This window comes from Roseibium sp. MMSF_3412 (genome assembly GCF_030733265.1).
Lineage (GTDB): Bacteria > Pseudomonadota > Alphaproteobacteria > Rhizobiales > Stappiaceae > Roseibium.
The window spans coordinates 1-55,239 of record NZ_JASHJI010000017.1; the positions used below are offsets into that span (position 1 = coordinate 1).

At 58.3% G+C, this 55,239-nt stretch carries 56 protein-coding genes and 1 riboswitch (1 of these 57 only partly in view); of the genes, 26 read left to right on the forward strand and 30 right to left on the reverse strand.

Annotated features, from left to right (window positions below; all coding sequences use genetic code 11):
* Nucleotides 1–275: 275 nt before the first annotated feature.
* A complete protein-coding gene (locus RBB49_RS22885) occupies nt 276–1,661 on the forward strand; it encodes a homospermidine synthase (RefSeq protein ID WP_306145353.1) in 1,386 nt (461 codons plus the stop codon).
* An 818-nt stretch (nt 1,662–2,479) separates the two neighbouring features.
* The gene (locus tag RBB49_RS22890; protein WP_306145224.1) at nt 2,480–2,785 is read left to right on the forward strand and encodes a hypothetical protein; all 306 of its coding nucleotides are present in this window, start codon (nt 2,480–2,482) and stop codon (nt 2,783–2,785) included.
* Between the two features lie 152 nt (nt 2,786–2,937).
* Here RBB49_RS22890 and RBB49_RS22895 read toward each other — a convergent pair whose 3' ends face one another.
* Nucleotides 2,938–3,330, reverse strand: a complete 393-nt coding sequence (locus tag RBB49_RS22895; protein WP_306145225.1) for a DM13 domain-containing protein — start codon at nt 3,328–3,330, stop codon at nt 2,938–2,940.
* A gap of 390 nt (nt 3,331–3,720) precedes the next feature.
* On the opposite strand from RBB49_RS22895, the gene RBB49_RS22900 reads away from it, so the two are divergent.
* Together RBB49_RS22900 and RBB49_RS22905 are read left to right on the forward strand one after the other, a co-directional pair.
* Entirely contained in the window at nt 3,721–4,062 is a 342-nt protein-coding gene (locus RBB49_RS22900; RefSeq protein ID WP_306145226.1) for a hypothetical protein, read from the forward strand.
* A 109-nt stretch (nt 4,063–4,171) separates the two neighbouring features.
* Nucleotides 4,172–4,435 carry a phosphopantetheine-binding protein gene (locus RBB49_RS22905; protein WP_306145227.1) on the forward strand — a complete coding sequence of 88 codons (264 nt, stop codon included), beginning with the start codon at nt 4,172–4,174 and terminating at the stop codon, nt 4,433–4,435.
* A gap of 41 nt (nt 4,436–4,476) precedes the next feature.
* On the opposite strand, the gene RBB49_RS28420 is transcribed toward RBB49_RS22905, so the two are convergent.
* The gene (locus RBB49_RS28420) at nt 4,477–5,487 is read right to left on the reverse strand and encodes an adenylate/guanylate cyclase domain-containing protein (protein WP_369293658.1); all 1,011 of its coding nucleotides are present in this window, start codon (nt 5,485–5,487) and stop codon (nt 4,477–4,479) included.
* Here RBB49_RS28420 and RBB49_RS28425 point away from each other — a divergent pair.
* Nucleotides 5,383–5,685: a hypothetical protein gene (locus tag RBB49_RS28425; RefSeq protein ID WP_369293659.1), complete on the forward strand. Its 303-nt coding sequence runs from the start codon at nt 5,383–5,385 to the stop codon at nt 5,683–5,685. The two genes, RBB49_RS28420 and RBB49_RS28425, sit on opposite strands and share 105 nt — an antisense overlap.
* A gap of 780 nt (nt 5,686–6,465) precedes the next feature.
* Here RBB49_RS28425 and RBB49_RS22915 read toward each other — a convergent pair.
* Complete coding sequence (locus RBB49_RS22915) at nt 6,466–8,049, reverse strand: SulP family inorganic anion transporter (RefSeq protein ID WP_306145229.1); 1,584 nt, start codon at nt 8,047–8,049, stop codon at nt 6,466–6,468.
* Nucleotides 8,050–8,318: 269 nt separating this feature from the next.
* Here RBB49_RS22915 and RBB49_RS22920 point away from each other — a divergent pair, with 269 nt between their 5' ends.
* Nucleotides 8,319–9,497 carry an aminotransferase gene (locus tag RBB49_RS22920; protein WP_306145230.1) on the forward strand — a complete coding sequence of 393 codons (1,179 nt, stop codon included), beginning with the start codon at nt 8,319–8,321 and terminating at the stop codon, nt 9,495–9,497.
* A 35-nt stretch (nt 9,498–9,532) separates the two neighbouring features.
* Entirely contained in the window at nt 9,533–10,561 is a 1,029-nt protein-coding gene (locus RBB49_RS22925; protein WP_306145231.1) for an asparaginase, read from the forward strand.
* 18 nt (nt 10,562–10,579) lie between these two features.
* Here RBB49_RS22925 and RBB49_RS22930 read toward each other — a convergent pair whose 3' ends face one another.
* The gene (locus tag RBB49_RS22930; RefSeq protein WP_306145232.1) at nt 10,580–11,023 is read right to left on the reverse strand and encodes a GNAT family N-acetyltransferase; all 444 of its coding nucleotides are present in this window, start codon (nt 11,021–11,023) and stop codon (nt 10,580–10,582) included.
* Between the two features lie 19 nt (nt 11,024–11,042).
* Here RBB49_RS22930 and RBB49_RS22935 point away from each other — a divergent pair, with 19 nt between their 5' ends.
* A complete protein-coding gene (locus tag RBB49_RS22935; RefSeq protein ID WP_306145233.1) occupies nt 11,043–11,849 on the forward strand; it encodes a dimethylarginine dimethylaminohydrolase family protein in 807 nt (268 codons plus the stop codon).
* 3 nt (nt 11,850–11,852) lie between these two features.
* On the opposite strand, the gene RBB49_RS22940 is transcribed toward RBB49_RS22935, so the two are convergent.
* Both RBB49_RS22940 and RBB49_RS22945 read right to left on the reverse strand, forming a co-directional pair.
* Nucleotides 11,853–13,223 carry a TIGR03808 family TAT-translocated repetitive protein gene (locus RBB49_RS22940; protein ID WP_306145234.1) on the reverse strand — a complete coding sequence of 457 codons (1,371 nt, stop codon included), beginning with the start codon at nt 13,221–13,223 and terminating at the stop codon, nt 11,853–11,855.
* A 197-nt stretch (nt 13,224–13,420) separates the two neighbouring features.
* Nucleotides 13,421–13,894: a YHS domain-containing (seleno)protein gene (locus RBB49_RS22945; RefSeq protein WP_306145235.1), complete on the reverse strand. Its 474-nt coding sequence runs from the start codon at nt 13,892–13,894 to the stop codon at nt 13,421–13,423.
* Between the two features lie 221 nt (nt 13,895–14,115).
* Between RBB49_RS22945 and RBB49_RS22950 the strand changes: the two genes are divergently transcribed.
* Nucleotides 14,116–14,718, forward strand: coding sequence for a TetR/AcrR family transcriptional regulator (locus RBB49_RS22950; protein WP_306145236.1), 603 nt, complete (start codon nt 14,116–14,118; stop codon nt 14,716–14,718).
* Nucleotides 14,719–15,038: 320 nt separating this feature from the next.
* On the opposite strand, the gene RBB49_RS22955 is transcribed toward RBB49_RS22950, so the two are convergent.
* The 8 genes from RBB49_RS22955 to RBB49_RS22990 form a co-directional block, all read right to left on the reverse strand.
* Nucleotides 15,039–15,647 carry a peptidase C15 gene (locus tag RBB49_RS22955; RefSeq protein WP_306145237.1) on the reverse strand — a complete coding sequence of 203 codons (609 nt, stop codon included), beginning with the start codon at nt 15,645–15,647 and terminating at the stop codon, nt 15,039–15,041.
* Nucleotides 15,644–16,642, reverse strand: coding sequence for a methylmalonyl Co-A mutase-associated GTPase MeaB (gene meaB, locus RBB49_RS22960; protein WP_306145238.1), 999 nt, complete (start codon nt 16,640–16,642; stop codon nt 15,644–15,646). Before meaB ends, RBB49_RS22955 begins: the two co-directional genes overlap by 4 nt.
* A 343-nt stretch (nt 16,643–16,985) precedes the next feature.
* Nucleotides 16,986–17,756: a DUF4886 domain-containing protein gene (locus tag RBB49_RS22965; protein ID WP_306145239.1), complete on the reverse strand. Its 771-nt coding sequence runs from the start codon at nt 17,754–17,756 to the stop codon at nt 16,986–16,988.
* 165 nt (nt 17,757–17,921) lie between these two features.
* Nucleotides 17,922–18,515 (reverse strand): DUF1131 family protein, encoded by a 594-nt coding sequence (locus RBB49_RS22970; RefSeq protein ID WP_306145240.1) that lies wholly within the window; start codon nt 18,513–18,515, stop codon nt 17,922–17,924.
* A gap of 141 nt (nt 18,516–18,656) precedes the next feature.
* On the reverse strand, nt 18,657–19,238 hold the full coding sequence (locus RBB49_RS22975) for a TIGR00730 family Rossman fold protein (protein WP_306145241.1): 582 nt from the start codon (nt 19,236–19,238) through the stop codon (nt 18,657–18,659).
* 55 nt (nt 19,239–19,293) lie between these two features.
* Nucleotides 19,294–20,682 carry a dipeptidase gene (locus tag RBB49_RS22980; protein WP_306145242.1) on the reverse strand — a complete coding sequence of 463 codons (1,389 nt, stop codon included), beginning with the start codon at nt 20,680–20,682 and terminating at the stop codon, nt 19,294–19,296.
* Between the two features lie 98 nt (nt 20,683–20,780).
* Nucleotides 20,781–21,734, reverse strand: coding sequence for a cation transporter (locus RBB49_RS22985; protein ID WP_306145243.1), 954 nt, complete (start codon nt 21,732–21,734; stop codon nt 20,781–20,783).
* 6 nt (nt 21,735–21,740) lie between these two features.
* Nucleotides 21,741–23,300, reverse strand: a complete 1,560-nt coding sequence (locus tag RBB49_RS22990) for a helicase HerA-like domain-containing protein (protein ID WP_306145244.1) — start codon at nt 23,298–23,300, stop codon at nt 21,741–21,743.
* Between the two features lie 171 nt (nt 23,301–23,471).
* Here RBB49_RS22990 and RBB49_RS22995 point away from each other — a divergent pair, with 171 nt between their 5' ends.
* The gene (locus tag RBB49_RS22995; RefSeq protein ID WP_306145245.1) at nt 23,472–23,864 is read left to right on the forward strand and encodes a DUF2780 domain-containing protein; all 393 of its coding nucleotides are present in this window, start codon (nt 23,472–23,474) and stop codon (nt 23,862–23,864) included.
* 44 nt (nt 23,865–23,908) lie between these two features.
* The gene (locus RBB49_RS23000; RefSeq protein WP_306145246.1) at nt 23,909–24,316 is read left to right on the forward strand and encodes a DUF4332 domain-containing protein; all 408 of its coding nucleotides are present in this window, start codon (nt 23,909–23,911) and stop codon (nt 24,314–24,316) included.
* Nucleotides 24,317–24,429: 113 nt separating this feature from the next.
* Here the strand turns inward: RBB49_RS23000 and RBB49_RS23005 are convergent, their stop codons facing one another.
* Entirely contained in the window at nt 24,430–25,131 is a 702-nt protein-coding gene (locus tag RBB49_RS23005) for a helix-turn-helix transcriptional regulator (RefSeq protein ID WP_306145247.1), read from the reverse strand.
* Nucleotides 25,132–25,626: 495 nt separating this feature from the next.
* On the opposite strand from RBB49_RS23005, the gene RBB49_RS23010 reads away from it, so the two are divergent.
* The gene (locus RBB49_RS23010; protein WP_306145248.1) at nt 25,627–27,636 is read left to right on the forward strand and encodes a methylmalonyl-CoA mutase family protein; all 2,010 of its coding nucleotides are present in this window, start codon (nt 25,627–25,629) and stop codon (nt 27,634–27,636) included.
* Nucleotides 27,633–29,798, forward strand: coding sequence for a methylmalonyl-CoA mutase (gene scpA / locus RBB49_RS23015; protein ID WP_306145249.1), 2,166 nt, complete (start codon nt 27,633–27,635; stop codon nt 29,796–29,798). The genes RBB49_RS23010 and scpA overlap by 4 nt, the downstream gene beginning before the upstream one ends.
* 54 nt (nt 29,799–29,852) lie before the next feature.
* Here scpA and RBB49_RS23020 read toward each other — a convergent pair whose 3' ends face one another.
* Both RBB49_RS23020 and RBB49_RS23025 read right to left on the reverse strand, forming a co-directional pair.
* The gene (locus RBB49_RS23020) at nt 29,853–30,065 is read right to left on the reverse strand and encodes a helix-turn-helix transcriptional regulator (protein ID WP_306145250.1); all 213 of its coding nucleotides are present in this window, start codon (nt 30,063–30,065) and stop codon (nt 29,853–29,855) included.
* Nucleotides 30,066–30,097: 32 nt separating this feature from the next.
* Nucleotides 30,098–30,676: a DUF2975 domain-containing protein gene (locus tag RBB49_RS23025; RefSeq protein ID WP_306145251.1), complete on the reverse strand. Its 579-nt coding sequence runs from the start codon at nt 30,674–30,676 to the stop codon at nt 30,098–30,100.
* A gap of 299 nt (nt 30,677–30,975) precedes the next feature.
* Between RBB49_RS23025 and RBB49_RS23030 the strand changes: the two genes are divergently transcribed.
* Entirely contained in the window at nt 30,976–31,614 is a 639-nt protein-coding gene (locus tag RBB49_RS23030; protein ID WP_306145252.1) for an outer membrane protein, read from the forward strand.
* 13 nt (nt 31,615–31,627) lie between these two features.
* On the opposite strand, the gene RBB49_RS23035 is transcribed toward RBB49_RS23030, so the two are convergent.
* Together RBB49_RS23035 and RBB49_RS23040 are read right to left on the reverse strand one after the other, a co-directional pair.
* Nucleotides 31,628–32,290 carry a haloacid dehalogenase type II gene (locus tag RBB49_RS23035; protein ID WP_306145253.1) on the reverse strand — a complete coding sequence of 221 codons (663 nt, stop codon included), beginning with the start codon at nt 32,288–32,290 and terminating at the stop codon, nt 31,628–31,630.
* 102 nt (nt 32,291–32,392) lie between these two features.
* Nucleotides 32,393–32,827, reverse strand: coding sequence for a VOC family protein (locus RBB49_RS23040; protein WP_306145254.1), 435 nt, complete (start codon nt 32,825–32,827; stop codon nt 32,393–32,395).
* Between the two features lie 320 nt (nt 32,828–33,147).
* Between RBB49_RS23040 and RBB49_RS23045 the strand changes: the two genes are divergently transcribed.
* Complete coding sequence (locus tag RBB49_RS23045) at nt 33,148–34,005, forward strand: branched-chain amino acid aminotransferase (protein WP_306145255.1); 858 nt, start codon at nt 33,148–33,150, stop codon at nt 34,003–34,005.
* Between the two features lie 259 nt (nt 34,006–34,264).
* Here RBB49_RS23045 and RBB49_RS23050 read toward each other — a convergent pair whose 3' ends face one another.
* A complete protein-coding gene (locus RBB49_RS23050; protein WP_306145256.1) occupies nt 34,265–35,461 on the reverse strand; it encodes a YbfB/YjiJ family MFS transporter in 1,197 nt (398 codons plus the stop codon).
* Between the two features lie 345 nt (nt 35,462–35,806).
* On the opposite strand from RBB49_RS23050, the gene RBB49_RS23055 reads away from it, so the two are divergent.
* The 4 genes from RBB49_RS23055 to RBB49_RS23070 all read left to right on the forward strand — a co-directional run bounded on the left by RBB49_RS23055 (nt 35,807) and on the right by RBB49_RS23070 (nt 38,552).
* On the forward strand, nt 35,807–36,406 hold the full coding sequence (locus RBB49_RS23055; RefSeq protein WP_306145257.1) for a superoxide dismutase: 600 nt from the start codon (nt 35,807–35,809) through the stop codon (nt 36,404–36,406).
* A gap of 191 nt (nt 36,407–36,597) precedes the next feature.
* On the forward strand, nt 36,598–37,056 hold the full coding sequence (locus RBB49_RS23060) for a cytochrome c (RefSeq protein ID WP_306145258.1): 459 nt from the start codon (nt 36,598–36,600) through the stop codon (nt 37,054–37,056).
* A gap of 46 nt (nt 37,057–37,102) precedes the next feature.
* Entirely contained in the window at nt 37,103–38,035 is a 933-nt protein-coding gene (locus RBB49_RS23065) for a cytochrome c (protein ID WP_306145259.1), read from the forward strand.
* 31 nt (nt 38,036–38,066) lie between these two features.
* Nucleotides 38,067–38,552 carry a GNAT family N-acetyltransferase gene (locus RBB49_RS23070; RefSeq protein WP_306145260.1) on the forward strand — a complete coding sequence of 162 codons (486 nt, stop codon included), beginning with the start codon at nt 38,067–38,069 and terminating at the stop codon, nt 38,550–38,552.
* A gap of 64 nt (nt 38,553–38,616) precedes the next feature.
* Here RBB49_RS23070 and RBB49_RS23075 read toward each other — a convergent pair whose 3' ends face one another.
* The 3 genes from RBB49_RS23075 to RBB49_RS23085 are packed head-to-tail and all read right to left on the reverse strand — an operon-like array spanning nt 38,617 to nt 39,544.
* Nucleotides 38,617–38,991 carry a RidA family protein gene (locus RBB49_RS23075; RefSeq protein WP_306145261.1) on the reverse strand — a complete coding sequence of 125 codons (375 nt, stop codon included), beginning with the start codon at nt 38,989–38,991 and terminating at the stop codon, nt 38,617–38,619.
* 15 nt (nt 38,992–39,006) lie between these two features.
* Complete coding sequence (locus tag RBB49_RS23080) at nt 39,007–39,225, reverse strand: DUF2798 domain-containing protein (RefSeq protein ID WP_306145262.1); 219 nt, start codon at nt 39,223–39,225, stop codon at nt 39,007–39,009.
* Between the two features lie 7 nt (nt 39,226–39,232).
* Complete coding sequence (locus tag RBB49_RS23085; RefSeq protein ID WP_306145263.1) at nt 39,233–39,544, reverse strand: putative quinol monooxygenase; 312 nt, start codon at nt 39,542–39,544, stop codon at nt 39,233–39,235.
* A gap of 98 nt (nt 39,545–39,642) precedes the next feature.
* On the opposite strand from RBB49_RS23085, the gene RBB49_RS23090 reads away from it, so the two are divergent.
* On the forward strand, nt 39,643–40,548 hold the full coding sequence (locus tag RBB49_RS23090; protein ID WP_306145264.1) for a LysR family transcriptional regulator: 906 nt from the start codon (nt 39,643–39,645) through the stop codon (nt 40,546–40,548).
* A gap of 7 nt (nt 40,549–40,555) precedes the next feature.
* Here the strand turns inward: RBB49_RS23090 and RBB49_RS23095 are convergent, their stop codons facing one another.
* From RBB49_RS23095 to RBB49_RS23120, 6 genes are all read right to left on the reverse strand, one after another.
* Entirely contained in the window at nt 40,556–40,945 is a 390-nt protein-coding gene (locus tag RBB49_RS23095) for a hypothetical protein (RefSeq protein WP_306145265.1), read from the reverse strand.
* A gap of 192 nt (nt 40,946–41,137) precedes the next feature.
* A complete protein-coding gene (locus tag RBB49_RS23100; protein WP_306145266.1) occupies nt 41,138–42,190 on the reverse strand; it encodes a hypothetical protein in 1,053 nt (350 codons plus the stop codon).
* A 446-nt stretch (nt 42,191–42,636) separates the two neighbouring features.
* Nucleotides 42,637–43,989, reverse strand: coding sequence for a pentapeptide repeat-containing protein (locus tag RBB49_RS23105; protein ID WP_306145267.1), 1,353 nt, complete (start codon nt 43,987–43,989; stop codon nt 42,637–42,639).
* The gene (locus tag RBB49_RS23110) at nt 43,986–44,666 is read right to left on the reverse strand and encodes a hypothetical protein (RefSeq protein ID WP_306145268.1); all 681 of its coding nucleotides are present in this window, start codon (nt 44,664–44,666) and stop codon (nt 43,986–43,988) included. Before RBB49_RS23110 ends, RBB49_RS23105 begins: the two co-directional genes overlap by 4 nt.
* A gap of 360 nt (nt 44,667–45,026) precedes the next feature.
* Nucleotides 45,027–46,619 carry an ABC transporter substrate-binding protein gene (locus RBB49_RS23115; RefSeq protein ID WP_306145269.1) on the reverse strand — a complete coding sequence of 531 codons (1,593 nt, stop codon included), beginning with the start codon at nt 46,617–46,619 and terminating at the stop codon, nt 45,027–45,029.
* 129 nt (nt 46,620–46,748) lie between these two features.
* Nucleotides 46,749–48,833 (reverse strand): S9 family peptidase, encoded by a 2,085-nt coding sequence (locus RBB49_RS23120; protein WP_306145270.1) that lies wholly within the window; start codon nt 48,831–48,833, stop codon nt 46,749–46,751.
* 42 nt (nt 48,834–48,875) lie between these two features.
* Here RBB49_RS23120 and RBB49_RS23125 point away from each other — a divergent pair, with 42 nt between their 5' ends.
* The 3 genes from RBB49_RS23125 to RBB49_RS23135 all read left to right on the forward strand — a co-directional run bounded on the left by RBB49_RS23125 (nt 48,876) and on the right by RBB49_RS23135 (nt 51,388).
* Nucleotides 48,876–49,046: a hypothetical protein gene (locus tag RBB49_RS23125; RefSeq protein ID WP_306145271.1), complete on the forward strand. Its 171-nt coding sequence runs from the start codon at nt 48,876–48,878 to the stop codon at nt 49,044–49,046.
* Between the two features lie 345 nt (nt 49,047–49,391).
* The gene (locus RBB49_RS23130) at nt 49,392–49,727 is read left to right on the forward strand and encodes an STAS domain-containing protein (protein ID WP_306145272.1); all 336 of its coding nucleotides are present in this window, start codon (nt 49,392–49,394) and stop codon (nt 49,725–49,727) included.
* Nucleotides 49,728–49,756: 29 nt separating this feature from the next.
* Nucleotides 49,757–51,388 carry a Na/Pi cotransporter family protein gene (locus RBB49_RS23135; protein WP_306145273.1) on the forward strand — a complete coding sequence of 544 codons (1,632 nt, stop codon included), beginning with the start codon at nt 49,757–49,759 and terminating at the stop codon, nt 51,386–51,388.
* A 72-nt stretch (nt 51,389–51,460) separates the two neighbouring features.
* On the opposite strand, the gene RBB49_RS23140 is transcribed toward RBB49_RS23135, so the two are convergent.
* Complete coding sequence (locus RBB49_RS23140; protein ID WP_306145274.1) at nt 51,461–52,450, reverse strand: ABC transporter substrate binding protein; 990 nt, start codon at nt 52,448–52,450, stop codon at nt 51,461–51,463.
* 170 nt (nt 52,451–52,620) lie between these two features.
* Nucleotides 52,621–52,832, forward strand: a riboswitch (cobalamin riboswitch).
* 373 nt (nt 52,833–53,205) lie between these two features.
* On the opposite strand from RBB49_RS23140, the gene RBB49_RS23145 reads away from it, so the two are divergent.
* The 3 genes in view from RBB49_RS23145 to RBB49_RS23155 are tightly spaced (at most 15 nt apart) and all read left to right on the forward strand, a layout consistent with a single transcriptional unit that may run on beyond the window.
* Nucleotides 53,206–53,610, forward strand: coding sequence for a DUF1636 domain-containing protein (locus tag RBB49_RS23145; RefSeq protein ID WP_306145275.1), 405 nt, complete (start codon nt 53,206–53,208; stop codon nt 53,608–53,610).
* On the forward strand, nt 53,607–54,380 hold the full coding sequence (locus RBB49_RS23150) for an ABC transporter ATP-binding protein (RefSeq protein WP_306145276.1): 774 nt from the start codon (nt 53,607–53,609) through the stop codon (nt 54,378–54,380). Before RBB49_RS23145 ends, RBB49_RS23150 begins: the two co-directional genes overlap by 4 nt.
* 15 nt (nt 54,381–54,395) lie before the next feature.
* Nucleotides 54,396–55,239, forward strand: partial view of an ABC transporter substrate-binding protein gene (locus RBB49_RS23155; RefSeq protein ID WP_306145277.1) — the 5' portion only. The gene runs 92 nt beyond the window's last position; only the first 844 of its 936 coding nucleotides appear in the window; it begins with the start codon at nt 54,396–54,398; the stop codon falls past the right edge of the window.

Below are 55,239 nucleotides of genomic sequence, written 5' to 3' on the forward strand. Positions count from 1 at the left end.
CCAAGGCCGCGCCGAAGAGTGCAGCGGCGAAACCGACAGCTACCAAGGCCGCGCCGAAGAGTGCAGCGGCGAAACCGGCAGCGACCAAGGCCACGCCAAAAAGTGCTGCGGCGAAACCGGCTGCAGCCAAAGTTGCAGCCAAGAAGCCAGCACCAAAGACTGCAGCTTCAAAGCCCGCAGCGGTTCGCAAGGCGCCCGCGAAAAAGGCAGCGCCGAAAGCCTCAGCCGTTTCCAGTCCTTACCCGGTTCACGGCACCATTACCGGCCCGCTGGTGATGATCGGCCTCGGATCGATCGGCAAGGGGACATTGCCGCTGATCGAGCGCCATTTCAATTTCGACAAATCGCGTTTCACGGTGATCGATCCGGTTGATACCGATGCCGGGCTCGTGACCGGAAAGGGCTACAAGTTTCAGAAAGTGGCGCTTACACCGGACAACTACAAAGACATCCTGACGCCGCTTTTGACAGAGGGCGAGGGGCAGGGCTTTGTCGTCAATCTCTCCGTCGATACGTCCTCGCTCGACCTGATGAAGCTCTGCCGGAAGCTCGGCGTGCTTTACATCGATACCGTTGTTGAACCCTGGCTGGGCTTCTACTTCGATGAAAACGCACCGGCTGCCGATCGCACGAACTACGCGCTGCGGGAAACCGTGCGCAAGGAAAAGAAGAAGAAGCCCGGCGGTACAACGGCGGTTTCCTGCTGCGGCGCCAATCCCGGCATGGTGTCCTGGTTTGTGAAAAAGGCGCTCGTCGATGTTGCGACCGAGACCGGCGTAAAGTTCAAGGAGCCCAAGGATCGCAAGGGCTGGGCGAAGCTTATGAAGAAGGCCGGCGTCAAGGGTATTCACATTGCCGAACGGGACACCCAGCGCGCCAAGGAGGCAAAACCGCCGAACACGTTCTGGAACACCTGGTCCGTGGAAGGGTTTTTGTCCGAAGGCTTCCAGCCTTCGGAACTCGGCTGGGGAACGCATGAGAAATGGAAGCCCGCAAACGCCAAGAGCCACAAGAAAGGCTGCAACGCGGCGATCTATCTTGAACAGCCGGGCGCGAACACGCGGGTCCGGACCTGGTGTCCGACACCCGGTGCGCAATTCGGGTTCCTTGTGACCCATAACGAAGCCATCTCCATTGCCGACTATTTCACTTTGGAAGACGGCAAGAAGGTCAACTACCGTCCGACTTGCCACTATGCCTACCACCCGGCAAACGATGCCGTTCTGTCTCTTCATGAGTTGTTCGGGGCAGCCGGAAAGGTGCAGGACAAGCTGCATGTCCTGGAAGAAAACGAGATCCGCGACGGGATCGACGAACTCGGTGTTCTGCTCTACGGCCATAAGAAGAACGCCTACTGGTACGGGTCCCAGTTGTCGGTCGAAGAAACGCGCAAGCTGGCACCCTACCAGAATGCCACCGGCCTGCAGGTGACGTCGGCCGTTATTGCCGGAATGGTCTGGGCACTTGAAAACCCGGAAGCGGGCATCGTGGAAACCGACGAGATGGACTACAAGCGCTGCCTTGAAATCCAGATGCCGTATCTCGGACCGGTCATGGGCTACTACACCGACTGGACCCCGCTTGAGGGGCGCCCGGGATTTTTCCCGGAAGATATCGACAAGAAGGACCCCTGGCAGTTCAAGAACATACTGGTGCGGTGATCGCGTCTTAAAACTCTGAGCGGTCCCGGACCTGATCCGGGACCAACCTACCCAAACAAGCTCTGGCGGAACGCCGGGGCTTGTTTAGGTTTTGCCCAAGTTATGGTGACGGTCGATGTTGAGTAAGAGATGTATTTTGGGAGGCTCTGTACGCCTCCCATTGAGTGTTCGGTTAAGCGGAAAGTTGAAATTCCTGCGTGCCGATATTCTCGGTTTTTGAAGCATGAATTGAGGAAGAATTTTGTTGTCTTACAAGAATATTATTCCGATTTGGTGGAGTATTGCTTGGCGCTATTGTGTTGTCTGGTTTCTGTTGGCGATTGTTTTTGAAGGTGCATATCTTTATTCATGGGCACCTTGGGAAATAAGTAGATTGCAAGATTTAGCGGACTCTTTGGACTGGTATCGTGAAAACTGGCTGTTGTTTTCGATGGGTAGTTCGACTTTGCAGTTATCGCTTGAGATTGTGCTATCCATTTGGGCCGTCAGGGCGGGTATAAACAAACACAAGTTGCTCAGAACGGAAAGCGTCGCAGTCTCTTGACGTGCGGGACCTCACAAGCTGCGCTTGCTTCGGAACCGCTGGTCGTTTTTGTCTTGGATGGTCTGGTCGGCAATAAGGAACCCTGGCAGTTCAGGAACATCCTCGTGAGGTAAACCGGAGCTTTCAACAACGTCTCTTGCCTCAATGCGAATTGAGGCCCGATTTTTTTCAACCGGTTGAGTGTCCGCCGCGTGCATGCTGAACTACCGCTTGCCCGCAGATGGACAATCAGGGGCATAAGGGCAGCTTCGGATGCGAAGAAAGGAGCCGGGTCATGGAGTTTTTGCTTGGAGTCGCTGGCGTGGCCGTCGGGGCGGCAATCCAGTTCTGGTTCAATCTTCTTCTGGAAAAACACAAGACAAAGGCGCAAAAGGAACTCGATGACAAACGCAAGGCTTTGCTGAGGAAGGCGCTTGAGAACATGCCTCCCGGCAAGGAATGGCGGAAGCTGACGACGCTTTGCGGGATAATCGGTGCCGAACCCAACGAGACGACTCGATTGCTGATCGAGCTTGGCGCACGCGGGTCCGAAGGGGAGGAAGAAGTTTGGGCGCTTCTGTCAGACAAACCACTCGATTGAACTTAGTGTGAAGGCTCTCCCAGCGTGGGCGACAATCGGAAAACCGATGCAGAATTGGCCGACCCGGACCAATAGAAGAGCTTTGCATCATTGTTCAATGCAGACGTTTCAGCCCCGGCGCAAGGCCGGGGCGGCCCAATGTGCAGATGGCGTCAGTTGCCGAGCTTGGCGACGCCGAGCGGGACGTTGAACTTTCGGCACCAGATGTAGACCTCGTTGTAGTCGGAGGCCTTGATGCCGTTTCCGAGCCGGTAGCTCTGTTTGCCGGTAAGCTTTTTCAGAGCGCCGAGATCCGCCTTCGGATCGTATTTTCCGTTCTTGCCGAGACCGACCCGCGGATCGGGCGCGCCGTCGAGGCTGAAATTGCTCTGGAGGACAACACTGTTGCTGCTGAGCTCGGTCTTTCCCGTCGTTACATGGTTGCTGCGGCCGGAGAAATTGCCGCTGCGCTTGGAGCTGCCTGCAAGGGCGGGCAGAGACGCCGATGCCAGTGTGGTGGTGGCCAGGCCTGCGGTGAGGGCGAGGAATTGTCTGCGGTTCGTCATCTTCTTTGTCCTGGTGTGCTGGAGATATCCGAGCGTCTCGTTGAAACAAGGGTCCAAACTGGGGCCGTGTGCCCGCAGGCCTAAGATCGTGTCACGATCATTGGTTTGAAACGCACATTCCACTCCGGAAATCTCACAAGACAGGGAGATACGAGTTACCGGCAAAATGGTGCAGCGTGTTTGCGCGAGCCTCGAATAAGGACGCCGGCTTTCCACGATGAATATTAAATCTCTTTCATGCTGCTGGTTTGGCCTGACATGCCTTCCTACCTAAGCGCGAGCGGCACTGGCAGCGTCCGAGCGACAGGCGTCAGCTCCTCCCCGGGACGTCCTGTTGCAGCGGAATGCCGCGAACAAACACTCTTTTCGAAACCAGGCGGGTTTATCGTCATGACCATCTATCTTGATCTCGGCTTGCTCCTTGCAGCCCTGACCGCGTTCTTCTTCAGCGTACTCGGCTACTTTCTGATTTCCCGGTTTTTTCAGGCGAAACGGCGTCGCGGCATCCTTGCCGGCGATGGTGCCGCCTTTCTTGCGGCGGGCGGTCTGTTCATTGCGTTCACGGCCAGTTTCATCGAAATCTTCGAGTTCGCGTTCCGGCTTCCCTATCCGGCCATGATCGACCTCGGGATCGGACTGACGGCTGTCTTCCTGGCGTCGGCCACCGCCCATCTTCTGGCAAAAAGATTGTCGAAAGCGCCAAACACGAATTGCGTGACTGTGTCGCGGTAAGCGATCTCTCCGAGATTTTACCGATCCGGCGATTGCCCCATTGCAACCTCAATGCTATTTTTGCGTGTCCCATTTTAATGTATTCGCAAAAATATTCATTAGGGTTTAAATGTCTGATATTACAGAGAAAGTTAAGGCGGTGATCGCTAGGGATCTCAAGCTCGCCGATTGGGTGATTACATCCGACACAACGTTAAGCAAGCTCGGTGCTGACAGTCTCGATGCCATAGGGCTGATCATGGCGATCGAACGCGAACTCGGTTGCTGTCTGCCCCAGCACGCTTTTTGCGGAATAGAGAACAAGGATGGCGAATGGACCTTCGGGGCGTTTGCCGGCGCGATCGAAAAATCGGTTGGTTTGGTGCGGACCTGATCAGCTCCGTGCAGCGGCGAAGTCCCGATGCGGCGGGCGGTTCAGTCCGGCATCAGCCGTACAACGTCGATCGGTTCGCTCTTGCCCTTGACCATTTGCGGTCCGATCGGGAGTTGACGGATTTCCGAGCTCAGATTGCGCGCAATCTGACCTGAGGCCAGAATGATGACGTCTGCCTCCGCGTCGATTTCCTTGCCGAGGTTTTCCAGGCGCGCAGCGGCGTTCACCGTGTCGCCGATGACGGTGTAGTTCACCCGTCCGGGTGCGCCGATGTCACCGACAATGAGCGGTCCCATGTGGAGGCCGATCCGGATGCGCACCGGAGGCTCGTTTCGCCGCGCCCGTTCCAGGTTGTCAGCGCGGATTGCGACTGCCATGGCCAGGGCCGCGCGTGCAGCCGGGTCCGCCGGATTGTCAAGGTGCTCAGGTGCGCCCCAGAACGCCATGACGCTGTCGCCGACATACTTGTCGATGGTGCCATCCAATCTGGTGATTTCCGCTCCAAGCAGTGACAGATGATGGTTGACGAAGGCAGCGGTTTCGCTCGCAGACATGCCTTCCGACACCGTCGTGAAACCGGCGATATCGGTAAAGAGAACGGCAACCTCCCTTTCCTCGGGCAAGACGTCCGCGCGGCCTTCGCTCAAAAGCTTCTGCACCAGTGTACGCGGGACATAACGGTTGAACGCCTTCAGTCCACCGACCATGGAATTGAACCCGGTCGACAGGTCATCAAGCTCCCGGATAATCGAGGAGGGGAGTGGCTCGACACTCTCGAGGTTCAAATCGGCAACGTCCGTGGCCGCAGCGGCGGCCCTGCGAATGGGTTTGGCGATCCTGCGGGCGAGCATGATTGCCCCGAGCAATGAGCACACAAGCAGCACGAGACCGACGACAATGGCGACGAGAAGCTGCTGAAGCGGTTGATCGAGATATTCGGCGGGGAAGTGGATACCGATGCGCGCCGGCAAACCTTTCAGGTTGTCGTTCTCGTGCTCGATGATGATGAAGCGCTTGTCGCCATTGTTGTCAAAACCTGCACGCAACTCCATTCCATCCGGAATGTTGTAGTCCTTGTTTTCCACGATCTGCAGGCTGGAGAAATCCGACAGGAAGAAATCGGAAATCTGGCTGACATGCAGCAGCGGGGCCTCCGGACTCAGTTCCTCGAAATGGTCTTCGAGCATGGGATGCGCGACGACTTCTTCCGACTTTTCCTTCATCAGGAACACGGTGATGTCGTCGGTTGATATCGACCAGGTGATGTCCGAGATCCGCTCCAGCGACATGCCGATCAGGAAACTCCCCCGATAGGCGCCTCCGGAGTGGAACGGGTGTGTGTAGATGAAATAGGTGTGTTTCCGGGTCGGCATGTAGAGCGGTTCGCTCCAGAAGGGATCCTTTCTGTTCGCGGCTTCCATCAGGATCGGTGTAAGGCTGGGGATGTCGGCGGCAAGGTCAACATCGCCGCCAAGAATTTCGCCGTCAGCGTCGCCGCGATCGACGTCGACACCCTTTCCCGTGTTGTCGACCATGATCATGAACGAAACGCGGTCCTGCGGGGCGAGCGCACCGTAGATGTATCCGACCAGATGCTCCGGATCGTCAAACGACAACTCGCCGTTTGCCCAGCTTGCGCGGGTATAGTTCGCCGTTTCGGTCACGGCGTGCAGTTGCTCGATGAACGCGGCTTCGGAGGTGTCCATGCCCAGATCCACCAGGCTGCCTCCAAGTTGCCGGATAACACGCTCGGACGTCAGCGCCTGAATGATCAGGATCGCGGCAGCCGTGATCACCACGAATGTCCCGATAACGGTCGCCAGGGTAGGCGTTATGAAGAGCTTGTTGCGAAACAGCACAGTGATTTCCCGCTAAACACGCAAGTGTTTTGCAGAATTAATAGCGCATATTCGTGCTCGTTGTTGCCCGCAGGCGTGTTTTGCGGGCGTTTTGTTGGCCGGGCCACAGAAAAGGCTCCGGAAGCTGTCGCTTGCGGAGCCTCTTGATTTGTTTTCGAATGGCGAAAAACGTCAGGCGGGCTTCGACGGTTCCTCGAACGTCTGGCCATAATCGACAGCGATTTCGTAGTCCGGGTCTTCGAGGACCGACACTTCGACGAGATTGCCCGCCTTGGCGAGAAGCTTCGTGCAGTCGGGAGACAGGTGGCGCAGGTGCAAGCGCTTGCCGGCCGCCTCGTATTTCGATGCCAGCGCATCGATCGCCTCAAGCCCGGAATGGTCGACAACGCGGCTGTCCATGAAGTCGACGACGACATCGTCCGGATCGCTCTGCGGGTTGAAGAGATCAACGAAACCGGTTGTTGATCCGAAGAAAAGCGGGCCTGTCAGGCGATAGACCTTCCAGCCCTCCTTGCTCGTGCCGATGCGCGCGCTGATGCGGCTGGCCGCATTCCAGGCGTAGGCCAGTGCGGAAATGATCACGCCGACAACAACCGCGACCGCTAGGTCGGCATAGACGGTGACGGCCGTGACGATGACCATCACCAGGGCGTCCGTCAGGGGGATCTTGTGGACGATCTTCAGGCTGGCCCAGGCGAAGGTGCCGATAACGACCATGAACATCACACCGACCAGAGCTGCGACCGGGATCTGCTCGATGAGCGGTGAGGCAATGACGATGAAGGACAGCAGGAACAGGGCCGCCGCGATGCCGGAAATTCGGGTTCGCGCACCGGACTTCACGTTGATCATCGATTGGCCGATCATTGCACAGCCGCCCATGCCGCCGAAGAAACCGGTGACGATGTTGGCCGAGCCCTGGGCCAGGCATTCCTTGGACGCGCCACCCTTGGTGTTGGTCAGGTCGGCAACAAGGTTGAGCGTGAGAAGCGACTCGATCAATCCGATCGCGGCAAGGATCACCGCATACGGGAGAATGATCTGCAGCGTTTCGAGCGTCAGCGGGACCATTGGAATATGGAATTCGGGCAGTCCGCCGGCGATCGAGGCAAGGTCGCCAACCGAGCGCGTATCAAGGTTGAAACCGAGCACGAGGCCCGAAACAACCAGAATGCCGGCGAGCGGTGCCGGAAACGCGGTCGTGATCTTGGGCAGCAACCAGATCACCGCCATGGTCAGAGCGACGAGACCGAGCATCATAACGAGCTGGGAGCCTCCCATCCATGTCAGGCCGCCAGCGCCGTCGGGAACCTTGAACTGTCCGAGCTGGGCAAGAAAGATCACGATCGCGAGGCCATTGACGAAGCCGAGCATGACCGGATGCGGAACCATGCGGATGAATTTACCCCATCTGAGAACGCCGACACCAATCTGGAGGATGCCCATCAGGACAACGGTCGCGAACAGATATTCGACGCCGTGCTGGGCAACCAGCGAGACCATGACCACGGCAAGTGCGCCGGTCGCGCCCGAGATCATGCCCGGACGCCCGCCGATGCAGGCCGTGATCAGGCCTACAAAGAACGCCGCATAAAGGCCGACGAGCGGATTGACGCCTGCGACGAATGCAAAGGCAACCGCTTCCGGTACCAGGGCCAGCGCAACCGTCAAGCCAGCGAGTAATTCGGTCTTGATGCGGGAGGCATCCAGTTTGGTCGATTGTACAGGCGCAACGGCCCCGGCGCGTGCTGTCAAGACGGGCTCCAGTCTGTTTTATTCGGTGAGACGGTCGCCCAGCCGCACTGGGACACAATTACTGACCTAAATCAATTTAGAGCCCTTCTAATCGATTTGTTGCAATGCAGCAAGGGCGGCGATGAATGGCAGCCATGCAGGAAACGGCAGATGAGGTGCATTTTTGCGGCAAAATCGGGCAAATGACATCCAGCTCGAGGCGACACGAAATTGCTCGACTGTCGCCCGATGGAAGACTAGAACCGTGCGAAACAAGGTCTGGAGACGTTATGAAATCGACCAATCCGGTGTTCACCGGTATCGAAACAACCATCTTTGAAACCATGTCCCGGCTCGCGATGGCCCACAACGCCGTCAATCTGGGGCAGGGGTTTCCGGATGTCGACGGACCGCAGGACATCCGTGAAGAGGCCGCCAGGTCACTCGTTGAAGGACCGAACCAGTATCCGCCGATGCTGGGCCTGCCGGAACTGCGCGAAGCCGTTGCCGAGGCCAACAGCCGTTTTTACGGATTGGACATCGACCCGAAGAGCGAAGTGATCGTAACGTCTGGCGCTACGGAAGCGCTTGCCGATTGCATCATGGCGCTGGTGTCTCCAGGTGATGAAGTGGTTCTGATCGAACCGCTGTATGACTGTTATCTGCCGATGGTCCGGCGCGCGGGCGGAATACCCGTTCGGGTCCGGGTCAGTCCGCCGTCATGGTCGCTTGATGAACAAGCGCTTCGCTCCGCGTTTTCGGACAAGACAAAAGCAATTCTCATCAACAACCCGATGAACCCGACAGCCAAGGTGTTTTACGAGGCCGAACTGCAGCTCATCTGCGATCTCTGCAAGGAGCACGATGCCTTCGCAATCTGCGATGAGGTCTATGAACACCTTGTCTTTGACGGCGCCGTGCATCGGCCGCTCATGACGTTTGAGGGCATGCGGGAGCGAACGGTCCGGATCGGGTCCGCCGGCAAGACTTTTTCGCTGACCGGCTGGAAGGTCGGGTATATCACCGGACCGGCCGAACTGCTCGACCCGATCGGCAAGGCACATCAGTGGGTGACCTTCACGACACCACCGAACCTCCAGCGCGCAGTCGCCTACGGCTTGCGCAAGGACGACAGCTATTATCGGGACCTGGCCCTCGATCTATCGCGAAAGCGCGACCGGATGGCGAAGGGGCTTGAAGAGATTGGTTTTAGCGTTCTGCCCTGCGAGGCGACCTATTTTCTGACCTGCGGCTTCGGAAAGCTCGGGCTGGGATCCCAGGACGTCGAGGTTTGCCAGAGGCTTGTAACGGAAGCGGGGGTTGCCGCTGTGCCGGTGTCCGCATTTTACGCAGGCAACGCACCGACCGGGTTCGTCCGGTTCTGCTTCTGCAAACAGGACTGGGTCATCGACGAGGCGCTGACACGTCTGTCGGCGTTTTTGTCAGCAGCCCGCAGCGAATCCGCTTAGCCTTGAACAATCAGTAGATCAGCATGAGAAATTCCATGGAAAACCCGGTCCTTGTGGATGTTACGCGCGGCAGCCTCACCGAGAGCGTTCATCGCGGCACAGTCGCGATTGCCGATGCTCGCGGGAAACTCGTCCTCGGGATCGGTGATGTTGCGGCCCGGGTCTACCCGCGATCGGCCATCAAGGCGCTTCAGGCGCTGCCGCTGGTGGAATCAGGGGCGGCGGAAGCGCTCGACCTGACCGACGCAGAGTTGTCGCTGGCATGCGCATCGCATAACGGCGAAGAAGTCCATGCCAATGCGGCCCGGGTCATGCTTTTGAAGGCGGGACTGACCGAAGACGATCTGGAATGCGGTCCGCAATGGCCGCAGCGCATGGAAGATGCGGCAAAGCTCATCCTGGAGGACGAAGTTCCCTGCGGGCTTCACAACAATTGTTCTGGCAAACATGCCGGATTCCTCGGACTTGCCAGGATCATGGGGGTCGAGACGCAGGGCTACATCAATGCCTCACACCCCGTGCAGCGCGAGGTTCGCCTTGCTGTGGAGCAGATGACCGGGGAGAGTGTAACGGAAGATGTCTGCGGCGTGGATGGCTGTTCCATCCCCACTTACGCTTCGCCTTTGAAAAGCTTCGCGAAGGCCTTTGCCGCGTTCGGGACCGGTGACGGCCTGGAACCCTTGCGCGCGGATGCAGCGCGGCAGATCTACGACGCCTGCATCAACGAGCCCTACATGGTGGCCGGGGACGGGCGTTTCTGCACCAAGGTCATGGAAGGTTTCAGGGGGCGGGTCTTCGTCAAGACCGGAGCCGAGGGCGTTTTTTGCGCGTCCATTCCCGAACTCGGCTTTGGCGTTGCACTCAAATGCGACGATGGAGCGACCCGTGCAGCGGAGGTCATGATGGCGACGGTTCTGGAGGCATTGCTGGATCTCAATGAAGATGAGGCCGTGCTGCTGGACGGCCTGGTCAATCCACCGGTCCTGACACGGCGCGGTGCCCAGGCCGGGCATATCAAGCCCAGAACCGAATTCCTGGATGAGCTGAAGGCGGCGCTTCCTTGAAGCACAAGGACTCAAAAGCTAAAGCTTCTTTTTCATAAAGACCTTGTGACTGTTTCTTGATGTTTCACTCCAGCCAAGATGTTGGTAGAGGGCGACGTTTTCAGGAATGCCGACATGCGTTGCCAGCGCAATCTCCGTTGCGCCGGCATGACGGGCATGGGTTTCGGCAGCCTGCATCAGGGATCTGCCAATGCCCTGACCCTTGAAACCGGGGTCGACGGCAATATTGACCAGATGCGCACCTGGCCCATCGATGCCCAAAACAGCGCAGCCGGCAATTCCACCACTCACTTCGGCAATGAGAACAGTCCGCTTATCGATTTCCTGTTCTAGTCCGCCGGAGACATCGGGGAGATCGGGCAGCCGTATTTTTAAACGTGCATAGGCGCGATCAATGCACTGTTTAAGCTGCGGAACGTCGGCTAAATTCGCCTTTCTGACAACTGTTTCAGGTCCACTCATTCATCACCGGAGTATTTTCATGGCGCATCGGCCGGGGCTGTCCTATCGCTTTACGCATGCCATCACGCGCACGCCATCCGACAGCGTTTCAAACGGGATCCGCGCAATCGACAGCGGCGATCCGGATGCTGACAGGTTCCGCGAGGAACATGGCCTTTATGTCAAGGCGCTTCAAGAGGCCGGGCTGAGGGTCGATGTGCTGCCCGCCCTGGAAGAGTATCCGGACAGCTGTTTTGTCGAGGACCCGGCTTTCTGCCTTCCGGAAGGGGCGATCCGGTTGCGTCCGGGCACGGCAAGCCGCGAAGGCGAGGGAGCAGCCATCAGGCCGGCACTCGAAAACCGGTTCGGCACGGTGGTCGACTTGCCCGGCAGCGGGTGCGTGGATGGCGGCGATGTCCTGATGCTGGACGACATCATTCTGATCGGTCTGTCTGCCCGCACCGACCGTGAAGGCGCCGGGGCCTTCGCGCATCTTCTGACGGACTGGGGATACTCGGCGAAGGTGTGCGAGACGCCTGAGGGCGTGCTGCATTTCAAGACCGCGTGTTCGACACTTGGCGACGACGTCATTCTGGCGACGAGGGTGATGGCGGAGAGCGGCTTCTTCGGGAACCGGAAAACGGTGGTCGTGGCCGATGGCGAGGACTATGCGGCCAACGTGATCCGCGTGAACGATGTCGTTCTCGTGCCCGAAGGCTATCCGCAAACACGTGCGGCGATCGAGGCTGCCGGTTTCAAAACCGTTCTGCTGCCGACCCATGAGGCGCGTAGGATCGACGGCGGGCTTTCCTGTCTTTCGCTGCGTTTTGCCTTGGCAGAAAGCTGATCGTCAGGCGCTGACCTGGTTGCCCGTTACCGTGAGATTGGCGTAACGGGAGACATTGTTGAGCTCGCCGGTGGCGGGCTCCAGCCAGCGGTAACCCTTGATGGCACCGAGTTTCGAGCCCTGCACGATGTTGTTGGTAATGGCGGCAGGACCGGCTCCGTCGACCACCGTCACGGCAATCCCGGTGCCGCAATCGCGCAGGATGTTCTGCGAGGCGGCGATGTTGCGCATATAGGGGCCCCAGCCGAGCAGCATACCGAAACGGGGTGCGCCCTCGATGACGTTGCCGGTCAGGGTCGTATCGGCTTCCGCTGCAATGCCGATGCCGAAGCCGGAGACTTCCGGCGGGTAAGGGCCTTCTTCGGATATGTTGCGGATGAGGTTGCCAGAGCAGACGGAGAGCCGGCCGCCATCCATGAAATTGGCGATCGAGATGCCGGTGGTGCCGCCATCGACAATGTTGTTGGCAATGATTGCGCCCTGGAAATTGAACTCCGAATAGATCGCGCATTCCCCGGATCTGAGGCAGGAATTGCCCTGGATCTGCACGTTCGACCCCGTGTTGGAGCGGATCGCCGAAAAGGCGCAGTCGGTGATGCGGTTGTTTGAAATCAGCACGCCGCCGGCACGAAACACGTTGATGCCGTTGCCGAACTGCCCGGTGCCGCCGTAGCGCGCGCCGATCCGTTCGATCCGGTTACCGGAGACAATGGTTCCGTCTTCGCCCTCGCGCCAGCGATGGATCCAGATGCCGCCATTGGCACAATCGGTCACGGTGTTCCCGGTGATCGCGAGGCCATCGGCCTCGTTGGAGCGGATGCCGGCCTCTGCAGCGCCGTAAATGCGCGAGTTTTCAACACGGCCGGAACATCTGTCGAGGACGAGGCCCATTTTCGACGACCCGGCGATGTCGCAATTGTCGATGGCAAGGTTCCTGACACCGACGAAATGCAGGAGGCCTTCGGTGAAGTCGCCGATCGACCGGTTCGCACCGTCGAAAGTGAGCCCCTGCAGGCCAATGTTGCTGACGCCCTCGGCCCGGATGAGTTGACCGCCGCCGCCCTGGTAAACGAGACGGGTTCTGCCCGGGACACCGACGATCAGCGTTCCGGAGGGAAGTCTGAGATTGGCTACGGGATAGGTTCCTGCCGGAAGAAACAGGGCCCTGCCGCGTTCAACAGCGCGATTGACCGCATTCTGAAATTGCGCTGTCTGATCGTTGGATGCGTTTGGAACGAGGCCGAGATCGGCAGAATCGATCGATCCGCGCAGATCGGCGATATTCATCTGTGCCGCGGCGGCTGTCCCGGAAAGGCACAGGGCTGTCCCGGCAAGAAACATCCTGCGGCTCGGATTTGAAAGATCGCGTTTCATTTGCACTGCTACCTGCTGAAAGCGTCCCGTGATGGGATGCGGATCGGGGTTTCATCCGGTAATCAGCAAGGGCCGTGCCGTCACGGGCGATTTTCCGTGAAAGCAGGCGTTTCTGCGAGTTTGCGGGTGGCAGTCAAAAAAACCGGCCGGAAAATTTCCGGCCGGTCTTGATCGATCTGTGAGGGGCAGAAGACCGATCAGAGTTCGCTCGGGTCGGTGTTTTCGATGTTCGTCCAGTTGTCGTCAGCGGACTTGACGAAACCCGGGATGTCCTTGTTCCAGCGCTCCTGGATGCTCTGGGACAGGTTCAGGTAGAGCTTGCCGTCGACGATCTTCCAGAGGTCGGGATCACCATCGACCTTGACGCCCATTGCCGTGCCGAATGCGCAGAAACCGCCATAAGCCGGGAGATATTTTTCCGGGTTCTGTTTGAAGAGGTCGCGATTTTCCTCGGAAACGAACCGGTAGGTCGCGCCGTTGTGGACTTCGGTGATGGAGAAGTCACCATCCTGCGGAGCGCCATTGGTGAAGTAGGAGACGGGGTCGACACCGCGCAGGGCGAGGCCGGTCACGGTTGCGTTCACATCAAAGCCGGCGGCAAAGGCGCTGGAGACAAGACCGGAGACAACAACGAGCGCAGCGACGGAGCCGCGGATCAGGTTCTTAAGCATATCAAAACTCCCAGGGGTCAGCCCGAAACAGGCATTGAATTTGGACCGGCATGACGCGTTTGCTCTGAAGGGACTTTTTCGGTACCATTCGGTTCCTAATAAGGCAGAGTTGCCCAACGCCGTGCCGGTGACCTGAACATAAGGTTTGGAACCAATCGGTACAAAACACAAGCGTGTGAAGTTCCGGTGAGCTGTTCGTGACTGCCGGGCGAGGAAGACAAATGGCAAGACCGCGTGAATTTGATCCCGACGAAGCCATGGACAAGGCGATGGGCCTTTTCTGGGATGTCGGATACGAGGAAGCCTCGCTGACAGAGCTGCTCGCGGCCATGGAGATCACCAAGGGATCTTTCTACAAGGCCTTTCAGGACAAGCAATCGATCTATCTGGCGTCACTCGACCGGTATAACGACAAGGTCATCAGCGGGACGGTGGCCTATCTCGGGAATCCGGCAGAGGGCTCCGGGCGTGCGCGTATCCTGGGTCTCTTCGCCAAGGTGGCGCAGGCGGTGGAACTGGACGGCGATCGGCTCGGCTGTTTCCTCTGCAATGCGTTGATCGACAAGGCAGCGGAAGGCGGCGAAGCCGAAGGAAAGCTGCAGGCCATGGTCCACCGCCTGGAAAGTGCGTTCTACAAGGCGCTTCAGGACGACGGACAGCTAAACGCAAGAGATGCCCGCGAGACGGCACGGGGGGTCCTGTCCGCCTATTTCGGTCTCAGGGTGCTGGGCCGTTCCGGCCTTTCCAAAGAGATGGCCGCGGATTGCATCCGGCAGGTGGAATGGTTGCTTGCGCGGGGTGGCCGCGCGGGTCAGACGGCTTAGACGGCACGGCGCTCGCGGCCGATCCTTCGAGACAGGCCTTCGGCCTTCCTCAGGATGAGGCCCAGCCAGTAAACGGTCTCACAGGACCTGGTTCCCGGCGGCCTCCCGCCCAACCCAGTTAAGCACACTTTAAACACACAGGTTCCCGGTCTTGCCGCTTTTGCGGCAAACCGGGATGACAACCAGTAAGTAACCCGTTCTTTCGAGACACTGCGCTGCTATTTCTCTGGTTCGGCAGGATGCGAATAGAAGCTCAAAAGAAGTTGTTCTACTCATAAGTCAGTGGGCCAATGGCGTCGGGCCGCTCATGCACCATCGAGCTACTTCAACCGGCGCGCTGTTTCCTGCAACAGTCGCACGGCGGCCTCCTCGATGACAGGATAGGACGGCCTGTGATCGGATCTGCCCTTCGGGAGGGACGGCACATGGATGAATATGCTCGGAATGCCGGATCCGATGGAGTCCCACAAGGTGGCATTGCACAGATAGGTGCCTGCGTCCGTCGACAGGTTGGCCGGTGCACCGCCGGTCCGGGCCGCGTCGCGAAGCGCGCGCGCGGGCAGGCCAGACACTCTTGCCCGTTCACGTCTTTCGCCAAGCTCCGGCATTGCCGGTGACGCGCCTTCTGCATCGGGGCGGACGCGCGTCGCGCGATTGACGGCGCGGGTTTCGATGTTCATCGTGCGCCTTGTACCGTCGACACCGAAATGGACAATGGCATCGGGGTCGAGCTCCTCGCGCAATCTGGAGGTAACTTCCTGTCGGCCTGCCCACGTCGTCGGCAGCACCTTGAAGACGAACTCGATACCGAACTGATGCCGGCCAAGCCGCTTGGGCAGGCGCGCCATGAGTTGCTGGGTCGGGTTCACTGGTGCCCCCGGGAACGGGGAAAAACCCGTTACCAGAATGGTCTTTTTGGTGATGTTCATTCCTTGAGGCCCATCAATCCGGACAATTCGTCAACTGCGAGAGACACGGCGGTGGTGCCGTTTCGCACGCTGTCTTCCAGTGTTTTCAGCCGGCCGGCGGTCGTTTTGTTGGTTCGAAGCGCGTCCATCATGCGCTGCTGCAGCATGTCCCACATCCAGGCAACCTGTTGCCGGCTGCGCTTTTCCTGCCATTCGCCGCTCGCACGCATGCGATCGCCGTAAAGCTCCACCTGCTGCCAAAGCTTGTCGAGGCCCTCGTTGGCAAGACCGGAAACCGTGATGACCGGCGGCGTCCAGTTGGGGGATTTCGGGGCCAGAATATGCAGTGCGGCCCTGTAGTCAGAGGCAGCCGACCGGGCCCGCAGCGCACCGTCGCCGTCGGCCTTGTTGACGGCGATCATGTCGGCGATCTCAAGGACGCCCTTCTTGATGCCCTGCAACTCGTCACCGGCGCCAGGAAGCATGAGCACGAGGAAGAAGTCCACCATGTCGGCAACGGTCGTTTCCGACTGGCCGATGCCGACGGTCTCAACCAGGATCACGTCGAAGCCGGCCGCTTCGCACAAAAGCATCGTCTCGCGGGTCTTGGCGGCGACACCGCCGAGGGTTCCGGCAGACGGGGAGGGGCGGATATAGGCATTCCGGTCGGTCGCAAGCCGGGCCATGCGTGTCTTGTCGCCGAGAATGGAGCCGCCCGTGCGGGTGGAGGAGGGATCGACCGCAAGCACGGCAACCTTGTGACCGGCAGCCGTCAGGTTGGAGCCGAGCGTGTCGATTGTTGTCGATTTCCCGACGCCCGGCACGCCGGTTATGCCGACCCGCAACGCCTTGCCGGTGGATGGCAGGACCGCCTGGATCAATTGGTGCGCCATGTGACGGTGGTCGGCCTTTTTCGATTCCACGAGCGTGATCGCGCGCGCCAGCGCGGCACGTTTGCCTGCCTGCAAGTCGGTTGCCAGGGTGTGTGGGTCGATCGCGTTGGGCTTCAAGGTCATGACCAAGGCTCAGGGTCAGGACCCATGAATTTGGATGAATTGGTAGAGATGAATTTGTTCGGATACGAGGCGCAAAGCTGCAGGAAACCGTCCGGTTTCCAAAGGTTCGCAACGACGTTGCCGGGCAAATTCACTCTATCCCTCCAGGACGCAAAAACGGCTTCGATCCGCTGCGTCAAACCGCTCGACCGGGCAGGAGCCCGCTTGTCGCGCCTTTCCTTGCAACTCATCGCCGTTTGCTGCGCCAATTCAACCAAATTCATGGGTCCTGACCCTAGACCACGACAAGGCAAAGGTCACGGTCCCTTTTGGGGGAATGGCAGCGTCGTATCACCAGGTGGGTTCACGGCAGCAAGGCGGCATCCGAGACCCGTTGAATTGTTTCGGCAACCGCTCTCTCCAATTGTCCGGGGACAAAAGACGTATCGCAGCTCTGCGCAAAGAGCGTCGTGAAGAAAACGCAGGCGGCCAGATACGTTCCCGCCACACTCGGATGCCTCTCATCGACATAAAGCTCAATGTCCGGATGGTCTGCGCGCATTCTTGCCCAGACCTCTCCCACAGGCGCCAGCAAGGCATCGTTGTGTTTTGCCATCTTGCGATAGGTGGCGTTGGTTCGGTCCTGCATGCCCTTGTAGCTGCCGACCGCAGGGAGTTTCTTCTTGTGGAACTGATCGCCCTCCCTGTGGGCCATGCCCATGTAGAAGACGACCTGCGTTTCGGCTGACACCTTGCGGGCACGGGCTGCGAGTTCGGCGGCGAAGGGAAACGAATCCCTTTCGACATCGGTGTCGTCGAGTGCCGGAAGCTGTGTGTGTTCCTGCAGGATCACGAAGTCCCAGGCCGTCTCATCCATAAGCTGCAAGAGACCGGCGTCGCCGGAGTGATGCGCAAGCCTTGCGCTGCCCTTCGCGGAGGTGCTTGTTTCGACCGGGATTCCCTTTGTTGCAGCTATTTCCTTGAGCATGCCGGGCAGGTTGTTGCGAAGTGTCAGGCTGTTGCCGACAAAAAGGACTTTCGTTGCAAGCCCCGAAGCGGAAGATGCGCCGACCGTCAATGTCAGCACCGGGAGAATGCAAAACGTGAGAATGCTGAAGAGAGCCGTCTTGAGCAATGCCGCGCACCTGGATCTTTGATCTTCTTCCGCGATCAGACGATCTCACAGTGCGAAACACAAATAGAATTTTTGTGCGGAGATTTGGCGCTCGGGCAGGGGGGACTGCCTCAATAAGCCCGCCTGACGGACCGCATGCCGACAAACGAGCGCTTTTGGAAGAGCTTAGCTCTTCGGCGTCCACAGAATTCGCTGAAGCTCGGCGTCGAAGAGTTCCTTCGAGGGCGGCAGCCGGTCGAACGGTCCCTGATATCCGGGAATGGCGTAGACGAGCTGGACATTCGGGTGGCCGGTTGATTCGCATATGGCCATGCCACGCCACAGGTTCTTGCCTGCCCGGCAGTCCGATCGGGCGGTGCCGATGTCGGAGAAGGTCATGCCGATCCTCTCTCCGTTCGGTCCCTGCAGATGGTGGGTCACGCCATGAACCGAACCGACCTTGCCCTGCGATCCCTTGAACACCTGAAGGACCTGAAAACCGTCGGTGTTGAACGCTGCAAGGGCCCATTCGGTCTTGTTTTCCACCGCGGTCTGGACGCCCTCGGTCGTGAATCCCGGCAAAGCGCTTTCGATGGATTTGGAACCGTATCTGGTTTCCGGCGTTATGCCGCCGACCTGGTCTTCGGTGATCTGAACCAGCGTGACGTTTGATGTCTGAACGAGCCGGCCGGAGGTACCGTCATAGTCGCCCGTCGGCGAACAGGCACCTGCGGCAAGAGCGGTCAGTATTGCAAAGACGGTCCGAGTTTTGATGCCCATAGTCCAAACACGTAAGTTGTTATTGGTGCTGCACCTTCCGCGCATTTCTGACAAGGGTTTAGCAACTCAGGATATTTTTGCAATTGCAGAGACAGAGCCTGTGGAAAGTTCGGGATGAAAGCGGTCACCGGGTGCGGGAAGTCAGGTTTCGTCCCTGTTGATCCATTTCGGCGTGTCGGGTGCCTCATAGTCTTTAAACTGGTCAATGAGCGCCTGCGGCGTGTCGGCAATCTGAACCATTTCTCTCATTGCCTGTTTCGTGAAGGCTTCCCGCGTCTGGTGATCCAGAAAGGCGATCAGCTGATCGTAGTAACCCTCAACATTCAGGAACCCGCAGGGTTTGCGGTGGTACCCCAACTGTCCCCAGGTCCAGACCTCGAAGATTTCCTCCAGCGTGCCAGCGCCGCCCGGCAGGGCGATGAAGGCATCCGAGAGGTCCGCCATCAGGGCCTTGCGCTCGTGCATTGAGCTGACGAGATGCAGTTCGTTGAGGCCCTCGTGTGCGAGTTCCTTTTCTTCAAGCGCGCGGGGCAGGACTCCGATGACTTCACCGCCGGCCTTGAGTGCGCCATCGGCAACCGTGCCCATAAGGCCAACCTTGGCCCCGCCATACACCAGGCGGTATCCTTGTTCGGCGATCAGACGGCCGGTTTCCAGTGCGGTTTCGGCATAAGCGGTGCGTGTGCCGAAACTCGATCCGCAAAAGACACAAATGGATTTCATTGTTACCTGTCCGCCCTTTCACCAGGTTCTGTAGAACCGCAGATAAGAATCCTCTTCAGCTTTTCGACAATTCGTCCAGGACGCGGGCCCAGGAGCGGGTTCCCTTGTGAAAGCTGGTGAGATTGTATTTCTCGTTCGGCGAATGGATCTGATCGTCTTCGAGGCCGTAGCCGATCAGCAACGTGTCCATGCCGAGAAACCGCTTGAAATCGCCGACGATCGGGATGGAACCGCCCATTCCAACGAGAGCGGCTTCCTTGCCCCATTCCTTCTTCAGCGCAATTTCGCCCTTCTCGAGTGCAGGCATATGCAGATCCAGGCGCAGGGCGGGGCTGCCGTCCTTGGAAGTGAATTCGACGGAACAGTCGGCGGGAACCTTCGAGCGGACATAGGCCCGGAAGGCTTGCTGAATCTGGTCCGGGTCCTGATCGCCAACCAGCCGGAAGGTGAATTTGGCATGCGCCTCGGCAGGGATCACGGTTTTCGACCCGGCGCCCTGGTATCCGCCCCACATGCCGTTTACCTCGACAGTCGGCCGGGACCAGAGATGTTCAAGGGGCTTGCGGTCCTTTTCCCCGCGCGGGTACTTCAATCCGACATCCCCCAGAAAATCCTCAACGGAAAATCCGAGATTGTCCCACATGGTGCTCACGTCTTCAGGCAGTTCGAGGACGCCGTCATAAAATCCGGGCAGCGTGACCTTGCCGTTTTCGTCGTGCAGACCGGCGATGATGCCGGCAACAATATGGTTCGGGTTCTGGGCGGAGCCGCCATAAAGGCCGGAATGAAGGTCGCGGCTTGCAGCCTTCACGACAATCTCGTCGCCGACCATGCCGCGCAGCATCACACCGATGGCCGGTGTTTCGGCATCCCACATACCGGTGTCGCAGACCAGCGCCATGTCGCAGGAAAGCTCGTCCTTGTGTGCCTCCAGAAACGGTTGCAGCGATGGCGAACCGGATTCTTCCTCACCTTCGAAAAGAATGGTCACATCGACAGGCAGGTCGCCCGTTTCCTCAATGTAGGCACGGGCAGCCTCCACGAAGGTCATCAACTGGCCTTTGTCGTCCGATGCGCCGCGCGCCATGATGACCTTGCTGCCGTCTGTCCGGGTCTTGATGCTTGGTTCAAAGGGATCGTTTTCCCACAGCTCCAGTGGATCGACCGGCTGAACGTCATAGTGACCGTAAAACAAGACATGCGGGCCGGGTTTCCCCGACTTGCGATGTCCGACCACCATGGGATGGCCGCTGGTTTCCCGCACCGACGCCTCAATACCGATAGCGTTCAGTTCCCTTGCGAGCCAGGTGGCCGCATCCTTGCAGGGGCCGGCAAACGCGGGGTCGGTGGAAATGCTCTTGATCTTGAGAAGTTCGAAAAGGCGGCCGAGGCTGGCGTCGAAGTTGGTTTCGATGCGCGACAAGACCTTGTCGATGGAACTCATGACGGATCCTCGAAATTGGGACTGATTGGAATGGCCGGCAAAACATGCCTGTCAGGAGCCCCTAACAGGCCACAAGCTTGCCGGAAGCGCAAATGGATTCATGCCTTCTGTGGAAGGAGCGGGGGAGAAGGTGGCAAACCGCCCCTGGCCGTCACGATGATCTCCACGCGTGTGGGTCCGAGCGATTTTTCCACGCGCGCGGACAGGTCACTTTGAAAGCCGTCGATCTCCTGCGCAGTGACGGCCTTTTGCGGGTCCAGATAGACAGCTGCGTAATGCATGCGGCCCGCCTGCAGGACAGCTGCCCTGTGAAGCGTGTATCCCCTGTCTCGGCACAGGTCACGCGCGGCCCGCAAGACCTTTGCGTGGGTGCTGCCCGGAGCGCTGACACCCGCGAGATCGGCAAGCGTGGCGCGGAAAGACCCCAGTGGTTGCCAGATAATGGCGAGGATCAGGATCATCACGATGACCGCGTCGCCGATGGGCACATAGGGGCCGAGCGGCGTGTCTTCCAGGAAGGGAAGGGAGAGCAGGGCGGCACCTGCGCCGACGCTCAGCGCGCCATCTATCAGGGCCGCACGCGTCTCCGTCTTCAGCAGCGCGCTGCGTTTCCCCGATTTCCGGTATGCACGATGGTAGTTGAACGCAAGGGCAAGGCAGATCAGAACGATCGTGACCGAATAGATGACGATCGGTCCGAAGACCAGTTCCGGGACCTCGCCGCCCGTGAAGAACGTCCAGATCTTGGTGCCGGATACGATGGCGGCGAACACAAGAATGCCGATCAGGATGAGGCTGCGAAAAGTGACGTAGAGAACCTCGTCGAAGTCATGCCCCCAGGGCCGGCTTCGGGTTGGCGGCAAGCCGACACGCGCACCTATGCGCGCAGCTGCAATCGCGGAAATGAAATTGACGGCGGAATAAAGACCGTCCACCAGCATGGCGTCGGACCGTGACAGCCAGGCTGTGAGAACACCGGCAACCGCCATGAAGAGATTGGACCATTTTCCAACGGCCAATGCGCGGCGCTCTATCTCCCGGCTTTCGTCCATGGATGATCAGTTTCCGCGTTTGAGCGATCCCATAAGTCCGCGGACGAGCGCGCGGCCAAGGGACGTGCCGAGACTCCTGGCCGCCGACTTCAGACCCGCTTCCAGCACGCTGTCGCGCTGGCTTCGGCGCTTCGACCGCCTCTTGATGCTTTCCTTTCTCGGGCGGTCATCACGTCCGAAATCGGGTAACTGGAACCCGGAACGCGAGCGCCGGGGCTCGCCGTGTTTGCGGGCGTGTCTTTCCTCCCGGTCGCGGCTGCGCTGTTCCTCGCGGTGTTCTTCCTCTGCCCTGTTCATCAGGATCTCGTAAGCCGATTTGCGGTCCTTGGCGCGTTCATAAAGTCCGAAGACGGCGCTCGACTGGATCAGTGCCCGGCGCTCCGCCTGCTTGAGCGGGCCGAGGCGCGAGCAGGGAGGCCTGATCAGCGTTCTCTGGACCACGGAGGGAATACCCTTGCCTTCAAGCGTCGAGACGAGGGCTTCGCCAACGCCGAGTTCGGTAATGACCCGTTCGGTGTTCAGGTCCGGGTTGGGCCGGAAGGTTTCCGCGGCTGCGCGGACGGCTTTCTGGTCGCGCGGGGTGAAGGCGCGCAGGGCGTGCTGGATGCGGTTGCCGAGCTGCGCCAGCACCGTTTCCGGAATGTCGAGCGGGTTCTGAGTCACGAAATAGACACCGACACCCTTGGAGCGGATCAGCCGGACAACCTGTTCAACCTTTTCGACCAGCGCCTTGGGCGCGCCGCTGAACAGAAGGTGTGCCTCGTCGAAGAAAAACACCAGTTTGGGTTTCTTGGGATCGCCAATCTCGGGCAACTCCTCAAAGAGTTCCGACAGAAGCCAAAGGAGAAAAACGGCGTAGAGACGGGGTGACGTCATCAGCTTGTCCGCGGCGAGGATATTGACGATGCCGCGGCCGTCGGGCGCGGTTCTGATGAAATCGCGAATGTCGAGGGCGGGCTCACCGAAGAAGTTCTCGCCGCCCTGGCGCTCAAGCACCAGAAGCCTGCGCTGGATCGCGCCGATGGAAGCCTTGGATACATTGCCGTAAAGCGTGGAGAGTTCCGATGCGCGTTCGGCAACATGGGCGAGCATTGCCCTGAGGTCCTTGAGATCGAGCAGCAACAGGCCCTCGTCATCGGCCAACTCGAACAGCACGTTCAGGACACCTTCCTGCGTGTCGTTCAATTCCAGAAGGCGCGCGAGCAGCAAGGGGCCAATCTCAGACACGGTGGTTCGGATCGGGTGACCCTGTTTGCCGAGCAGATCCCAGAACACGGTCGGAAAGGCCTGATATTCGTAGGTATCGGCAATGCCGACATCGCTGGCCCGTTTTTCAAGGAAGTCCTTTGTAACCCCCTCGGCGGCAAGGCCGGACAGGTCCCCCTTGATGTCGGCACAGAAGACCGGAACCCCGGCTTTCGAAAATCCTTCCGCGAGGATCTGAAGTGAGACGGTCTTGCCGGTACCTGTTGCCCCGGCGATCAGTCCGTGGCGGTTGGCGAGCTTCAGTGCGAGCGTTTCTTCCTTCGTGCTCGCTCCAATGAAAATGCTGTCAGTTCCCGTCACGATGACCCCCGAATCTCGCTGGCGTTAGTCGAACCTAACAAAGCCCTGTCGAAAAAGCGCGCCTGTCATTCGTGTTTAGGTCGACGGGCTGTCGCCAAAGCGTTTAGATAGTCGGCGAATCGGGCGCGTGAACTCGAAGCCCGCACCAGAATTCTTTTCCCGGAGACTTTTATGGAAGAACTCATCAACCGAATCATGGCGGCGGCCGGTATTGATCAGGAACTGGCCACAAACGCAGTCGGAATTATCCTGAGCTTTCTCAACAAGGAAGGGCCGGAAGACAAGATGCAGCTTATTTTTGATGCCCTTCCTGGGGCGGCTGACCTTGTCAGTGCGCGGGAAAGTGCCGGGTCCGGAGGCGGTCTTCTTGGTGGCCTCGGCAGCATGATGGGCGGCAGCATGGGAGCCATGGGAGCGTTGAGCGAACTGAACAGCGCAGGCCTGGACATGGGCGGCGTTCAAAGTGTTGTCAAAGAACTGGTTTCCTATGCTAAGGAAAAAGCAGGGGACGACGTTGTGGATGAAGTAATTTCACAAATTCCGGGGTTGAACCAAGTCGTCTAGCTGCCCCAAGGTTCGGCCGTGGTCTTAAAGGGAGTTCATTGCGCATGTCTTATTCGATAGACGAAATCGAGGGCATTGGCCCGACTTACGCTGCGAAACTGGGTGAAGCGGGGATCAAGACGACTGAAGCTTACCTTGAACGCGCGAAGGACCCGAAAGGGCGCAAGGCGCTCGAGGAAGAAACCGGCATTGAAGGCAAGCGTATTCTGAAATGGGCCAACATGGCCGATCTGATGCGCATCAGCGGTGTCGGCGAGGAGTATTCCGAGTTGCTCGAAGCAGCGGGTGTCGACACGGTGAAGGAACTGAAGCATCGCAACGCCGCCAACCTTGCCGCCAAGATGAAGGAAGTGAACGACGAGAAGAGCCTCGTCCGCCAGGTGCCGAGCGAAAGTCAGGTCACGAAGTGGGTTGACCAGGCAAAGGAACTTCCACAGATGATGACCTACTGAGCAGGGTCTAAATCACCTGATCAGGAAATCAAAAGGCGCGCCCATGGCGCGCCTTTTTTTGTGCATCAGCCGGATGTGCTGCAATCACGCCGCGATCGCGACGGGGAAGACGTTCAGACGCTGATCTGTCCGTAGCGCAAAGCCTCAACAACAGTGTGTGTCTTGTTGGAGGCGTTCAACTTGACGCTGGCGTTCTGCAGGTGTGCGTGAACCGTTCTTTGCGAAATGTCCAGAACGTCCGCGATCTCGCCTGCGGTCTTGCCATAAGCGGTCAGTTCCAGAACCCTGCGTTCACGGCTCGAAAGGGCACCCGGGCGCTGTCCGGAGACGACGCCGAGTTCCCGCAGGCGGGAAAAGGCGGCTGCCGAGATGGCTTCGAGGTTCGCAAGGTCATACTTGTTGACCTGCAATGAGGGTCCACTGGCGAAAACGAAGGCCTGGAAGGGGTAGAGTTCCGTTACAGGCACGATCACGATCTGGCTGCCTTCACCGGCTGACGCCAGCAGGTCGGAATGCTCCATGTCGCCGGCGGTAATCGTCCAGACGCGCGCACGGTTCGAACCGAGGCCAAGCATCAGGGCGCTGTCATTTGCCGACAGGGACGTACTCTCGATGCCGTCGTTGCGCTGGTCGGGCCAGCGGAACCGTTGCACGAGGTTGTCGATCGGCCGGTTCGGCATCGGCAGGCCGGTGATGAGAATGTTGGTGGCGCCCATGCGCCGGAGATTGGATTCCAGAATATCAAGAACGTGGTGAGCGGCGTTTGCTTCCGAGATTGCCCTCAGTTTGCTCTTCAATTCAGCTTGATCAAGCATTGTGCACATCCTTCGCGGCCTAACACACCGCTGCTTTCCGGCCGTTCCGGACTATGCCGGTTCAGACCGTAGATGGGTTAAAGTCAGGTCTCGTCCGATCGTTTGAAAGAAACGGTACCCAGCGCTGCGCTTTTTGTAAGGCGGTATTAATTCCCATGCGTCAGCGTGTTTACGCTACAATACAATTGATGATCGTACCAATAGGGAAAATTCGGAGATTTGACTTAATACGCCAGAAATTTGGCATTTAGTCGGAAATTTGCGCCTAATGTATGCGCAATTGCCTATATTATTGACCTTGCGGGAGGTTCTAAGTGCTTCTTGCGGCGTTTTTTGAAACGCTCATCATAATTCGGCCATAGTCGCGCATGTCCGGGTCTTTCAGAAGAAAGTTTCAGCGTTTTTCTGTCATTTGAACTGCGGGCTTACCCTTTGTGCTGAGTTGCCAAGCTTCCCGGGTGGAGACTAAAACGTTGCCCAAGGGAGACCAAAGCAATGCCGCTCAGTTTTACCGGACCCGAAAACTTCAACGCCACCAGTGAGCAAAGCTGGTGGGAATCGGTTGACAAGGCTCTGAAGGGCGTTCCCCGGGAAAAGCTTTTCGGCGCAACCGAGGACGGTCTCCAGATCGCACCGATCTACGCGCGCCGCACCGACAGTCCGGCCCGTGACCTGCGCGCGAGCAGGGACAGCTGGACCATCATGCAGCGCATCGATATTCCGGATCCGGCTGCGGCAAACACCCAGATGCTTGAGGATCTGGGAGGCGGTGCCGATGGTCTGGATCTTGTCTTTTCTTCTGCGGGGACACCAGATGAAGCGGGGATCGCGGCAGCGGACCTGAGCAGGCTGCAGACCCTTCTTCAGAATGTTCTGCTCGATCTCGTCAGCGTTCGCCTGAATGCGGGGGCGGGTACGCCACAGGCGATTGCGCTTCTGCTTGCACATCTTGACAGGCAGGGATCCGATCCCGCCGGTATCGACATTTCGTCCGGACACGATCCCTTTGCCTGGGCGGCAAGCAGAAAGACCGCGGCGGGCGTCCTGGAAGCGACTCTGAGCCAGTCGGCTGACCTTTCTGCCATGATTACCGACTCCGAAGCGTCGGGCGGCACATTCAGGACCATGAGCGCGGACGGCGCGGCCTGGCACAATGCCGGGGCAACTCAAGCGCAGGAACTCGGACTGGTTCTGGCGTCCGCGACGGCGCAGTTGAGGGCCCTGAGCGAAACCGGTCTGGCTGCTGAAAACTGGGCGGAGTTTATCTCGCTGACACTGGCGGCCGAGGCGGACCAGTTCGGAACGATCGCCAAGGCTCGTGCGATCAGGGCGTTGTGGTCCAGCGTGCTTGATGGGGCAGACCTTCCGCTAACATCCGCCGCCCTGCACATGTGCAGCTCTTACCGGATGCTGACGCGCAACGATCCATGGGTCAATCTCCTGCGCAACACGGTGGCGGCCTTTGCTGCCGGGATCGGCGGAGCGGACAGTGTCTGTGTTCTGCCGCACACCCAGGCTGTCGGGCTTCCCGATGCGGCCGCCCGCAGGCTTGCCCGCAATACACAGGCCATTCTTCTGGAGGAAAGCAGCCTGGCAAAGGTCCTGGATCCTGCCGCAGGCGCCGGTGCAATCGAAGACAGGACCGAACGCCTGTGCGAAGCCGCGTGGGGATTCTTTCAGGAAATAGAGGCAAAGGGCGGTCTGGCCGAAGCGCTGGACCAGGGACTGGTCCAGACGCGCATCGCCAAGGCGTGCGCTGACAGGTCGAAAGAGGTTGCGCGCAGAAAGCGGCCCGTGACCGGTGTCAGCGAGTTTCCCAACCTTGCGGAAAAACCTGTGTCTGTTCTCAGGTTCGGTGACGCGGAACCGCTTCAGGGCGATCGCATTGACATGAACGCGTTGCCGGAGACCGGAAAGGGGCGTTGGTCCGGTGCGCTGAAAGAGGCGCTGCTGGAAGGCAAAAGCGCTCCCGGCCTGTGCGGTTCGGCACCGGCAGAAGCACCCGGGTTGAGCGGTGGCCGCCTGGCCGCGCCCTATGAGGCGCTTCGCGATACGGCAGTCCGGTTTGAGGAAATGACCGGGAAACGGCCGTCCGTTTTCCTGGCAACACTCGGTTCACTCGCTCAGTTCTCCGCTCGCGCGACCTGGAGTTCCAATGCCTTTGCCGCGGGCGGATTTGAAACGGTCGAAGCCGGTGAGGTGTCTTCCATCGACGATCTTGTTGCCGCCTACACAAACAGCGGCGCAAAGCTGGCATGTCTGGTATCATCGGACGGCGTCTACGAGACAATGGCGATTGAGGCCGCAGGCGCATTGACAAAGGCCGGTGTCAGCCACCTCTATCTTGCGGGGCGGCCCGGCGAGCGTGAAGCAGCCCTGAAGGACGCAGGTGTCGACAGCTTCCTCTTTGCCGGTGGCGATCTTCTCGCCTTGCTTGGGGATGCCCATAACAGACTGGCCGAGGCACAGGGCCTCGATCAAACAGACGGCGAGGTCCTTTCATGAGCAGGATCCCTGATTTTTCGCAAAAGCCGTTCCGCAATTGCCTGAGCGAAGCCGAGAGCGGCGCGTCGCAGGTCTGGCAGACGCCGGAGGACATTGCCGTTCAGAGTGTCTTCGGCGCAAAGGACCTGGAAGACCTCACGCATCTGGAGACCTGGCCCGGGCTGCCGCCATTTCTGCGCGGACCTTATCCGACCATGTATGTGCAGCGTCCCTGGACCGTTCGGCAATATGCCGGGTTCTCGACGGCCGAGGATTCGAATGCGTTCTACCGGCGCAATCTGGCTGCCGGCCAGAAAGGGCTGTCCGTTGCATTCGATCTGGCCACGCACCGTGGCTATGACAGCGATCATCCGCGCGTGTCCGGCGATGTCGGCATGGCCGGTGTCGCCATCGATTCGATCTACGATATGCGCACGCTCTTTTCGGGCATACCGCTCGACCAGATGAGCGTCTCCATGACCATGAACGGTGCCGTGCTGCCGGTTCTTGCGCTTTACATAGTGGCGGCGGAAGAGCAGGGCGTTGCCCAGAAGGATCTCTCCGGAACCATCCAGAATGACATTCTGAAGGAGTTCATGGTCCGGAACACCTATATCTACCCGCCGCAGCATTCGATGCGGATCATATCCGACATCTTCAAATTCACCTCGCAGAACATGCCGCGGTTCAACTCCATCTCGATTTCCGGCTATCACATGCAGGAAGCCGGTGCGACGGCCGACCTGGAACTGGCCTATACGATCGCCGACGGGATCGAGTACGCGCGTGCCGGGGTGGCTGCCGGCATGGATATCGACCAGTTTGCGCCGCGCCTGTCCTTCTTCTGGGCCATCGGCATGAATTTCTTCATGGAAGTGGCCAAGTTGAGGGCGGCGCGCCTGATCTGGGCAACGCTCATGCAGGAGAATTTCCAGCCCAAGAACGCGAAGTCTCTTTCTCTGCGCACACATTCCCAGACATCCGGTTGGTCGCTGACGGCCCAGGATGTCTTCAACAACGTCATCCGGACCTGCGTGGAGGCAATGGCCGCGACGCAGGGGCATACCCAGTCGCTTCACACCAATGCGCTTGATGAGGCGCTTGCCCTGCCGACGGATTTCTCCGCGCGCATTGCCCGCAACACACAATTGTTCCTGCAGCAGGAAAGCGGCACGACCCAGGTGATCGACCCGTGGGGCGGCTCCTATTATGTTGAGAAACTGACCGCCGATCTCGCCGAAAAGGCGATGTCCCATATTCGCGAGGTGGAAGAACTCGGCGGTATGGCCAAGGCGATCGAAAAGGGCATTCCCAAACTCCGGATCGAGGAGGCGGCTGCCAAGACGCAGGCCAGAATTGACAGCGGCACGCAAACGGTTGTCGGCGTGAACAAGTACAAGCCGGACAGCGAGGAAGCGATCGATGTCCTCAAGGTTGACAACGCGCAGGTGCGCGCTGCCCAGATCGACAAGCTGAAGCGGCTGCGCGCGGAACGCAACGAGGCGGAAACGCAGGCTGCGCTGGATGCGCTGACGTCATGCGCGCGCACCGGTGAAGGCAACCTTCTGGACCTTTCCGTCAAGGCGGCAAGGGCCAAGGCAACCGTCGGCGAGATTTCTCTGGCGATGGAAAAGGTGTTCGACAGGCACAAGGCTGAAATCAAGTCGATTGCCGGGGTCTACAAACGTGAGGCGGGAGCCATGTCCGGAACCATGGAAAAGATCCAGAAGCTGGTCGAGGTATTCGAGGAGAACGATGGCCGCCGTCCGCGAATTCTTGTTGCCAAGATGGGGCAGGACGGTCACGACCGCGGTCAGAAAGTGATTGCATCCGCCTTCGCCGATCTTGGCTTTGATGTCGATATCGGACCCTTGTTCCAGACACCGGAGGAAGCCGCCCGTCAAGCGGTTGAAAACGATGTTCATGTCGTCGGTGTGTCGTCACTGGCGGCGGGCCATCTCACGCTCGTGCCGGCACTCAAGGCGGCGCTCGCCGAAGAGGGACGGGAAGACATCATGATCGTTGTCGGCGGTGTTGTTCCGCCCCAGGACTATGACGCGCTCTACCGGTCCGGTGCCTCGGCGATTTTCCCTCCCGGAACGGTTATCGCGGAAGCGGCGGTCGGGCTGATCGGCAAGCTCAACGAACAACTCGGATACGGTCCGGCGCAAGCCGCCGAATAAGGCGGGCGCAGGGAGGAGTGCAGCAAGGCGGCCGAAACCGCGAAGAGCTGCAGTTCACTCCTCGTCTTTTTCAAAAACCAGAATATCACCCGGCTGACAGTCGAGGGCTTCACAGATCTTCTCGAGGGTGTCGAACCGGACACCCTTGACCTTGCCGGACTTCAGCAAGGACACATTCTGTTCGGTAATGCCGATCCGCTCGGCCAGCTCCTTTGACCGCATCTTGCGGCGGGCGAGCATGACATCGAGTTCAATGATGATCGGCATTTCAGGACCACTTTGCCAAGCGTTGGAGCCTTTCAAACGAACTGGCGGTTTTCTTCATCAATAGTAGCCGCCTCGCGCATGATCCAGCCGAAGACGAGCATCAGCGCGCCAAATATGAGGAAAAAGGCTTCCCCTCCGTCGAGCGCCACTTCGATCTCTCCCTCGCCCTCGGGAAAGTCCCAGGTCAGCAGTGCCGACAGGATCGGATCGCTGAGGATGTCGAAGACACCGTATGCCAGCAGCCAGCTGCCGATCTTGATCATGCGCGACAGGGTTTCAGGCGCGAAAAACGCGGCCTTGCGGAACTGGTCGAACAGTTGCCGGATGTTCCAGCAAATTCCCATGAGCAGGCAGAAGGCACAGCCTATGACCACGCCCATGCCCAGACGCTGGCCGAACGGAATTTCCCCGAGCGGGCGTTCTAGATCCGTCAGCTCCAGCGATTCCGCCGCCGCTTCGAGCGCAACGGGCAGCATAAGCAGGGCAATCAGAAGAACGCCAAATACCGCGACAAGTATCAGGATCACGGTGACGAACCATTTCATCGTCGTTGACAGCCGACGAATGCGCAACAAGCGCTTTGCGCGTTCAACCTGTTCCAGCTCGGTCATTGCAAACTCCAACTGCCAACCCGGCAGCGTGTCTAAGACAATTAGCTCCGTTTGGCAATTCTAAATATTGCTATTGACAAAAAAATTATTGAATGCATTTTTAAAATTATCGTTTTACGATAATAATTATATGAGTCGCAGTTGACTTTCCCCCAAGCCCTGAAGTGAGTATACGAATGCCAAGTTCCTGTACCGATTGCGGATTTTCTTCATCGAACGAATTCGAGAGCGCTTGTGCGTTTTCCCCGACCGGTCAGCCCGGAGGCCGATTTTTCCTGCGGTGGCTCTGGAAGCCGCTGTTGCTGTGTGCCGTGAGCGCGGTGCTCGTGACAGGTGCACGCGCTGCGGACCTTGAAACCGGTGGCGCGCCACTTTTCGTCACGGCCAAACCCGCGAAAAACCTTTGGTCCGGACCGTATCTCGGGCTGGAGGGCGGGGTCTCGAACACGCTGACAGAAGTCAAGGCGAACGACCGAACCGAGGAACTGTCGCGGGTTGACGCTGCCTTTGGCCTGTTCGCGGGACACAACTGGCAGGTTTCCCGTATCGTGCTCGGAGTGGAAGGCGCTGCGACATATATCGGAGGGACCGAAAAGGGCACGCATCCGACCCTTGGAACGGTTTCGGCAGATGCCAAGTGGTCGGTATCGGCAAAGGCGCGTGCCGGGGTACCGATCGGCAATTTCCTTCCTTACCTGAGCGCCGGGCTTGCGGTGGGTGAACACGGCCTCAAGGTCGGCAGCGACCGGCAATCGTCCGTCCAGGTCGGCCCCGTTATCGGCGCGGGCGTGGAGGTCGCCCTCAAGGACAAGTGGCGCGTCAGGGCCGATTATTCCCTTACAGGCCTCATCAATGAAACATCGCGCTTCGATGGGACAAGCGTCAGACGGCAGTCGGGCAATCAGCGGCTGATGCTGGGACTGTCCCGTTCTTTCTGAGCGTCTATAAATGCTATCCCAAGGCGGCGAGGCCGGTCAGGTCGGCGAGAACCGCCTTGGGGGCGAGATCCGGGTATTCGTCGGGCATGCCGGTCCGATTCATCCAGACGGTTCTGAAGCCGAACGCGGTCGCGCCGGCGATGTCCCACCGGTTCGAGGACTGGAACGAAACTTCTTCGGGATAAATCCGGAAATGGGTCGTCACCATCTCGTAGACGGCAGGATCCGTCTTGAAGGTCCTGAGGTCGTCGACCGAGAATATCTCGTCGAAGAGTTCCGTCAGGCCGGCGGCTTTCGCTGCGGCTTCCAGCATGGCGGGCGATCCGTTCGACAGGATCGCGACCTTGGCACCGGTCGCGCGCAGATTGGTCAGAACTTCCGGTACTTCGGGATAGCAATCAAGTTCCCAATAGGCGTTCAGCAAATCGCTGCGCAAGGACTTGTCCGCCGTCGGCACGAGTGCAAACGCAGTGTCGAGACCCTGTTGCGTCAGCTCCCAGAAGTCCCTGTACTGTCCCATGAGCGCGCGAACCCAGGAATACTCCAGCTGTTTTTCGCGCCACACAGAAGACAGCCTCTGCGCGTCTGGACCCAGCTTTTCCGCATGTTTGCGCACTGCTGCATGGACGTCAAACAAGGTACCGTATGCATCGAATACGAAAGCGGCGTGCGCCATTGGAAGGGTTCCTTTTCAGGGAATTCAAGACGCGGAAGAAAACCTCGCAGCAGCCGATGCGTCAAGCGTATGTTTGTGCGACATAAGTTCAATCCCGCCTGGCTATTGCGGTGGCGGCAGGGTGATTGCACCATCGTCTTCGATTTTCCAGAAAGGGTTGTAGGCGATTTCCAGCAGGTGACCGCCCGGCAGCTCAACATAGGAGGAATAGCCGCCCCAAAAGGCTTTCTCCGGCTGTTTAACAGGTGCTGCACCGGCCTTGACGGCCTTTCTGAATTCTTCGTCGACTTCCTTTTCCGACCGTGCATTCCAGGCAAGCGTGATCGCACCCGTCGTCTCACGGGTGACGTCCTGCCCGATCTCCTTTGCCAGCGCATCGCGGCTGTAGAGGGCGAATACTCCTCCGATGATCTGGAAGAAGACAACATCAGGCGAGGGCGCGGCGTTGACCTGCCAGCCCAGGCCGTCTTCGAAAAATGCGCGGGCCGCGGCAACGTCCGGTACCGCGAGCGTTGTCATTGAAATACGCTGTTCCATTGAAAGATCCCCACTTTTGAAAAGAACATATAGAGAACAAATTCCGGGATTGAGTCAATAGCCTTGTCGCAAGCCATGCGTATCTGCATCCCGACCCGGACAGATAGTCCGCTTTTCGATCATGATTTTGCGGAAAGGCAAACGGAATTTTTTTCCATCTTTCACGGCAAATCTGAAGGGTCTGATCCAGAAAATGGCATCAATCAGAAAGAAAGAAAGCAACGTTCCCGTTCATTCGGGTAGGCTATTGACCTTGGCAGGCGACCGGTGTTGTGTCGTGCACCAAGACCTTCGGTCCAATACGAAACAAGGGAAGAGCCATGAGCGGAATTAGTGATACCTGGACCTGGATTGATGGAACCTGGCACGAAGGCAATCCACCGATCATGGGTCCGCGTACGCATGCCTCCTGGCTCGGGTCCAGCGTCTTTGACGGAGCGCGGTTCTTCGAAGGCGTGATGCCGGATATCGACCTGCACTGCAAACGCGTGAACGATTCCGCCGTTGCCCTTGGCATGAAACCGACCATGCAGGTCGGCGAGATGATCGAACTGACCAGCGAGGGCTGCGCCAAGTTCGACAGCAGCCAGCACATCTACGTCAAGCCGATGTACTGGGTGGAGGGCGACGGGCCCGGTGTGATTACCGGAGATCCGGACAGCACGCGCTTCTGCCTGTGCCTTTTCGATGCTCCCATGGCACCCAGCGATGCGGCGATGAGCATTACCCTGTCCCCCTATCGCCGGCCCACGATGGAGTGCATGCCCGTCGACGCCAAGGCAGGCTGCCTTTATCCGAACAATGCCAGGGCGATGCTGGAGGCCAAGTCGCGGGGGTTCGACAACGCGGTCGTGCGCGACATGGTCGGGAATGTCGCAGAACTGACATCGGCCAATATCTTCATGGCCAAGGACGGCAAGGTTCATACGCCTGCGCCCAACGGCACGTTCCTGAACGGCATAACCCGGCAACGCATCATCCAGCTGCTCCGCGCAGACGGTCACGATGTCTTCGAGCGCACGATGCACTACGATGAGTTTCTCGATGCGGACGAAATCTTTTCAACCGGCAACTACAGCAAGGTGACGCCGGTCAAGCGGATTGAGACACGCGACCTGCAGCCCGGACCGATCGGTGCACGGGCTCGTGAGCTTTACTGGGACTTTTCGCATCAGTAAGCCATAGGGTACGGACTCATAAATGAGGCGGCTTGCTTCTAATCAAGGCGCGGAAGCGCAGGAAATGCACCGCATTTTCAAGCCTTTCGCAGCGCGGGGAAGGCGCAAGCCGGTCAAATCCGAAGGACATGAAAACGGCTTCACCCCGTGGCGCCAGCGTGCCTGACCGGGAAGGAGGCCCGCTCCGCACACCCTTCCTGGCGGGAATTCGCCATGTCGCATACCCTTACTGTCTCATTTATGAGCCCGTACCCTGTGGCTATTCCCGGAAAACCAGGGCGGCGGCGATCAGCAGGGCCGCGGCTGCAGCCAGCGAGGCTGCGTTGAAGGAACCGGTCATTGCATGGAGCTGGCCTGCAATCCACGGTCCGGCAACCTGACCGGCACCGAAGCTTGCCGTGAGAATCGCGAGCATGCGGCGGACTGCGGTTTGTCCATGTGCCTGTGCCTGTCTGCGTCCCTCCATCAGTCCGAGGGCGGTTATGCCCATGAAGGTTCCGCCAAGCAGCATGGCTCCGAACAGGAAAACGAACGGCTGCTGGCTGATAACGGTCAGCGCAACGCCGGCTGATTCCAAAACACAGGCAAGGGCAAACGCCATTCGCGCACCTGTTCGGGCGGCGACCTTGTTCCAGACATAGATGGATGGCGCCGCGCTCAGACCGACAACGAGCCAGACCAGTTTCTCGCTGGATTGAAGCGCCGGTTCCGAGCGGGCGATCACCGAGACGAATGTTGCGGTGATCACGTATCCGAAGCCGAAAAGCCCATATGCGCCGACCAACCGGATCAGGCCTCCGGTCATCAATGGCTTTGAGGCGCTCTGCACCCGTTTGTCGGCCGTGATGGCGTTCGGCTGTTCCGACGGTGCGGGCACAAGGCGGACCACGGCTGCCAGAAACAAAAGTGTTGCGATCCCGCTTGCGATCCAAAGGAGACGCCAGTCCGGCGCCAGGTAAGCCAGTCCGGCAATGAGAATTGCGGAAAGGGCGATGCCGCAGCCGACGCCGGCAAAGTGAAGCGCGGAGAGGTCGGCACGGCCGGCTGCATTCAGCCGTTCAAGGATGAGCGTGGTGGAAAACACGAGCACGAACGCACTTGCCATTCCACTCAAGAACCTGATGAACAGGAACGCCGCGAGATCAGTGGTCAGCGCCATTGCAATGCTTGTGACAGCGCTTGCGGCAAGTCCGCCAATGAACCAGTGCTGGGGCTTGCCGGGCAGGGATCTCGCCGCACCAGCAAGTGCGCCAGCCAGGTAGCCGAGGAAGTTTGCGGACGCGATCAGACCCGCCTCGCTTGCAGGCAGGTTCAGCCCGTCCGTCATGTAGGGGAGAATAGGCGTGTAGACGAAGCGGCCGATACCCATGGCTGCTGCCAGCGAGAGCAATCCTCCAAGAGCAAGCAACAGGTGGGAACGTTCGTCTTTCGACGGTCTGTCTTCTGCGGTGGACATCAAAGTGGTCGGGGAAGGGCGCGCAGCGCGTTCAAAGGTGAAGTGACTGTGGCGATGCTACAGCGTTCAGCACCCTGACACAAACGCGCAGATTGATGTCCGGGCTTTGCATTGCGGGCCGGGACAATCCTTCCGAACCAGTCCAACCAACAGGCTTTTGTGAACGCATAGTTCGGCGCACCAATAGCCAGGGACAAAATCGCGGCGAAAAAAAAAGAAAAAATTACTTTATTTTCGACTTCCGAGCTTGCCGGACCGTGATCAGAATCCTATTTTGCGGCTCGAGACGGTCACGCGGACCAAGCGTCCGTTCAACCGTTCCCCGACTTATCTGAGGAGTTTGTCATGTCTTTCGAATTGCCTGACCTGCCATATGCTTACGATGCACTGGCACCTTACATGTCCGCTGAAACGCTCGAGTTTCACCACGACAAACATCATCAGGCCTATGTCACCAAGGGCAATGAATTGCTCGCCGGCAGCGGCCTTGAAGGCAAGTCTCTGGAAGACATCGTGAAGGGCAGCTACGGCAGCAACGCGCCGCTGTTCAACAATGCCGGCCAGCACTACAACCACATCCATTTCTGGAAGTGGATGAAGAAGGACGGCGGCGGTACGTCGCTTCCAGGTGCACTTGCGGCTGCGATCGACAGCGACCTCGGCGGGTATGACAAATTCCGCGCCGATTTCATCGCTGCGGGCATCGGCCAGTTCGGTTCCGGATGGGCCTGGCTTGCGGTCAAGGACGGCAAGCTGGAGATCATGAAAACACCGAACGGCGAGAATCCGCTTGTTCACGGTGCAACGCCGATCCTCGGTTGTGACGTGTGGGAGCATTCCTATTACATCGACTACCGCAACGCGCGTCCGAAGTACCTGGAAGCCTTTGTCGACAACATGGTCAACTGGGACTACGTTCTGGAACTCTTTGAAGCGACGAAGTAATTCCCGCCATCAGCGCTTTGAGAAACCCCGGTCCGCAAGGGCCGGGGTTTTTGTTTTTGTCAGTTTGGACCACACTTTGTTACACTTTTCCGGTGTCATCACGGGAGCGTGACTTTATGCATGGCCCCTTCATGGGCTGTACTCGTGACGGGCACACCGGATGCCAGTGTCTGATCGAGAGGGAGATGATCATGCGCGTTGTTGGGAAAGTTGCGGCCGTTGCGATGATGGCCGGTTTGGGAATTGCAGGTTCGGTTCACGCGGCAGATGATCCGATAACAACGCGGCAGGATATCATGTCCTCGGTTGGTGCGGCTGCCGGTCTTGGCGGCGGCATGATGAAGGGTCAGGTGGAGTACTCGCCTGTTGCCGGCAAGGCCGCAATCGCGGCCATGAACGCAGCTGCCGTCTCCTTCGGGAGTTTCTTCCCGGCGGGCTCCGACCAGGGGGACACCGGGGCGCTTCCGGCAATCTGGGACAACGCGGATGGTTTTGCTGCTGAACTTGCAAAGTTCTCTGCTGCCACCGGCAAGGCAATGGAAGCCTCCGGCAAGGACGGACCCGCTGATCTCGATGCCTTCAAGGCGGCCATGGGGCCCATCTTCGGTACTTGCAAATCGTGCCACGAGACGTACCGTAAGAAAAACTGACCGGCACCTTCCGACACTGCCGGTGTGATCGGCCTCGGAGAGACCCATGAAAAAGGGAATTGTCGTCCTGTTCGTCCTGGCTGTGCTTGCAGCCGGGGCTGCATGGGTCATGTCCGCGCCGACCCGGATGAGCGAACAGGAGACAAATGCGCTCAAATCGGGTGACCCGGTGAGCGGAGAGCTTGTCTTCTGGGCCGGCGGCTGTGCCTCCTGCCATGCAGCGCCGGACGCGAAGGGCGACGATCTGCTCAAGCTGGGTGGCGGGCTGAGGCTTGAGACACCTTTTGGGGTCTTCGTCTCGCCGAACATCTCGTCAAGCGAGGCGGACGGTATCGGGGCGTGGTCGCTCGCCGATTTCGCAAATGCCATGACCCACGGCACGTCGCCTGACGGACGAAACTACTATCCGGCCTTTCCCTATACCTCCTATGCCCGGATGTCGGATACGGATGTCGGCGACCTTTATGCGTTCATGAAAACGCTTCCTGCGGTCGAGGGGGAGGCGGCTTCACACGAGCTAGGGTTCCCGTTCAACATCCGCCGGGGTCTTGGCCTGTGGAAACGCCTGTTCCTTGATCCTTCACCCGTGATTGCCGCACCCGTTTCAAAAGGCGATGTGGATCAGGCCTTGTGGGAACGGGGACGGTATCTCGTGGAGGGCCCCGGGCATTGCGGCGAGTGCCATACACCGCGCGACTTTGCCGGTGGGCTGGTGTTGTCTGAATGGCTTGGAGGCGCTCCGGCGCCAACAGGCGACGGCCGTATTCCGGACATCACGCCGGTGGACGGCAAGTTCGGCAGCTGGAGTGCTGCCGATATTGCCTATTACCTGGAAAGCGGATTCACGGCGGAATACGACTCCGTCGGCGGTGAGATGGTCAAGGTTCAGGAGAACATGGCGCGCCTTCCGTCAGGTGACCGGGACGCAATCGCCGCTTATCTGAAAGCCATTCCCGTCGTCGAACCAAATGCAAATTGACAGGCTGGGTCCATCGGACTAACGAAATCGGATGGAACCAGACACTCATATTCTCGTTGCTCCGGTCGAAACCACCGACGAACTGGAAGCGGTCAAAACACTGTTCCGGGCCTATGTGGATTGGCTCAACATCGATCTTTCCTATCAGGGTTTTGAAGAAGAACTTGCCGGTATGCCCGGGAAGTACGCACCGCCACGAGGCGCGCTTTTTGTTGCCAAGACACAGGATGGAACGATCCTTGGCTGCGTCGGGCTGAGGGCCTTCGACGAGGATGGCAGATGTGAAATGAAGCGGCTCTATGTCTTGCCGGAGGGCCGGGGAAAACGGGTCGGTGCCGCACTGGTCGGGCGTGTGATCGAAGCCGCCGTCGATGCCGGTTATTCGGAGATGCTGCTCGATACGCTGCCCACCATGACCGGGGCAATCAAGCTTTACAGAGCGGCGGGCTTTGAAGAGGTCCCGGCCTATTATGAGACACCGATCCGCGAGACGGTTTTTTTCCGGAAATCTCTCTAGGTTACAAGATCTCGGTTTGATGCCGCGGTGGACTGCAATCCAGTCCACCGCGGGGCTTTCAACTTCAAAGCCCGAAAACAGCCTCGATCTCAACACGCAGTTCGGGCGCGAAAAGGCCGGTCACCATGACGAGCGAGCTGGCCGGAACTGCAGCCCCGTATCCGGCTTCAAGTGCATCACGGACTGCAGGAATGTCGGCGGCGTCGGTGATGAACACTGTCACCTTGATCAGATCCACGAGCGTCCTGTCATATTGTGTTGCGATGTAGGCCAGTTGCTCAAGAATGGCGTGGGTCTGCTCGCCGGCACCGGACATCTGTTTGTTTGTCCCGAAGGCTGTGAAACCGGATGTGTAGACGGTGTCACCGTGCCGGACGGCGTGTGTGTAGGGGCCGACCGGAAGTCCGAGTGCTTCAAAGTTCTGTCTTGATAGGGTCATGCGTGCTCCAGGGGGTCAGGGCAGTTTGCGGACGATCGTGCTGGTGATCTTTTCGACGGCAGGGCCAAGGCACAGGGCAATGACGGCGGCGGCCGGCCACGCCAGGCGAAAGGCTTCCATCCATCTGGCCAGAAAGACGTCGCTCCAGCCCAGATTGATGAATGTCACCCAGCAGGACATCAGGAAAGACAGCCCGAGGGACATGAAGAATGTGGCGACAAGCCTTCGCTTCATGGCGGTTTCACGCTGCGGATTTTGCGGATGAGCGGCCGATCTCGCCAAGCTCCTCGATGTACTTCACTTCGGTTAGATCACGCGCCAGATAGGCCCGGGTATGGTCTGCCTCGAAATGTTCAGCGAGCGCCTGCTTGTCCGTCCAGCACTCCCACAAGGTGAATTTTCCCGGTTCCTGCAGGTTCTGCCGGATCTCGAACATAAGGCAGCCGGGTTCGTCTTGCGTCTGTTCGGCAAGCTTCCGCAATCCGGCTTCAGCCTCTTCAAGCGATGCGCCGTCCTTGAGCTCAATGCCCGCGCTGATGAAATAATTCGACATGGGTGTCTCCGTGTTTTCAAGTGGCACCCCGTGTCTATTGATTTCGAAATGAATATTCTATACTCAATTCTGGTATTTGAAATTCCGAAAAAGAAATCATGCTGGACGACATCGCTCTCTTCATTCACATCGCCCAGTGCGGAAGCCTGTCGGCTGCTGCAAACCGGCTGAACCTTCCACCTGCCAATGTCACACGCCGCTTGCAGCGATTGGAAGACACGCTCGGCGTCCGGCTGGTGCACAGGTCCGCGAGGAAATTCTCGCTGACGTCAGAAGGGGAGGCCTATTACGCAAGTCTTGCCGATGTGATGCAACAGGCTGAAAAAACGCTGCAAAGCCTGAGCTCGGAACTTCGCCAGTTGAGTGGGCCGCTCAGAGCGGCGGCACCGACAAACGCATCCATCGGTATTCTTGCACCCATGTGGTCAAGCTTCCTGAAATCCCACCCCGAAATCCAACTGACACTAAGTCTCAGCAACGACAACAAGGATCTGGTCGAGAACAGGGTCGACATCGCTCTGCGGTTCGGGGCGCAGTCAGAAACGGGTCTTTATCAGAAACGGGTCGGGCGGGTCGCGACCAAGCTCGTTGCATCGCCGGAATATCTGGCGGCGAACGGTATCCCGGAAAACCTCGAAAACCTGTCCTGGCACAAGCTCATCTGGGTTTCATCGCTTCCGCACTGGTCCCTGAAGAACGTCGAAACGGGCCGGGAAGAAACAGTCTATCTCAGCCCGCACATCGCCGTTGATGATATCACCCTGGCGCGGCAGCTTGTTGCGGACGGCCACGGCATCGCTCTGTTGCCGGTCACGGAGACGTCGGCCGATCTTGCATCGGGCCGGCTTTGCTTCGTCTTGCCGTCCTGGACCGGTCAGGATCGCAACGCCTATCTCGTGTGGCCGACGGGGCGCCTCTTGAGTGTTCGCGCCAGATGCCTGCGAGATCACGTTGCGGAGTTCATGTCCGCTGACCCGGTGTTGCAGGGCGGGCTTCCCGCCTGAACGAGCGTCAGGCCGTGTAGGGGTTGCACCTTATAAAGCGCGGAACGTCGATGAAGGACCGCATCGCCGACAGCCAGGCGAGACACTGATCCTGCGTTTTGAAACAGCCCGCCTGGGAGGTCTGATACCGGTCACTGAAATCATAAACGGTGCCGCTTGCAATCCCCTTCCAGCCTGATCCGGTGAAGGTGCGGCAGTCATAAGGTGTGTTTCGGGTGTAGGGCAGGTTCTGCCGCGTCTTGCTGAAGGTCGGCGCGAACAGGAGATCGGATGGGGTTTGAAACTGCGACGACTGACACGCGACAAGCCCGAAAGCCGCCACGGCAACAAATGACATCTTGCACAGCGATCCGAATTTGCCGGCAACATGCGCTCTTGTGCTGGGGTGACGAACCATCAAATGCTCTCCTGAAACCGAAACGTTGTCTCCCGGCACTCCAAGAGACTGATTTGCAATACAAATCAATTGAGCTGAAGAGCGCGGCAAAATCAAGACACGAACAGCGGAGCCTCCCCCGGCCGATTGGGCGGAGGAGGCATATGCCGGCTTCAAAGAGTTTGTCTGCTCACGACGCGATGGATGCCGTCATCAAGAAAAGGGATCCACGTTCGGAAGGTTGAAGTCGAACGGGTCGTTCAAACCCTGGTCCACATCGTCCCAACCCTGATAATGGCCTTCTTCCCGCAGCTTCAGGAGAACCGCTTCGATCTGGTCGTTGACGGATCCGAACGCATCCCAGGCTTCGCCCATGCCGTTGGCAAAGCGGGCGATTTCCTCGTAGAAACCCTGTGGCAACTGGTCGAAGTTGATCTGATCGAGGTCGGAGAACAAGAAGATCGCTTCGTCTTCAAACAGGAACTGACGCTCCCCTCCGTTCAAATAGGTGATCTCACCTTCGAACATCACGGAAACCGTCATCTCGTAGTATCCGAAGTCGTTCCTCTGAATGTCGATCATGAACTCGAAAGCCATGAAGAACTCTTCGATCCCGTAATCGAAACCTTGTCCCTCCACTTCGAGCATCTGCTCATAACCGTGGGATGTCAGGATCGGGTTGCCGTTCGCGTCGAAGGCTTCCGTTTGAATGGACGTCGCGACCTCGGCATTCAACTCGATACGAAGTTCCCTGAACTGATTGTCGTAGAAACTGCCTGCAAACCCGTGGGCGAGGCCGCTCTGGTACTCCACCGCCATCTCTTGACCATTAACGTTCATGGTCTTGATCTCGGTTGTACGCTCTTCCGTGAGGGTCATGATATCGAGCGCTCCGGCATCTGCGCGGAACGTGTAATCAGTCATTTCGAGCGCAAAATTCACCTGCTGCTCGCCGGCACCGCCAGCAGTTTCGACCCCGGACCAGATCGTGCCCTGCGATCCCTGGGACAGTTCTCCGGCGGGGAGGTCGTCCTTGCCGTCGAGGTTGTAGGGGTCGAAATTCAGGAAGGGCAGGCCGGAAGCGGATTGACCGTTTGCTGAAGTTGCCGATGCATCAGACTGCGTGCCCGGGTCATTGACCGGATTGCCCGGCGGCCCGCTCTTGGTGACGTCTACGGCGTTTGCTGCCAGTTCGATGATTTTCTGATCCAGTAGTTCATCGAGATTGGTAAAGTTCGTATTTGTAAATCTTGTATGCGTATTCATGGTGGCTCCTCTCCAAAAATCTATGTCATCCTGCTGGCTTTATTTTAATGAAACCTGCATTATTAGATTTGGTGGGGGATCAGACGCCTTCAACTAAATTTTGTTTCATTAAAAATCAGAAATATTTCGGTTTACATATTAAATCTGCATGTTTTGTTCATTGAAATATCTAGAAAGATCAATGCGAGATTTTTTGGTTACTGGAATACTTGACCGTATTCTTTTCAGTGTAAGTCGAAACGAAAAAGACCGGCGCCCATGGCGCCGGCCTCTGTCATTCGCCGAATTTTGACTGTCAGTTCACGTTGATCCAGCGCAGCATCAGGAAATTGTCCGCCCGCTGGGTGAGGTCGATATTGGATTTTGAACCCCACAGGAGCGGTTCTCTTGAGGGTCATTGATCGTTTGCTTGTATCGCGGAACGCGAAAATAGCGGAGACAAATCGCTATTCGCCACCTGGTATTTCTGGTTCTACCACTATGTTATCCGGGTCGATAAACCATGGGCACTGCTCGACCGGCGGCAACAAGTCGTTTCGGGCGGGTATACTGGTAATTGTATAGATACGCTCCTCGCCGTTTTCAGCTGCTTCGATCGAACGTGCGGGCAAAGACGACGTCGTGAAGGGAGGCCACTTCTGGTCCGCGCGCTCTAGCCATGCTCGCCAGGCGCCTAAAAATTCGCCTTCGCTGAGCGTTTTGTCGGACCACTGGCACGGCCTGTCCACTCCGTCCGGCAGCGAAACGCTCGCATCTCCGAAACTGTTTCTTAAGGCAAACTCCCAGCTTTCTGTGAAGAACTGCGGGCTTCCCTGAAACGGCCTCGTGCGCGCCAGATCAACATTTCTAAGGGCGCTGCCACTGAACGAGACTGCTGCCCATCCCGAAACGTCTGCATCAACGCTTCCAACAAGGGCGGCATCTTCGAAAGTATCTGTTTTGTTCTTCGGTGTTATCGCGCTGAACACCAGGTTCAAATACGTCAGATCTGCTCCACGGAAATCAAGTCGATCGCTCGAACCATCCGAAAAAAATCCAGTGATTAAACCGCTTAATTTGCTGTTGCGAAACGAGGCCCCAAGAAAATGACCGTCCCGAATGATACCTCCAAATTGACTGTGTTCGACTTTCGCGGCAACAAAGTTGCCAAAGTCGAGTTGACCGAAGTAATAGGTGCCATCCGATAATTTCGCCTGATTAAAAATTGCATGGGGTGCTTCATAGATTGAGATGTCCGCATTGCTGAGATCGGCATTTTCAAAAGACACGGGTTCCGCAGCCGTCCCATCAATCACGGCACTGTCAAGAACCGCATCGAAAAACTGCGCGCCGCCGAAACGTATGTTGCGCATGTCCGCTCCGACGAGGAAACTGCCGCTCAAGTTGGCGTTTCTCAAGTCCAAATTTTCAAGACTGCTTTTGGGAAGACTTTGGATAAATGCCTTTCGTTTGGCCGCGAATTCGCGCCGGAGGTCGGGTTTGAAGAAGAGCGCATCACGTTGGGCCGCACTGGATGGACATTTATCGGTGTCCGGCCTCGCGCACCATTCGTAAAAGAACGCAAGCATCGCATCTTGATGGGACGCCCAGTTTTCCGGGCGCGGGGTAAGTGATGCGCCAGCCAGGTTTGCCGAGGCGATTGGGACGACATCTGACGACCAATCCTTCCATCCGACGCGAAAAATGGTGAAACCCGCTATCAGCAACCCGGCCAAAACGGCAACCAACACCGAAATGAACCGTTTTGGGTTCGACATCCGAGGCAAGTGTGGTCTTGAGAGAAGTGTAATTGCGCTCACTTTATCTTACCCATTGTTATCCAGAGGGTTCGAATGCTGAGCCAACACACGAGCAAGGATAGCCAAAGGCAAAACCCCAAGACGCCGCTCGTGAGTAGCTCGTGGAAGATCATGGATTTGAACCAAAAAAGCGCAATCAGAACAGGTGCGCCCAGCCAGACAACGATTGCCATGGCGACAGCTCCAAGGAAACCCAGCGGAGTGACACGCACGCAAGGGTCTTCTTGTCCCTTTCGCCGCAAACGCCGCAAATAGAGTGCAAATTCAAAAATCAGCCAGACCGGTAATTTCGAAGCAATGGGTTCGTTTCCTTCACGCGCGGGAAGCAAGGAGAGGTCATACCAGGCTTGTTCGATCAGGCCGTGCAGATAGGCATACAGGATCGTGAACAGGATCGGGCCGAAGACCAGAAAGCTCTTCAGGTTTACGTCAAAATCCAGCACCGGTAATTTGGTAGTTGCCGTTGCCGAGAAAAAGTCGGCATCCGCAACGCCCATGAGTGTAATGAGTGCATAACCCAATATTCCGGAGAACCAGAACCAGCTTGATCTTGCAGCCGAAGCAATCTCTTGAATCCGCTCAATCTGAGCCGGTAGATCCTCGTCCGTCTGCGAGGGTGGGGCCGCCATTTTCTCCAAGGCCACCACCACGCGTTTCTTGTATTCAGTGTCTTTCATGTAACCCACTAAAAAATATACTTCAGCTTATGCTAGCAGAGGTCAAGTGACCTGGAAATAGATCGCGGTGAAACACTTTCGAGCCGGAGAAATTGCCCTCGAATCGCTGCCACTGCTGTATTGAACAAGCTTTTCTGGATTTCGGTGACTTTGGGTAAATTGGAAAGGCGAGCGCAAAAATCAGCAATCGTCCCGAAGCGTCAACCTTTCCGGTCTCAGTCAACCAATACGGGACTTTTGGGTTCTTTTTCGCACTCGATTATTTGTTGAACCTTCTCACGTTTTTTTTGCACCCTTCCTGAATACGAAAAAGACCGGCGCCCATGGCGCCGGCCTCTGTCATTCGCCGAATTTGGACTGTCAGTTGACGTTGATCCAGCGCAGCATCAGGAAATTGTCCGCCCGCTGGGTCAGGTCGATGTTGGATTTCGAGCCCCACAGGAGCGGCTGAATGTGCAGCGGGACGTAGACGACATCGTCGCGGATGATCTTGGCGGTTTCATCCAGCATGGCCTGGCGCTTGTCGGCATCGATCTCCTTCTGGATCTGCGGCAGCAGTTCATCGACGCGGGCATTCGAGTACTGGCCGAAGTTCCAACTGCCGAGCTTTTTCTCATCGTTCTTGGTGGTCACCAGGAAACGGATCGGATGCTCCGCATCGAATGTGCCCGGTGACCAGCCGAGCAGGTACATGTCGAAATTGCCGGCCCTGAGTTCAGGCCAGTAGCTGCGCACCGGCATGGCATTGAGTTCGGCGCGCATGCCCGCCTGGGTCAGCATCGCGGCCATCGCCTTGCAGAGGGCCTCGTCGTTGATGTACCGGTCATTCGGGCACATCAGGCCGAAGGAGAAGCCTTCGGGATATCCCGCCTCGGAAAGCAAGGCCTTTGCGCTCTCCGGATCATATCCGATCCGGTCGGTCGCAGCATCGCTGTGCCCCTTCATCTGCGGGCTTACAAGCTGGGTGGCAACCTCGGCGTTGCCGCGCATGATCTTGTCGACCAGAGCTTCCGCGTTGATCGCTTTCTGGACAGCTTCGCGCACCTTCACGTCCTGAAACGGGTTCTTGTCCGTCGTTTCCTTTGAGTATTTCAGGGCGTCGTGGTTGTGCGCAAAACCGAGCATGATGACGCGCGCTTCGATGCCCTGATGCAGGGACAGCCCGTCCTGGTTCTCGATACGCGAGACATCCTGCACGGGGACGGGGTTGATCAGATCGACCTGACCGCTCAAAAGGCCCGAAACCGCGGTTGCCGGGTTGGCAATCGGCAGGAAGGTCGCCTTTGTGATGTTGTGCTCCTTCTCGTCCCACCAGCCGTCAAAGGGTTCCAGAACCGTCTGGACGCCGGGCTCGCGGGAGGTCAGCTTGAACGGGCCGGTGCCGTTTGCGTTCAGGGTCGCGTAGGTTTCCTCGTCCTTTGCAGGACGCACCGCGTCATTTGCTTCCGCCCAGCCCTTGTCGAGGATCAAGAAGTTCGCGATCGAATCCGGGAAGATCGGGTTCGGTGCATGGGTCAGAAAGTCGATGGTGTAGTCATCGACGATCTTGACTTCCTTGACGGGAGCGAACCAGGAACTCGTGTCGGCTTCCTCCGATGAGGCGCGCTCATAGGAAAACAGAACGTCCTCGGCGGTGAGGTCGGCACCATCGTGAAACTTCACGCCTTCGCGCAGCTTGAAACGCCAGCCGTCGCCGCCGAGCGGCTCCCAGCTTTCGGCCAGAGACCCTTCGATCTGCATGTTCTTGTCCCGGCGGACAAGCCCTTCATAGACATTGTTCAGGAATCCGAGAACCGGCGCGGAATTGACGGCATGCGGGTCCATGGTCTGCGGGTCGGTCGGCGAGGACCAGCGCAGCTCAGCAGCGCTTGAAAACGAAACCGAAGAGAGCAGGGCGGCAGCAAGCGTAATTCCTGCTGTGAAGGCCCCAGTGCGGCGTAACGACCTCATCATGACATCCCCTTTAGGTGTTGTTGTAACGGTGTTGTGAAAACAGCCTAAGCTTTTTCGGCACAAAAGAAATACCGGACCCGCATGCGTGTCCGGTATCGATCTCAATTAAATGTGAAATTCAAAGCGCAGCTATGCCTTGCCCGCGACCATGAGCGCGAAGGCCTGCACCAGCGCGACTTCCTTCAGCCTGTCGAAGCGGCCGGATGCACCGCCGTGGCCCGCGTCCATGTTGGTCTTGAGCATCAAATGGCTGTCACCGGTCTTTTCGGCGCGCAACCTGGCGACCCACTTGGCGGGCTCCCAATAGGTCACGCGCGGATCTGTCAGTCCGGCCACCGCCAGGATTGCGGGATAGTCCTTGGCCTCGACATTGTCGTAGGGCGAATAGGAGGCGATGTACTCGTAGGCTGACTTGTCGGTGATCGGATTGCCCCACTCCGGCCACTCAGGAGGGGTGAGGGGCAGCGTGTCGTCAAGCATGGTCGCCAGCACATCCACGAAGGGCACTTCCGCTATGACGCCGCCGAATTTTTCGGGCGCGATATTGGAGATTGCTCCCATCAGCATGCCGCCTGCCGATCCGCCCTGGGCGACGATCCGCGCATGGGAGGTAAAGCCTTCCGCGACAAGGTGATCGGCTGCGGCGATGAAATCCGTGAACGTGTTCTTCTTGGTTTCCCGGCGGCCGTTCTTGTACCACCGGAACCCCTTGTCCTTGCCGCCGCGGATATGGGCAACGGCGTAGACGAAGCCGCGGTCCACGAGTGACAAGGCATTGGTGTTGAAACTTGCCGGGATGGTGATGCCGTAAGAGCCATAGCCATAGAGCAGCAGCGGGGCGGAACCGTCCAGTTGCGTGTCCTTGTGATAGAGAATGGAGACCGGCACGGTCTCGCCATCCGCAGCGGGTGCCATGAGCCTGCGCGTTACGTAGTCGCCCGCATTATGGCCGGACGGGACTTCCTGTTCTTTCTTCAGCACACGGCTGCGCGTCTCGATGTCATAGTCGAACGTTTGTGATGGCGTTGTCATCGACGAATAGGTGAAGCGGATCGACGTCGTGTCGAATTCATAGCCGCCGCCGAGACCCAGGGAATAGGCCTCTTCATCGAACTCGACCGAATGCTCGATATTGTCGGCGAGGCGGCGGACAACGATGCGGGGCAGTCCGTCTTCGCGTTCCAGCCGGGTCATGAAGGTCTTGTAGACGCAATGCGACAGGATCAGGCAGCCGGGTTTGTGGGCAACCAGGTCCGTCCAGAATTCCCTTCCCGGCGTTGCCTTGGGGGCGGTGACGATCTTGAAATCTTCCGCATCCCCGAGATTGGTCAGGATAAAAAGGGTGTCGCCATGATCATCGATCGAATATTCGACGCCGGTGTCACGGGGTGCGATCAGCACGGGCGGCAATTCCGGCTGATCTGCAGGGATCATCCAGACTTCCGATGTCTCGTGATCATGGATGTCTATGATGATCGTCTCGCCGGATTGGGTCTTGCCGACACCCATGAAAAAGCCGGCATCCGTTTCCTCGTGCACGAGGACATCTTGCGAAGGGTCGGTTCCGACCTTGTGCCGGTACAGCTTTGACGGACGGTGGTTGTCGTCCAGGCGAATGTAGAAGACATAGCTGCTGTCAGCGGAAAAGACGCCGCCACCGGCCGTGTCCGCGATGGAGTAGTCGAAGTCCTTGCCCGATTCCGTGTCGCGCAGCTGTAGCGAATAATACTCCGATCCCTTGTCGTCGTAAGCCCATGCGAGCAGTTTGTGATCCGGCGACTGGCTGGCACCGCCGATCCGGAAATAGGCTTTTCCCTCGGCTTCCGTGTCGCCGTGCAACAGGACGGTTTCAGGCCCCCCGCCGCGCGGCGTGCGAAAGAAGATCGGTTGCTGACCTCCGGTTTCGAATTTCATGCCGTAGGCGAAGGGACCGTCGGGAGAGGGGACCGAGCTGTCGTCTTCCTTGATGCGGCCGCGCATTTCTTTGAAAAGCGTTTCCTGGAGGTCGGCCGTCGGTTTCATGACCGCTTCCTGGTAGGCGTTCTCGGCCTCCAGGTAGGCGCGTATGTCCGGATCCAGAACAGCTGGGTCGCGCATGACCTCCTGCCAGTTGTCCGCGCGCAGCCAGCCATAGCTGTCCTGTCTGGAAATACCGTGAATTTCGTGGGTTTCGGGGCGTGCTTCGGCACGCGGGGGAAGAGCATCCTGTTTCATGCGAAAGGAGGTAGGATTTTTGCGTTTTGTTGGCAAGTGACATTGTTTTCAGAATTGCCTTCGAAACCGCAATCCCGCTGTTCCGTTCCGGACGTTTCCCGCCACAACGGCCCTCTCGTCCGGGTCGGAGCCGCAATCTTCTTCGAGCCTGTGACCATGGTCGACACCGACAATGCCGGCACCAAGAGGGGCTATGCCAGCGTCGGCTGCTGAATGCGCTGGCCGCAGGCGGGAAAGGTTCGCAGTCCAATGCACCAACGTGCCGGACATGTCTTGAGAGCGCTCGTGCTACCCCTTCGGCACAACGGCGCAACGTCCCGAAGGGCCCTGACAAAATTGAGGGGGTGACAAATCCGGAGCGAATTCTTACCTTAGGACATGTTAGGTGCCGAAGTTCAGGGTGCCAAAGGGAATACGTATTTTAGTTTGTGTAAATTTTAAAAACAAAATCAGATCGTGACCGAGGGCCGTTTTTGAAACCTTCGAGCCGCGATTTTCCAAAAAAAGAAACAACGACTCTCCTGGTTCATTATTAGAATTTTCTGGAGATTTATTGCCGTGAATATAGAAATTTATCGAGAAAATGCTGTTTGCATTGTCCGTCCCGCGGGACGCATTGATCTGGCGACCTTGGACGAGTTTGAGAGCTCCCTGCGGGCCCTGATTGAAACGGCTCCAGCCCAGTTGCTTGTCGACATGGGACGCGTAACCTTCCTGGCGGGCGCCGGGCTCGGCGTCCTTCTGGCAACGGCCATGACCCTGAAAGGACACGCCGGTTACATGGGTGTCTTCGGTGTGTCCGGACCGGTGCGGGAAGTGTTCGAGGTGTCCGGTTTTGCGTCGGTGCTGGACCTGCATCCCGATGAGTTGAGCGCGCGGGGAGAGGTCCACTGATTTCGAACCACGTGCAGACTGCCGCGACCATGTTTGCGGGGTTGGGTCTCTTTTTCTTCGCGATGCATTTTCTGTGCGTCAACCTCGGACGTCTCGCCGACCAGAAACTGAAACGGCGCATTGCCAGGCTGACCTCGACTGCTCCCGCAGGACTGTCGGTCGGGATGCTGATGATCGTCCTGACGCAAAGCGGGACAGCCGCGGTGTTTCTTCTCGTCGGCCTGGTCCGTGCGGGCATGATGACGCTCAGGCAGGTTCAACCCGTCATTCTCGGTCTCAATCTCGGTGCAGGGCTGATCATCCTCTTCCTGACCCTGGACATCAGGGTCGCCGTCATGGTGCTTATCGGGGTGGCCGGAATTCTCTATGCCTTCGGCTCCCGGCACAAGGAACATGTGACCGGGGCTGCCATCGGCGTCGGTCTGCTGTTTCTCGGTTTTCAGATCATGCGCGATGCCGCATCACAGATCGAAACACAGGCCTGGTTCATGCAATTCGTCGAAGTGACTGCGGGTGCGCCGCTTCTGGCATTTCTCGCAGGCATGTTTCTGACAATTCTTGCCCAGTCTTCCATTGCCGTGTCTGCGGTCATGATCGTGTTTCTGCAATCCGGCCTCTTCGACCTGCGGGATGGCATCCTGTTCGTTTTCGGTGCCAATATCGGCAGTTCGGTGCTGATGCTGCTGTTGTCGGTCAACCTGTCCGGCGTGCAAAGACAGGTTGCGCTTTACAAACTCGGGTTCAACGCGATCGCGGCCCTTGTCCTGCTGCCGATGATCTATATCGAAGCTGTTTTCGGGGTGCCGTTGATTGTTACTCTGGTGTCGCATTTGAGCACTGATCCGGGAACGCAGGTCGCGCTGGCCTATGTGCTCTTCAATGCCTTGCCGGTGCCCGCACTCCTGCTGTTGCTCGGTCCCACGGCTGACTATCTCCAGAGAATCAGTCCTGAAACCCGCGCAGAACTCGGGGCCAAGCCGAAGCATCTTGTGTCACCCTGTCCGGAGCCGCCCTCCGTCGTTCAGCGGCTTGTTGAGCTGGAACTGGTCCGCCTCCTGAAGCTGAACTCGGAAGCATTTGAAAGCATGCGCTCCGAACGCGGTTCGCGAGACCTTCACGCAAGCCTGGAAGCGGCTTCCGCCCTTCACAAGACGATCGAGGAGACGCTCAGGGACATGGCGTCCGACCGTTCGCTGTCAGTGGAGGAACACGGTCATGTCGATCTGCTTGGCCGCATTCTCTATCTCACTCAGGGAATGCGCGAAGCCCTTCTCGCGCTCGGCGCAGACGTCTTTCACCTACGCAAGAACCGCCCCGAATTGTGGTTTGCGGATTCTGCCGTGGAGGGGCTTGACGCGATCCTCAATGTGCTGATTTCAGTCGCGCATGACCGGGACAGCGACACCCTTGATGTCCTGGCCCGGCTGACATCCACCAAGGGTAACGGCATCAACGCAATCAAGGTTGCCTATTTGCAGGATGAACAGCTCCTTGCAGGGGCGGCGCGCAGCCGCCTCTTGAGCGCCATAGGTCTTTGCGAACGATTGATCTGGCTCTTCGGGGAAACAAGCACGGCATACGGGAGGCTTGGGCTCTGTCAGGTCGAGGTGCTGCCGTCTGTTTTCGAGAAGCAGGGCGACGCAACAAGGCTCCGGGCCTGACCGCCGGTCCAGACTCGGCAGATGATCCGCGTGCAGGCAGCACGACCGCGTTTAAGCGGTCTGGATCGCGCCTTATTTGTAGACGACTGCATTCTGGGTGTTGTCCAGCTTCAGCTTCGAGGCCGCCTTGTTGTTGCCGTTGATGTAGAGAGTGGCTTCCGAGGCGCTGATTTCATCGATCGGCAAGGTGTGCGCAGGCACGTTCTCGAGCAGGATTTTTGCAGCCATTTCCGCAGCGGTCTGGCCGCGTTCCTCGTATTCGCTCCCGAACACGAGCGTTATGCCGTCTCCGACATAGGCGCTCGACGACCCCATGCTGACAAGGTCCTCGGGTATGATTTGCGGCAGGGCTTCAGAATGGGCGACGAAGGACGATGAGGACGTGACATATATGGCGTCGACATCGTCCAGCTCAGGCCGCAATGCCGCGATCTGGATCTCTTTTTCCTTCGCATCGGGTGCAAATCGCAGTCGTTTGACGGAAATCCCGCGTTTTTCCGCAGCGCTGGAGAGCCTGTCGGCCTCCGCGACCGCATTGTTTTCCCTGGGGTCAAAGAGGACGGCGATCGTCTTGACCGGATAAACCCGGAAGAGCAGTTCCAGGTTCACATCCGGCGACAAGGAGTGCTTTGTTCCCGTCATTCCCCGGGGCGGGCGTTCCAGGGAGGGCGCAAGGCCGACACCGACCGGATCGGTGACGATGTTGAAGACACGCGGAACGTTGTCGATGTGAAAGTTCTGAACGGTCAGCGTCACCGTCGTTCCGAACAGGTAGATCAGGTCCATGGACTTGATGTCGTCCAGCCGGTCTCTGAGAAATCCCGCCAGGCGGGTCTGGTCGCGGCCGGCGTCGAAATGTTCGATTTCCGCATCGATGCCAAGCTTTTCCAGATGCCTGATAAAGCTGTGTTCGGCTGGCGTCATGCCGCGCCAGGTGATCATGAGGATGGATCTGTGATGATCCGACGCCAGCGCGAAGGTGGGCGCAAGGATCAATAAGGCGAGCAGAATGAGACGGGATATCACGGATGTAACTCTAAGGCCGTTCTTGTTGTCTTTCATCATTGTGATCGGACATTCATGATAGGCGCGAGGACGCCGGCATCAATGGCCATTTATTTTTTCTTTGAAAGCATAAAATCAGAGCTGGATCCAAACCAGTCCTGTGTCGGACATGTCCACCATTGACCGCCTCGCAATGCTTAATCTTCGTTGACAACCAGACCGGATTTCGTCAGACAGGATCTGATGGTTCCCGTATCCGAAACCGGATCGGGATTAAAAGGGAACACGGTGAGGCGTAGCCATTAGGCACCAAATCCGTGACTGCCCCCGCAACTGTGAGCGGCGAGCGAACCTGTAAACACCACTGGGCAAGCCCGGGAAGGTTCAGGTGAGTGAAGACCTGCAAGTCAGGAGACCTGCCATTTCATCTTCAACCTCAACCCGGACGGGGTGTTCCGGAGGAGCGAATGGCATGACAGACCAGCAATCGCTGACACACAACATTCGGTTCTTGCAGACCCCGTGCAATCGCGGAGGGCGATATGGACCGGACAAGACCCGACTCCAAAGACATCATACCCGTTTTTCTGGCCAAAGCCGGCGCACTCGGTGAACGCGCTGCCAGGGCCATGTGCCCCAACGGCGGAACATATCCTCTTGCGCCACCGCAGACTTGTAATGTAATAACATTACAAATGAGATGGCGGGTCTTCGGGACGAAGATCCGGTCTCCGCCCGGCAACGGGATGACCGGATTGGCGTATCCGCGCCCAGACCGGGCGATCAGGAAGCCGCATGCCGGGGGGCTGGGAATGAGCACTGACACACACAAGATCCTTGTCTGCACGTCCTGCCGGCACAAGGGAACGCAGTGCCGGCCCGGATATGAACTGATCAGGAAGCTGAGAGCAGCGCTCAAAATTGCTGCACCCCTTGTCGGTGACGACTTCGAGGTGTCGGGCATTGCGTGTATGGCCGGGTGTTCGCGTCCCTGCACGGTGGCCTACCGGGCGAGTGAAAAGGCGACCTATCTTTTCGGCGACATCGACGCTGATACGGATATCGACGATCTCGTAGCCTTTGCGAAGCAATACCGGGAGCTGGAAGACGGCTGGTGCAATTCCACGCAGCGCCCGGGAAAACTTCGCAAGTCGACGCTGGCTCGCATTCCGGCTGCGCTGATCGTGACGGAAGCGGACAAGGCGGTGGTCTCGTGAGCGGGGCCACGGTCGCCGTGAGGGAGGTCAGCTGGCAGGCCGGCCAAGGGACCACGATCCTGCATCCGGTCAGCTTCGAATTGCCTGCGGGACAGGTGCTGGGCCTTGCAGGTGCCAACGGGGCCGGGAAATCGACGCTGCTGCGTCTGCTCTACCGTTTCCACAAGCCAAGCACCGGCTCGGTTTTCCTTGATGGTCATGACATTTGGAAAATGTCTGCACGGTCGACGGCCAGAAAAGTGGCTGCGGTTCTTCAGGAACAGCCGACAGACTTCGCGCTGTCCGTCTGGGAAATCGTCGCCCTTGGCCGCCGGCCGCACGGGACCGGGTTCTCCGGGAGCGGCAGGAAGGACCAGGAAATCACGGAATGCGCGCTGGACACGATGGCCTTGCTGCCGCTTGCCGCACGCTCCTTCGGAACACTTTCGGGCGGGGAGCGGCAGCGGGTGATGGTTGCCCGCGCTCTTGCCCAGGAGCCCGAACTGCTCATCCTCGATGAACCGACCAACCATCTGGATATCCGTCATCAGCTGGAGATCGTGGCACTCATCTCCAGCCTGAACATCACCATTGTCACCAGTCTGCATGACCTGAACCTTGCCGGCCGCGTCTGCGACCGCGTCCTCTTGCTTCATCAGGGCAGGACAGTGGCCTTCGGCCTACCGGAAGACGTGCTGACGCCGACACACATCGAGAAGGCCTATTCGGTTCAGGCACGTCTGGAACAGCTCGCGTCGAGCGCGGAAACACATCTCACCTTTCATCTTTGAACCTTGGAGTTTTCAATGAAGCAATTGGCACTTGGCCTTCTGGTCACCTTGATGGCGGGCACTGCCTTCGCCGAAACGACGGTCAAAAGCTGTGATCGTGAGGTCACGTTCGACGCACCGCCCTCGGCTGCGATATCGAATGACGTCAATCTCACCGAGATGATGCTTGTTCTCGGACTGAGCGAATACATGGTCGGCTATACCGGCATTTCCGGTTGGAAAACGCTCGATGAGGACATGCGCGAGGGCGTCGCGGAACTGCCGGAGCTTTCGGCGAAATACCCGACCAAGGAAGTCCTGATCGGTGCCGATGCGGATTTCTTCTTCGCCGGCTGGAACTACGGCATGAAGGTCGGCGGCGAGGTCACACCGGAGACGCTCGCACCGTTCGGCATCAAGGTCTACGAATTGACCGAATCCTGCATCCATATCGGCGAAAAAGCCAAGGTATCGATGGATGACATGTACAACGACCTGATCAACCTCGGGAAGATCTTTGGTGTCGAGGAGCAGGCGGACATGCTGGTCGCCGGTTACAGGGCTGAGCTCGACAATTACAAATCGACTTTAAAAACTTCTGACAAGCCTATGAAAGTGTTTGTCTATGATAGCGGTGAGGACAGGCCCTTCACGGCGGGGCGCTATGCCATGCCGACGGCGCTGATCGAGGCTGCAGGCGGTGTCAACGTACTCGACGATTTCGAAAAGAGCTGGGCCAAGGTCGACTGGGAAACGGTGGTCGAAAAGGACCCGGAATTCGTGGTGATCGTGAATTACGGCACCGTCACGGCCGAGCAGAAGCGCGATTTCATGAAGCAGAACCCGGCTCTTGCGGAGATCGACGCAGTGAAAAACGACC

What these genes read in the sequence shown, in the direction of transcription:
- RBB49_RS22885 (WP_306145353.1), top strand. Translation starts at nt 276, where the DNA reads ATGATCGGCCTCGGATCGATCGGCAAGGGGACATTGCCGCTGATCGAG.
- RBB49_RS22890 (WP_306145224.1), top strand. Translation starts at nt 2,480, where the DNA reads ATGGAGTTTTTGCTTGGAGTCGCTGGCGTGGCCGTCGGGGCGGCAATC.
- RBB49_RS22895 (WP_306145225.1), bottom strand. Translation starts at nt 3,330, where the DNA reads ATGACGAACCGCAGACAATTCCTCGCCCTCACCGCAGGCCTGGCCACC.
- RBB49_RS22900 (WP_306145226.1), top strand. Translation starts at nt 3,721, where the DNA reads ATGACCATCTATCTTGATCTCGGCTTGCTCCTTGCAGCCCTGACCGCG.
- RBB49_RS22905 (WP_306145227.1), top strand. Translation starts at nt 4,172, where the DNA reads ATGTCTGATATTACAGAGAAAGTTAAGGCGGTGATCGCTAGGGATCTC.
- RBB49_RS28420 (WP_369293658.1), bottom strand. Translation starts at nt 5,487, where the DNA reads ATGGAGTTGCGTGCAGGTTTTGACAACAATGGCGACAAGCGCTTCATC.
- RBB49_RS22920 (WP_306145230.1), top strand. Translation starts at nt 8,319, where the DNA reads ATGAAATCGACCAATCCGGTGTTCACCGGTATCGAAACAACCATCTTT.
- RBB49_RS22925 (WP_306145231.1), top strand. Translation starts at nt 9,533, where the DNA reads ATGGAAAACCCGGTCCTTGTGGATGTTACGCGCGGCAGCCTCACCGAG.
- RBB49_RS22930 (WP_306145232.1), bottom strand. Translation starts at nt 11,023, where the DNA reads ATGAGTGGACCTGAAACAGTTGTCAGAAAGGCGAATTTAGCCGACGTT.
- RBB49_RS22935 (WP_306145233.1), top strand. Translation starts at nt 11,043, where the DNA reads ATGGCGCATCGGCCGGGGCTGTCCTATCGCTTTACGCATGCCATCACG.
- RBB49_RS22940 (WP_306145234.1), bottom strand. Translation starts at nt 13,223, where the DNA reads ATGAAACGCGATCTTTCAAATCCGAGCCGCAGGATGTTTCTTGCCGGG.
- RBB49_RS22945 (WP_306145235.1), bottom strand. Translation starts at nt 13,894, where the DNA reads ATGCTTAAGAACCTGATCCGCGGCTCCGTCGCTGCGCTCGTTGTTGTC.
- RBB49_RS22950 (WP_306145236.1), top strand. Translation starts at nt 14,116, where the DNA reads ATGGCAAGACCGCGTGAATTTGATCCCGACGAAGCCATGGACAAGGCG.
- RBB49_RS22955 (WP_306145237.1), bottom strand. Translation starts at nt 15,647, where the DNA reads ATGAACATCACCAAAAAGACCATTCTGGTAACGGGTTTTTCCCCGTTC.
- meaB (WP_306145238.1), bottom strand. Translation starts at nt 16,642, where the DNA reads ATGACCTTGAAGCCCAACGCGATCGACCCACACACCCTGGCAACCGAC.
- RBB49_RS22970 (WP_306145240.1), bottom strand. Translation starts at nt 18,515, where the DNA reads ATGGGCATCAAAACTCGGACCGTCTTTGCAATACTGACCGCTCTTGCC.
- RBB49_RS22975 (WP_306145241.1), bottom strand. Translation starts at nt 19,238, where the DNA reads ATGAAATCCATTTGTGTCTTTTGCGGATCGAGTTTCGGCACACGCACC.
- RBB49_RS22980 (WP_306145242.1), bottom strand. Translation starts at nt 20,682, where the DNA reads ATGAGTTCCATCGACAAGGTCTTGTCGCGCATCGAAACCAACTTCGAC.
- RBB49_RS22985 (WP_306145243.1), bottom strand. Translation starts at nt 21,734, where the DNA reads ATGGACGAAAGCCGGGAGATAGAGCGCCGCGCATTGGCCGTTGGAAAA.
- RBB49_RS22995 (WP_306145245.1), top strand. Translation starts at nt 23,472, where the DNA reads ATGGAAGAACTCATCAACCGAATCATGGCGGCGGCCGGTATTGATCAG.
- RBB49_RS23000 (WP_306145246.1), top strand. Translation starts at nt 23,909, where the DNA reads ATGTCTTATTCGATAGACGAAATCGAGGGCATTGGCCCGACTTACGCT.
- RBB49_RS23005 (WP_306145247.1), bottom strand. Translation starts at nt 25,131, where the DNA reads ATGCTTGATCAAGCTGAATTGAAGAGCAAACTGAGGGCAATCTCGGAA.
- RBB49_RS23010 (WP_306145248.1), top strand. Translation starts at nt 25,627, where the DNA reads ATGCCGCTCAGTTTTACCGGACCCGAAAACTTCAACGCCACCAGTGAG.
- scpA (WP_306145249.1), top strand. Translation starts at nt 27,633, where the DNA reads ATGAGCAGGATCCCTGATTTTTCGCAAAAGCCGTTCCGCAATTGCCTG.
- RBB49_RS23020 (WP_306145250.1), bottom strand. Translation starts at nt 30,065, where the DNA reads ATGCCGATCATCATTGAACTCGATGTCATGCTCGCCCGCCGCAAGATG.
- RBB49_RS23025 (WP_306145251.1), bottom strand. Translation starts at nt 30,676, where the DNA reads ATGACCGAGCTGGAACAGGTTGAACGCGCAAAGCGCTTGTTGCGCATT.
- RBB49_RS23035 (WP_306145253.1), bottom strand. Translation starts at nt 32,290, where the DNA reads ATGGCGCACGCCGCTTTCGTATTCGATGCATACGGTACCTTGTTTGAC.
- RBB49_RS23040 (WP_306145254.1), bottom strand. Translation starts at nt 32,827, where the DNA reads ATGGAACAGCGTATTTCAATGACAACGCTCGCGGTACCGGACGTTGCC.
- RBB49_RS23045 (WP_306145255.1), top strand. Translation starts at nt 33,148, where the DNA reads ATGAGCGGAATTAGTGATACCTGGACCTGGATTGATGGAACCTGGCAC.
- RBB49_RS23050 (WP_306145256.1), bottom strand. Translation starts at nt 35,461, where the DNA reads ATGTCCACCGCAGAAGACAGACCGTCGAAAGACGAACGTTCCCACCTG.
- RBB49_RS23055 (WP_306145257.1), top strand. Translation starts at nt 35,807, where the DNA reads ATGTCTTTCGAATTGCCTGACCTGCCATATGCTTACGATGCACTGGCA.
- RBB49_RS23060 (WP_306145258.1), top strand. Translation starts at nt 36,598, where the DNA reads ATGCGCGTTGTTGGGAAAGTTGCGGCCGTTGCGATGATGGCCGGTTTG.
- RBB49_RS23065 (WP_306145259.1), top strand. Translation starts at nt 37,103, where the DNA reads ATGAAAAAGGGAATTGTCGTCCTGTTCGTCCTGGCTGTGCTTGCAGCC.
- RBB49_RS23070 (WP_306145260.1), top strand. Translation starts at nt 38,067, where the DNA reads ATGGAACCAGACACTCATATTCTCGTTGCTCCGGTCGAAACCACCGAC.
- RBB49_RS23075 (WP_306145261.1), bottom strand. Translation starts at nt 38,991, where the DNA reads ATGACCCTATCAAGACAGAACTTTGAAGCACTCGGACTTCCGGTCGGC.
- RBB49_RS23080 (WP_306145262.1), bottom strand. Translation starts at nt 39,225, where the DNA reads ATGAAGCGAAGGCTTGTCGCCACATTCTTCATGTCCCTCGGGCTGTCT.
- RBB49_RS23085 (WP_306145263.1), bottom strand. Translation starts at nt 39,544, where the DNA reads ATGTCGAATTATTTCATCAGCGCGGGCATTGAGCTCAAGGACGGCGCA.
- RBB49_RS23090 (WP_306145264.1), top strand. Translation starts at nt 39,643, where the DNA reads ATGCTGGACGACATCGCTCTCTTCATTCACATCGCCCAGTGCGGAAGC.
- RBB49_RS23095 (WP_306145265.1), bottom strand. Translation starts at nt 40,945, where the DNA reads ATGGTTCGTCACCCCAGCACAAGAGCGCATGTTGCCGGCAAATTCGGA.
- RBB49_RS23100 (WP_306145266.1), bottom strand. Translation starts at nt 42,190, where the DNA reads ATGAATACGCATACAAGATTTACAAATACGAACTTTACCAATCTCGAT.
- RBB49_RS23110 (WP_306145268.1), bottom strand. Translation starts at nt 44,666, where the DNA reads ATGAAAGACACTGAATACAAGAAACGCGTGGTGGTGGCCTTGGAGAAA.
- RBB49_RS23115 (WP_306145269.1), bottom strand. Translation starts at nt 46,619, where the DNA reads ATGATGAGGTCGTTACGCCGCACTGGGGCCTTCACAGCAGGAATTACG.
- RBB49_RS23120 (WP_306145270.1), bottom strand. Translation starts at nt 48,833, where the DNA reads ATGAAACAGGATGCTCTTCCCCCGCGTGCCGAAGCACGCCCCGAAACC.
- RBB49_RS23135 (WP_306145273.1), top strand. Translation starts at nt 49,757, where the DNA reads ATGTTTGCGGGGTTGGGTCTCTTTTTCTTCGCGATGCATTTTCTGTGC.
- RBB49_RS23140 (WP_306145274.1), bottom strand. Translation starts at nt 52,450, where the DNA reads ATGAAAGACAACAAGAACGGCCTTAGAGTTACATCCGTGATATCCCGT.
- RBB49_RS23145 (WP_306145275.1), top strand. Translation starts at nt 53,206, where the DNA reads ATGAGCACTGACACACACAAGATCCTTGTCTGCACGTCCTGCCGGCAC.